The organism is Embleya sp. NPDC025285, from assembly GCF_055558835.1.
Genome location: NZ_JBVHLU010000016.1, coordinates 1 through 57671 on the forward strand (window position 1 = coordinate 1; position 57671 = coordinate 57671).

Below are 57671 nucleotides of genomic sequence, written 5' to 3' on the forward strand. Positions count from 1 at the left end.
CACTCCAGCGGGACCCGCAGGTGCTCCGCCAGGTCCAGCGCGGCGATCACCCGACGGCACTCCGGCTCCGACAACGCACCCAACGCCTTCGTCGGGTCCCCGAGCAACACGACACGGGTCACACCCTCGGGATGCCGCTCGGTGGGCGTGCTGACCACACCCGCGACGATCGCCGCGGTGTTGCCGCCCCTGAGCCGGTCCACCGGCACCAACGCGCCGTGTTCGTCGAGGTCGTGCTCGACGAAGCCGCCATCGGTCCCGGCGAGCAGGCCGGTCAGTTCGTACGGGTAGACGTTGCCGCGTCGGGCCGCGCGCAGCACCTTCTGGCGGTACTCGTCCAGCGGCAACACCGGTTCCGTCGACGGCTCGCCGACGTGCACGCCCGCGCCGTGGCCGGGGTCGAGGGTGATCCGTACGGCGACCTCGGTCATTTCGCCCGCGCTCGTGCGCCGGCGGGCCAAGAACTGGACCTCCTCCAGTCCGGCGCCCGCCGTGGTCGGCAGGATGCGCTGGACCAGCGTGTCGAGTTCCTCGGTGGTCACATCGGTCGACGGCCAGACGTACATCATGATCCGGTTGGTGTCGAACCGCTTGTTCTGCGGACGCTGCGCCTGGATGTTGCGGATCGCGTCCATGCACGCGGTGACCGCGTCCTCCACCGCGGGCAGCGCGACCAGTCGGCCGTCCGCCTCGCGCAGCGGCGTCAGGTCGCGGATCTGGCACATCGCGAACAGTCGTTCGTCGGCCGGGTTGCTCTTCGCGACGGCCTTGAACAGGTGGATCTCCTCGTCCGCGGTGGGCAGCCGGGTGAGGTCGAACTCGCGCAGCCGCTCCAGTTGCAGGCGTCGCGCGATCTGCGGGTGCAGGCCGCGGATCAGTCGGTCCTCGGCGAAGCCCGCGCCGTCCGGACGGAAGGTGAAGTGGTGGTGCATCACCGCGCCGCCGGCGCCCACCACGGTCGTGGTGATCCGGGCGACGCCCGCGGGCAGCGACCGCCCGGCCAGGACCTCGCCGAGCCGCGCCGCCATCGTGTCGGCGTCCGGCTGGTCCTCCCACGTGACGTACAGGTCGGCGACCAGGCCGCGTTCGGCGACGTCGGCGGCGAACGCGCCGACCGCGCCGATGGCGTCGGGCAGTGCGGCGATGTCGACGGCGGTGGTGACCAGGCGGGTCACCCGGCTGGTGCCGGTGTGCTCGGCGGTGACGAACCGGCAGCCGGCCCGCTCCGACGCGGTCACCTCGGACAGTCCGCGGTTGCCGTAGTAGCGCCGGGTCAACACCTCCAGCAGCGGCCCGTGATCCCACCCGGGCCGCCCGCTCCGCCGGCCGATCAGCCGCACCAGCGGCTCGGCGACGGCCACCATGGCCTGGATGCGCTCGGCGCGGTCCGGCGCGTCCGGGTGCTCGTCCAGATGCCGCAGGTCGTTGCGCACCGCGGCGTACGCCTTCGCCCGGTTGCGGCGCAGCAGCGGCTGGGCGAACCAGCGCCACACCACGCCGCGGGCCAGGTCCGAGACCGCCGGGAAGCGCACCTGGGTGGCCTCGACCAGGTGTTCCAGGGTCAATCCGGCCCGCTCGCGCAGCGGTTCGGCCGGCGGCGCGCCGGCCAGCCACCGGCGCAGTACCTCGGAGACGATGGCGACGTCGGTCGACATCCGCTGTTGGGCCAGGAAGATCCGGAAGACCGCGGCCTCCAGTTCCGGTGTGCGGTCCAGGTCGGTGATGCCGTAGTGCCCGAGCATGCGCCGGAGCTTGGCCTGGAAGCCCTCGGTGACGCCCGCGCGTTCGACGTCGAGGCTCTGCAGGTAGCTGTGGAAGTACTCGCGCGGGCTGTGCACCGGGCTGCCCGGCTCGACGTCGAGTTCACCGCCCGAAGTGTTGCGGCTGAGTTCCGACAGGTCGGCGAACACGGTCAGCAGGTCCACCTCGCCCGGCAGCGGCCGGCCACCGAGTTCGGCCCGTGCGAGGGGATACGCGGACAGGACGCGGGCCCGGTCCTGCGGGTCGACGTCGAAGCCCAGCAGCAGGCCGCGCAGGTCCGCGAGGCCGCGCTCGACCCGCTCGACGGCGGACGCGTCGATCGGCTCGGCGGGCAGGTCGATCTCGACACTGCGCACGGCGCCCGCGGTCTCCTCGTCGGGGGCCTCGTCGGCGAGCGGCTCCAGACGCATCAGCGGCGTGCCGGTCTCGACCTGGCTGCCCACCGACACCGGGCACTCGCGTACCCGAGCCCGGAACGGCGCACGCAGCACCGTCTCCATCTTCATGCTTTCCAGCACCAGGATCGGCGCGCCCGACTCGACCTTGTCGCCGACCGACAGCGGTGTCGCGACCACCAGCGCGGGGGCGGGGGAGCGGACGACGCCGCCCTCGTCGCGGCTGATCCGATGGGTGACGCCGTCGACCTCGACCAGGTGGATCGGGCCGTGCGTGGCGGAGACCAGGCGGAAACGGTGCCCGTTGACCACGATCCGGCCGCTGTGCGCGTCGAAGCGCTCGAGCTCGACGTCCGCCGGGTGCACGTCGCCGCCACCGGAGACGCCGACACGGAAACGCTTATGGCCCACGCGGGCGACGCTCACGCGGTAGTCGACGCCGCGAAGGCGCAGCTCCAGCGGACGGCCGCTGTCATGGCGCACCTGCGGACGCCCGCCGCGCGCGGTGGTCAGCAGTCGGCGGCGGCTGACCTCCTCCTCGTCCCGGTAGGCCTCGATCGCGGCCGCGGCCAGGGCGACCGCGGAGTGCCGGTGGGTGACCAGACGGCCCTCGGCACGGACACGGTCGATCCAGCCGGTGTCGGCGCTCGCGTCGATCACCTCGGGCTGGTCGAGCAGGTCGATCACGAAGCTCTTGTTGGTCGCGCCGCCCTCGATGATCACGGTCGTCTCGGCCATCGCCCGGCGCAGTCGGCCCAGCGCCTGCTCGCGGTCGCGGCCGTAGGCGATGATCTTGGCGATCATCGAGTCGAAGTCGGCCGGGATGGTGTCGCCCTCGCCGACGCCGGTGTCCACCCGGATACCGGGGCCGGCGGGCAACACGAGCCGGGTGATGCGGCCGGGCGAGGGGGCGAAGTCGCGGTCCGGGTCCTCGGCGTTGAGCCGCGCCTCGACGGCGTGGCCCGCCTCGACCGGGCGGGGGCCGTCCAGCTTCCCGCCGTTCGCCACGTGCAGTTGCAGGCGGACCAGGTCGGTGCCGGTGGTGATCTCGGTGATCGGGTGCTCGACCTGGAGGCGGGTGTTGACCTCGAGGAACGCGAACAGCTTCTCGCCGGGGTGGTAGAGGAACTCGACGGTGGCCGCGCCGCGGTAGTCGACGGCCAGCGCGAGTCGCTCCGCCGACGCCTTCAGCTCCGCGATCTGCTCGGGGCTCAGGACCGGGGAGGCGGACTCCTCGATGATCTTCTGGTTGCGTCGCTGTACCGAGCAGTCGCGGACGCCGAGCGCCCACGCGGTGCCCTGCCCGTCGGCGATCACCTGGACCTCGACGTGCCGGGCGCCGGTGACCAGGCGCTCCAGGAACATCACGCCGGAGCCGAACGCGCGCAGCGCCTCCTGGCCGGTGCGCACGTAGGCGTCGGCCAGGTCGGCACCCGACGCGACCATGCGGATGCCGCGCCCGCCGCCGCCGGCGGTCGCCTTGAGCATCAGGGGGTAGCCGATCTCGTCGCCGGCGCGCAGCGCGTCCTCGAGGGTGGCCACCTCGCCGCGACTCCACGGCGCGACCGGGACGCCGACCTCCTCGGCGATCAGCTTCGCGCCGATCTTGTCCCCGAGCCGGCGCATCGCCTCCGCGCTCGGGCCGACGAAGGCGACGCCGATCCGCTCGCACAACTCGGCGAACGCCGGGTCCTCGGCCACGAAGCCCCAGCCGACCCAGGCGGCGTCCGCCCCGGTCTCCACCAGCGCCCGCTCCAGGACGGCATGGTCGAGGTACGGGCGGGCCGAGGCGGGGCCCAGCGGGTAGGCGACGTCGGCCTCGCGCACGAAGGTCGCGTCGCGATCGGAGTCGGTGTACAGGGCGATCGTCTCGACCCGCGTCCCGGTTTCCGCCGACAGATCCCGGACAGCGTGGATGAGCCGCATGGCGGCCTCTCCACGGTTGACGATGGCGACACGACTGAACACCGGTTGATCCTCCCGAATACCCACGCACAGAAGGCGACGTCCCGGTCCCGGAGCGCCGCCTCCACCTACTCCCAGCCTGTCCGATGAAGGCCGGGTACATCAATGTGCCGCTCCACGCATCCCGGCGCCGCTATGTTGTGGGAACCCTACAAAAAGCGATCCCGGCCGGCGCATCCGGTGGCCGTCTCACGCAAGGCCTACCACAAACACAACCGCACATCGGCACGTGTGCGGTCGGCGGCCCGGTCTCCCGGCCCCGGGCCGGGCTCGGCCGACGCGGCGTGCCGTCGTCGACGTGCGCGGTGTCGGTGAGTTCTTTGCCCGGAGTAGGTGTTTGCCCGGAGTATCTCTATTCGCGCCCGCTTTTCGGGCCGACGGAAGATCCGCTTTCCGTGCGGGCGGCAAGATCGGCAAACGCTCGTTTTCCTGGTTTGTGTGAGGAATATGTGCGTGTTTTTGATCTGTGATCCACGTCACATTGACGCGCCTTTCGTGTCGGGGATTCACTTCCAAGGCAACGAGAATCGGAAACTCGGATTCTCCAGCGATGGATTATCGCCCCGGCCCGCCCGCGTCACGTATGCGACTCGGTCGGTTCACAAGTCACCTGGAGGTTGTCGTGTCGAAGATCGTCAACTCTTTCTCCAAGAGGTTCAGGACCGAGAAGAGCCTGAAGTCCGCCACCTGGTTCATCTGGTACAGCTGATCGGAACACGTTCGCGCATCGGATGATCATCGAACCGCCGCGGGTCGTGCCCGCTTCCGCCGCACGATCGACACCATTGCGGTAGCGCCGCCTCGACCCGACCGAGCGTCGGTTCGCAGTCCGGTCCCGCGCCCGGTGCAGCCGTACATCCGGCCGCACCGGGCGCGGGACGCTCGCAGTGCGGGAAGCGTCGAGCCTTGTTGAGAGCGTCGAGCCTTGTGGAGAGCGTCGATGAGTCGTCCCGAAACGGTCGGCAGGGCCCGGGTCACGGTTTTCTCGCCGAAGATCGAGGAACTCCTTCGCGATCGGCGCGGAGCGAAGGTTTTTCGCCTCGAGGCCGACACCGTCGGAGTCGCCGACCCGAACGTCATGGACAAACTGCTCGGGAGCAGGTCGGCCCATGAATTCGAGCGACCCACTTTCAAGCCACTCCAGGGAAGATCCATTTCCCGGGCGGAAGCGAACGACATGTTGCACGCGATCTCGCGGGACGTCCGCGACGCATTGCAGAGGCCGGCCCCCGATTCGATCGATCTTTCCGGAATCTGGCCGCGCGCGGGCCACGCCTATCTTCGTGATCTGCTTTTCGGACCGGAACCCCCGAGGTTTCGCCTGCTGACCGATCCGCGACTCGAAACGGCGCCCGTGGTGGCCCGCGCGGCGGTCCGAGCGAGTGCGGCATGGCCCGGCAGGCCCGGCCCGGAAGCGTCCATGTCGCACCTGGCGCTCCGCGCCGCCGCCGCCGACGACGATCGGCACTACGCCATGGGGCTGTACCGACGAGTCGCCGCACCGGTGTGCCTGGGTGTGTCCGCGCTGGTCGCCAACGCGCTGTGGCTCGGCTCGCCGTTCGACCCGGACGCGTCGAACCGGCACATCGTGCTGGAGTCGCTCCGGTTGTTGCCCCCGTCGTGGAACATCCTGCGTGTGGCGTCCGGCGATTTTCCCGCCCTGGACCCGCGGATCGGTCCCGGCGACGACGTGCTGCTGCTCCCGCTGCTCAGCCACCGCGATCCCGATCTGTGGGACGACCCGGACGAGTTCCGACCGCGGCGCTGGCAGGACCTGGACGCGGAGAACCAGCCGGGATTCCTCCCCTTCGGCCACGCCAACGAGCGCTGCCGAGGCCGACACCTGATCGTGCCCCTGGCCGAACACCTGCTGGAACGGATCCGTTCCGAGGGTCTCGTGGTGAGCCCGGAGCAGACCACCGCCAAGGTGCCGCTGGCCGGCCTGCTCGGCGTCACCCGGGTGCGGGTCGTCCGCCCGCGCGCCTGACCCGACGGCACGATCGGCGCACGCCTCGCGGCGATCCGACCCCGGCCGGCGCGTCGGCGTCGGCGTCGAGCGCATGCCGCGCCCCAACTCCCCGAGCCTCCTCGGCACTTCGATCCACGTGCCCGGGAGGCTCGACGCGTTCTCCCGGGCGACGCGGCGCTGAAGACGCGTTCTCCCGGGCGACACGACGCCGAACGGGCGCATACGCCCCGCACCCGCGCGCCGCGGCCCGAGCCGAGTACCAGTACCCCGGTACCGCCTGCGCGCGCAATTCTCGTCCCGCCGTACGACGGCGGGCCGGAAAAGCCCTGGCAGTGTGGAGAACACGGATCGCGGGGCGGTTCGCTTCGTCGATCGGGCCCCCGACCACACACGTTCGACCTCGCCGTAGCGGCGCTGTCGGACCCACGAACCACAGGGGTCGACGCACAACCGGAGTGGGATCGACCCACACCCGGTTCGGCATGCACACATCCCGTCGCCGCACGCCCATGGCGTCGGGGGCGTTGATTTTCCCGCAGGTCGGAACTCATTGGAGGCACCATGTTCGGGCGAGGCAAACGAGGCGACCGTCGGGCGAACACGGGGCCCGTCGCGTCCCCGCGCCCGGACCGGGTACCGCACACCGGGCACCCGGTACAGCACGGCCATCCGGGATACCCCGAACACCCCGAACACCCCGGACACTCCCCGTACGCGGGCCGGCCGAGCTGGCTCGCACCCCCGAGCCCGCCCCCGCACGACATGGGCCCACCGGCCGTCCGGCTCGAAGGGGTCACCAAGACCTACGGGAGCGGTTCGCAGGCGACGCACGCGCTGCGCGGCATCGACCTGAGCATCCCCAAGGGCAGTTTCACCGCGGTCATGGGCCCGTCCGGCTCGGGCAAGAGCACCTTCCTGCACTGCGCCGCCGGACTCGACAAGCCGGGCGCGGGCCGGGTGTTGCTGGGCGACGACGACTTGACCGCGATGAACGAGAACCAACTCACCCGACTGCGCCGCACCCGTCTGGGCTTCGTCTTCCAGGCGTTCAACCTGCTGCCCTCGTTGACCGTCGAGAAGAACGTACTGCTGCCGCTGCGACTCGCGGGCGAACGCGCCGACCGGCGACGCGCCGCCGAGGTGTTGTCCCTGGTCGGACTGCACGAGCACGCCGGTCGCCGCCCCTCCCAGCTCTCCGGCGGCCAACAGCAGCGGGTCGCCATCGCCCGCGCCCTGGTCACCCGCCCCGACGTACTGTTCGCCGACGAGCCCACCGGCGCGCTCGACAGCAGCACGGCCGCCGACGTGTTGTCGCTGCTGCGCCGGGCCGTGGACGACACCGGTGCCACCATCGTGATGGTCACCCACGACCCGGTCGCCGCCTCCTACGCCGACCGCGTCGTCTTCCTCGCCGCCGGGCACCTCGCCGGTCACCTGCACGAGCCCACGCCCGAGGCGGTCGCCGCCCGTATGGTCGCCCTGGCGCAGCCGGTGCGCACGCAGGGGCGGGCCGCCTGATGCCGCGCACCAACGGCCTCGCCCGCACCTCCGTGCGGTTTCGGCCCGCGTCCTTCATCGGCTCGTTCGTCGCCCTGCTGTTCGCCGCCACGCTCGTGACGATGTGCGGGATCTTCCTGGAGAGCGGCCTGCGCGCGCACCTGCCGCCCGGTCGCTACGCCGACACCCCGATCGTGGTCGCCGGCCAGAACAGCGTGCACAAGACCTTCGGCAGCGGCGAGGACAAGGAGGAGGTCTCGGTCGCGCTGCCCGAGCGGGCCCGGATCGACGCGGGGCTGGCCGCGCGCATCGCCGCGGTGCCCGGCGTCGCCGCCGTCCTGCCCGACCTCACCTTCCCCGCGCAGACCCCCACCGCCGTGCTCGACGCGCACCCGTGGTCCGCCGCGCGCCTGGCCGGCACCCCGCAGGGCGGCGCGGCGCCGCGCCCCGGCGAGGTGGTGCTGACCACCGAGGCCGCGGCCCGCGCCGGCAACGGCGCCGCGCCCGGCGGCACGCTGCGGGTGAGCACGCCCTCGGGCGAGGCCGGCCTGCGGATCACCGCCGTGGTCCCGGGCCAGGGCGCCCGGCTCTACGTCGCCGACTCCGAGGCACCGCGGTTCGCCGGGAACCCGGGCAAGGTGACCGCGTTCGGCGTACTGCTCGCCGACGGCGCCTCCACCGGCAAGGTCGCCGGCGACCTGCGCAAGGCGCTGAAGGACACCGACGTCAAGGTCCGCACCGGCGACGGACGCGGCGAGGTCGAATACCCCCGCCTGGGCGACACCAAGGAGATGCTCGTCGCGGTCGGCGGATCCTTCGGCGGCGTCGTCGCCATGGTCTCCGTGTTCGTCGTCGCCGGCGCCACCACGCTGTCCGTGGCCCAGCGCCGCCGCGACTTCGCGCTGCTGCGTGCCGTGGGGGCCACGCCCTGGCAGATCCGCCGGATGATCGCCACCGAGGCCGGATTCGTGGCCCTGATCGCCGGCCTGGCCGGACTGCTGCCCGGGACACTGCTCGCCCGGTGGTGGTTCGACCGGATGATCGAGCGCGGCATGGTCGAGACCGGGGTGACCCTGTCGATCGGCCCGATCCCGATGCTCGCCGCGGTCGGCGCGGGCATCCTGTCCGCGGTCCTGGCCGGGCTCGTCGCCGCCAGGGCCAGTGCCCGCACCAAGCCCACCGAGGCACTCGGCGAGGCCGGCATCGAGCGCGCCCGCGTCGGCTGGTTCCGACTCGTGCTCGGTATCGTCTCGATCGCCGGCGCCGGGGTCCTGTCCGGACTCGCGATGAAGGTCGCCGGCGATCAGGCGGTCGCGGCGGCGAGCGGCGTGATCATGCTGTTCATGCTCGGCATCGGCCTGCTCGGTCCACTCGTCGCGCACCTGTTCGTCCGGCTGACGGGAGTCCTGCTGCGCCTGTTCGGCGTCCCCGGGCAACTCGCCTTCGACAACGCCCGCGCCAACTCGCGCCGGCTCGCCTCCGCGATCACCCCGATCACGCTGACCGTCGCGTTCGCGAGCACGCTGATGTTCATGTTCGCCGCGCAGGACCACTACAGCGAGAAGCAGGCCGAGGCCGCCCTGACCGCCGACCGCGTGGTCACCGGACCCGGATTCCCGGCCCGTACCGCGGGCGACGTCGCCCGCGTGCCCGGAGTCGACGCGGTGACCTCGATCCTGACCACCAGCGTGGTCATGTCCACCTCGGACCGGCTGGAGAAGTTCCCCACACAGGCCGTCGGCGGCACCGACAGCGACCTCGCCCGGGTTCTGGACCTGGGTGTACGCAAGGGCACCCTCGATGCCCTGCGCCCCGGCGCCGCCCAACCGCCCGGCGGCGCGGTTGCCATGGACCGGCTCACCGCCGACACCGTCAAGGCACGCGTCGGCAAGCCCGTCGAGATGCGCCTCGGCGACGGCACCAGGATCAAGCCCGTGCTCGTGGCCACCTACGACCGGGGCCTGGGCACCGCCGTCGTCACCCTTCCGCGCGCCGTGGTGGAACACCACGTCGACGCCGCCCTGGACGGCCGCCTGCTCGTCCGCTTCGCCGACGGGGCCGACCCCGCCGCCGTGGACGCCGCGCTCACCAAGGCGACCGGGCAACACCCCGGTACCTCGGTGTCGGACCGGGCCGGATACGCCGCGGAACGCGACCAGGCCCGCGAGACCAACAAGTGGACGAACCAGGTGATGCTGGTGATCCTGGCCGGCTTCGCCACGATCGCCGCGGTCAACACGATGGTCGTGTCCACCTTCGCCCGACGTCGTGAACTCGGTCTGATGCGGATGATCGGCAGCACCCATGCCCAGGTGCGCGGCGTGCTGCGCGGCGAGGCGGTACTGGTCGGCGTCATCGGTCTCGCCCTCGGCCTGGCCGTCGCGCTGATCACCCTGGTCCCGTTCGGCAAGGCCGCCTTCGGCGAGAGCACTCCCTACGTACCGATCCCGCCGCTGCTCGGGATCAGCGCCGCCGCCCTGTTGCTGGCCCCACTCGCGGTCGCGCCGGTCACCCGACGACTCCTGCGCATCGAACCGATCGACGCGGTCGGCGCCAAGGAATAGCCGAGAGGAATGGCCGGTATATTTCGCAGCACCGATCGGCAGCGAAGGAGACCGACGATGGGGTTCCGACACCCACAGGCGGTCTCGGCGGAAGCTCCCGGTGCCGGCGCCACGGCGAGCCCGCACCCGGAGCCGTTGCCCCGGCACTGGCGCGACCTGGTGACCGTCCGGGCCGTGCGCAACGATGTGCTGATCGCGCTGTTCGCCTGCGCCGGGGACGTCCTCAACTACGTCGCGCCCGAAAGTGCCGACAGCACCGAGGTGACGCCGCTCGGGATCCTGTTGGCGGTGCTGGGGTCCGTGTTCCTCCTGTTGCGCCGGCGATACCCCGTGTGGGTCCTCACGGCCACGGTCGTGACCCAGGCGGCCTTCCTCCTGGTGGTCACGCCGAGCTCGCAGAACTACGGCGGCGCGATGGTGTTCGCGCTGTACACGGTGGCCCGCCATCGCGGGAGCCGGGACACCGCGATCGCCGCCTGCGCCTGTATGGCGGTGCAGTGGTTGCGGGCCGAGCGCGTCGGGAACGGTGTGCTGCTGCCCGTCCTCGCCGATATGGCGGTGACGGTGCTGGTGGTCGCGATCGGCATCGGCGTCGCCAAGTGGCAGAACCAACTCGCCCTCAACCGACAGTTGCTCGCGGAGCGGGCGGTGACCGAGGAACGGCGGCGGATCGCCCGGGAGTTGCACGACACCGTCTCGCACCACATCACCACGATGAACCTGATGTCCGGTGGCGCGCGGTCCACGCTCACACCCGAGCAGGAGATCGCGCGCGGCGCGCTGCTCACCCTGGAGGAGTCCGGCCGGGCGGCGCTCGACGAGATGCGACAACTGCTCGGCGTGCTGCGCGGCACGGACGCCGACGCCGACGCCGACCCGCCGTCCCGTTCTCGGCCCGGGATGGAGGACATCGGCCACCTGATCGCCGAGTCGGACGCGGCCGGCCTGCCCGTCGACTACGAGCAGGCGGGCGAGCCGAGGCCGCTGCCGCCGGCCGCGGGGTTGACCCTGTACCGGATCGTGCAGGAGGCGCTGACCAACACGCGCAAGCACGCGGGCGACGCACGGGCGTGCGTGCGGGTGCGGTATCTCCCCGACCGGGTCGCGGTCGAGGTGCTCGACGACGGTGCCGGCGCCGCGGTGCCGGCCGGACTGGCGGGCAGCGGGTACGGCCTGGTGGGCATGCGTGAGCGGGTGGTCCTGCACGGCGGCACATTGGAGACCGGACATCGTCCGGAAGGCGGGTTCCGCGTCGCGGCGGACATTCCGCTGCCGCCGGTTCTCGGTCGCGTCGAGGACCCGGCGCGGGGCTTTCTCGTGGCGTCCTCCGCCGGGAGCCCGAGCGAGGCCGAACCCGGCGACGACACGCGGCAGACGCGGATCTGAGGGTACGGTCGGCGGCGAGGCGGTCGTCGAAGGCGCCCCGAGCATGCGGGACCGATGCCGCTCCCATGGCGCGACGTGCCGTTCGCGCTCGTCGCGGCGCGGGTCGTGGCGTGGTTGCCGTCGGTTTCGCGATGTCTCGTGAAACGATCGTGAAACCGCGATGAGTTCTGCCGCCGGCGGTCGTCTACCCCACGACAGAGTTCACCGACCTTCGACACACCCTGGGGACCACCATGCGGAAGATCACCGCCGGCCTGTTCGTTTCGCTCGACGGCGTCGTGGAGGCACCCGACCAGTGGCACTTCCCGTACTTCGACGACGAGATGGGCGCCGCGGTCGGTTCGATGCTGGGCACCTCCGAGACCATTCTGCTCGGTCGCAAGACCTACGACAGCTTTGCCGGGGCGTGGCCGGAGCGGGAGGCGGCCGGTGGTGAGGACGCGGCCTTCGCCAAGGTGCTGGGCGACGCGCGCAAGATCGTCGTGTCGCGGCGCGAGCTCGACTTCACGTGGCGCAATTCCGAGCAGCTCGAGGGCGAGCTCGTGGCAGCCGTCACCGCCCTGAAGAACGAGCCGGGCGGGGACATCTCGCTCAGCGGCTCGATCTCGATCGTGCGCCGGCTGTTGGAAGCCGGCCTGTTGGACGAGCTGCACCTGTTGGTGCACCCGATCGTGGTTCGCAAGGGCATGCGGTTGTTCGACGAAGGCGACGACACCATCCCGCTGCGTTTGATCTCGTCGACGACGTTCGGGTCCGGCGTGCTCCACCTCGTCTACACCCGCGCCGACTCCGCCGGCAACGGTACGTACGAGGACGCCAAGACCCACCTGTCGCAGACGACTCGGTAACCCGCCGACGGGCGGTCGGGGCCGTCGTCGCGCACGTGTTCCCACCCGCGCCGGACGACCGTCACCCCCACGCGCCGATCACGCCTCGGGCGAGCCGCGTCCGTTGATCGACTACCGTCGGACCGACGGGAATTCGAGGGCCGACGGGATCGGGTGCGGGTACTCCGCGTCGCCTCGGTCCGGTGGGCCGACATGTTCGGCGAGCCTTCGACGTCCCGGCCGAGAATGTTCGAAGAACATGGGAGCAACCTCTTGCGACGCATTTCACGAACACGCACCGCGGCGGCAACCGCACTGCTGGCCGTGGCCGTTACCGTCGGCCCCGCGACGGCGGCCGAGGTATCGGGTCCGGAGGCGGCCGGCTCGTCGCGGTCGCAGGGCACGGCGACCCTCCCGGCACCGGACCTCGCGGGATTGCGCGATGTCCTGACCCGGACACTGGCGGCCGGTGCTCCCGGGGCGATGACCCGGATCGACGAGGGTCGCACCGTGTACCGCGAGACGGCCGGCGTGAGCGACACCGCGACCGGCGCCGGCATGGACACGAACGCGCGGTTTCGCATCGGCAGCGTGACGAAGACCTTCTCCACCGTCGTGCTCATGCAGTTGGTCGGTGAGGGCGTCGTCGACCTGGACGCGCCCGTCGATCGCTACCTGCCCGGCGTCCTGCCGGACACCCGGATCACCGTGCGCCATCTGCTCACGCACAAGAGCGGGCTGTGGGACTACTCGAACGACATGTTCGCCCGAACCGTCCCGGGCTTCGAGGCGGTGCGCAACAAGGTCTTCACGTACGACGAACTCATCGCGCTGTCCACCGCGCATCCCGCGACGGCCGTGCCGGGCACCACCTACCAGTACTCCAACAGCAACTTCGTGGTCGTCGGGGCCCTGATCGAAAAGCTGACCGGCGGCACGGTGCGGCAGGAATACGAGCGACGGATCATCGGCCCGCTGCACCTGCGGGACACCCGGTACGTGCACCCCGCGACCGGCATCGCCGGCAAGGGCATCCGCGGCTACCTCACCCCGGACGAGGCGGGCGCGCCGCTGGTGGACTCGACCGAACAGACCGTCTCCTGGGCCCAGTCGGCCGGAGCGATGATCTCCAGCCCGGGCGACCTCGACCGTTTCGTCTCGGCGCTGCTGGGCGGCCGACTGCTGCGCGCCGACCTCCTGGACCAGATGGTGCAGATGACGCCCAGCGATACCTCGGGGACCCGCTTCTACGGTCTGGGTCTGCGTCGACGGGATCTTTCCTGCGGCATCTCGGTCTACGGGCACACCGGGACCGTGCAGGGCTACTACACCTACGCGTTCACCACTCGTGACGGCCGACGCAGCGTCACCTCGGTGGCCAACGTCACCAACAACGGCACCGTGAACACGATCCTGGGCGACACCCTGGAGTCGGCGTTCTGCGGCAAGGCGCCCGCGCCGCGCGCGCTCGTCGGCCGAGCGCCGCTGCCCGAGGACGAGGCGGCTGCTTCGGTCGGGTGACGGCGGGTCGACCCCGCCCCGCGCGGTGGGACCGGCCCCACCCGGGACCGGCCCCACCGTCGTGGTGGGATCGGCAGTTCTTCACCCGGCGATGCGCCGGTGGCCGTCGGGCGAGCGGGCGCAAACGGGCCGGCTAGGCTGTGCGGATGGGCGAGAAGACCGTTCCGATTCTGCCGTGCCGGACCATCCGACCCGTCGTCGACTTCTATGTGGCGCTCGGGTTCGAGACGACCTACCTCCAGAAGAGCCCCAATCCCTACGCGGTCGTCGAACGCGGTGACATCGAGCTCCAGTTCTTCGGCTTGAGGCAGTACGAGCCGGCCGAGTCGTACAGCACGTGCTACATCCACACCGAGGACGTCGACGGGCTGTACGAGGCGTTCCGGGCCGGCCTGAAGGCGACGTATGGACGGATCCCGACCCGTGGGCTGCCGCGCATCGGGCCGCTGAAGGAAATGTCCTACGGGGTAAGGCAGTTCCTCGTCACCGATCCGGGTGGCAACTGCCTCCGCATCGGGCAGCCGACGAGCGCGGCACAACACCATCGTCCCGCCCCCGAGGAGACGTTCGCCCGGGCGCTGCACCATGCCTCGTTGTTCGCCGACTCCAAGGCGGATCCGGCGGGTGCCGCGAGCATCATCGACCGAGTACTGGACCTCCCGGACGAGCGGCCCACGCCCGCGCAACTGCTGCGCCTGCTCGTGCTGCGTGCGGATGTCGCCGGGCGCCTGGGGGACGAGAAGACCGCCGCGGACGCGCTCACGCGCGCCGATCGGGTGCAACTCACCGCCGAGGAAAAGGAGTCCGCGAAGGACGACCTCCGGCGGTTGGTGGATCTCCGCGACCGGACGGTGCCGGAGCCGCCGGAACCGTCCGGGTGAGCGCGGGCGGCCGGACCGCTCCGGGCGGGTGCGGACCCGTCCGGCACCGTCCGGCCGCGGCTGCCTCAGGGGAGGCTCGACGCCGTTTGCCACATGGTGTACGAGTATTCGCCGGTGCTGCTGATGCCGAAGGTGCCGAACCGGCCCTCGCTGGTCTGCACGCAGTACGGCTTGCGCATGTTCAGCTTGCCGAAGTCGGTGGTCCACGCGTCGGGTCGTACGGTGACACAGTCGGACAGGGACGGCTTGCCCTCGCCCGAGTGGTTCGCGTACACCGCGCCGTGCGCGCCGGAGGGGCCGCTGAGCGTCACGTGCAGGTCCGTGCCCTTGCGCGAGCCGGAACGTTTGTCCGTGTCGAAGTCGAAATCGGTGTACTTGCCGGCCGCCAGCACCCGGAACTTGCCCGAGCTGCGCATGGGTTGCTCCAGGCTGTCGACGACGGCGACGGTGGTGGGCGTGTCGGACGCCGCGTCGATGGTGATCAGCTTCCTGCTGGGCTCGAAGGTCTGGATGGTCCGGCCGTTGGTGATCACGTGCACCTTGCCCGCGTAGGCGACCTTGTACCCGGTGTTCTGCACGGTGGCGCCGACCTTTCGCCGCACCACGATCGTCCAGTCGTTCTCGACGGCCTTGGTGCCCACCTGGGTCACGGCGTTTCCCGACCCGGTGGTGCCGGTCAGTTGGTCCAGGAGGATCGGCCCGACAACCGACACCGTGAGCTTCAGCGCCTGCCGGATCGTGATCGCGCCGCCCTGCGCCATCATGATGCGGGCGACCTCGACGGTCAACGCGGGCGCCGCCTGTTGTACGACCACCCCGCAGGCGACCAGCGATCCCGCGACCGACCCCACGCACAGGGTTTTGCCGAGGACGTTCGCGCGTGCCGTAGTGCCTGACATCCCGTACCCCCACTGCTTCACCGCGACCGAAAACCGGCACGGCCCCCCAACGGTCCCCGCGTCACGCGCGGCACCGATCCCGTTTCAGGCTAGGGCGCATCGCCCTCGTTCGTGAGGGTTTCCGGCGGACGGCACGTCGGGTTCGCCACGAGGGCGCGAGCGGACGGCCGACGCGCGAGTCGGGCGTGCCCGTGGCATCCGCGCCCCGGATGTCGTGGTGCCACGGGGTCGACGCCTACACGACGCGCGGGCCTGCTCAACGCGCGCGTCGGGTCGGACTCGTCCGGAGGACCGCCATGGCCGCGTTGTGGCCGGGGATACCGCTCACGCCGCCGCCGCGGCGCGCGCCGGCCCCGCAGCGCAGGACTCGCTCGTGGGCCGTCTCGACGCCCCATGTGCCGTGCGCCTCGGCGTCCCGGGTGTATGGCCAGGACAGGTCCCGGTGGAAGATGTGCCCCGCAGGCAGCCCGAGTTCGTGCTCCAGGTCCACTGGCGTGCGGACCTCCAGACACGGGTTGCCGTCGCCGTCGCGCAGCAGGCAGTCCTCGATCGGCTCGGCCAGGACGCTGTCGACCGAGTCGAGCATCGCGCGCAGCGCCTTCGCCCTGGCGCCGTCGTTGTCGTCGGCGAACAGCCGCGCGGGCATGTGCAGGCCGAACAGCGTCAGCGTGTGCACGCCCGCCGCCCGGGGGCCCGGACCCAGGATGGAGGGATCGGTGAGGGTGTGGCAGTACATCTCGCCCGGCGGCAGGACCGGCATGCCCCCGGTCGCGGCGCGGTCGTACGCCGCCGCGAGCTGCGCGTATCCCTCGTTGACGTGGAAGGTGCCCGCGAAGGCCCGGTGCGGGTCCGCGAGCGGGTCACGCAGCCGCGGCAGTCGGGCCAGGACCATGTTGACCTTGAGCTGGGATCCCTCCGGCGCGGGCCCGTCCGGAGGCTCGCCGAGGAGCCGGGCCAACGTGTCGGGAGCGACGGCGGCCAGTACGTGCCCGCCCGTGACACGACAGTCCCGGTCGCCGATCGTGTACCGCACCTCGCCGTCCGGATCCACGGCGGTCACCGACGCCCCGGTGAGCAACTGCGCGCCTGCGGCGCGGGCCGCGTCCGCGAGGCCCGAGGTGACGGCTCCCATGCCGCCGACCGGTACGTCCCAATCTCCCGTGCCACCGCCGACCACGTGATAGAGGAAGCAGCGGTTCTGCCGCAGCGCGGGGTCGTCCATCGGGGCGAACGTGCCGATCAGAGCGTCGGTCGCCACCACGCCGCGCACCGTGTCGTCGGTGAACTCCGCCTCGATCAGGCCCGACAGGGGCTGCGCGAACAGTGCGTCCCACAGGCGTTCGTCGTCCACCAGCCGGCGGAATTCGGCCGCGGAGCGCAGCGGTTCGGTCAGGGTGGGAAACACCCGACGGGCCAGTCGCGCCGTGGCCGCGCCGAAGCGCTCCCACGCGTCGGCCTCGCGCGGGCCGGCGAAGCGGGTGAGTTCGGCGCGGGTGCGTTCGTGGTCCGCGGCGTCGACGAGCAGGCCGCGGTCGCCGAGCGGGGTGTACGAGCCGACCCGGCGTCGGCGCAGCGTGAGCGGCAGCCGCAGGTCGTCGACGATCTTGCGAGGCAGCAGACTGACCAGGTAGGAGTATCGCGACAGGCGCACGTCGACCCCGGGGAACGGCCGGCACGACACCGCCGCACCGCCGACTTCGTCGAGCCGTTCCAACACCAGGACCGAGCGGCCCGCCTGCGCCAGGTACGCGGCCGCGACCAGGCCGTTGTGCCCGCCCCCGACCACGACGACGTCGAATCTCGCACCGTCACGCACCACGTACGCCTCCGGAATCGGCGATCTCGGCCTGCACGACAACCACGCACAGCAGCGTAGGGTCCGGCGTCGCGGCCGGGTAGCGGGCGCGCGGTCGGGGCCGGTGTCGGGGCGGGCGCGCTCCGACGGGGGAGGCGCCCTTGGTCGAGGCGTCGTCCTCCGGCCGTGGCCCCGCGTCGTCCTCGTCCTCCGATCCTGGCCTCGTCCTCGTCCTCCGGTCGGGGCCTCGTCCCCGTTCTCCGGTCGGGGCCTCGTCCCCGTCCTCGTCTTCGTACGGATGGACACACCTTCGACGTATCGCTCGTGCCCGGGCCCGAACCCCGTGGGCACGGCCGCGGCGATACTGAGGGGCGCCACCGGGGAACCGGCCCACCCGTACTCGAAGAGGTTCCGTATGCAGGTCGATCTCGTTGTCCGCGAAGGATCCGTCGTCGACGGAAGCGGATCGCCCGCGTTCGACGGCGATGTCGCGATCGACGCCGGGCGGGTGGTCGCGATCGGGGATGTCGGCGCGACCCGGGGCCGCGACGAGATCGACGCGCGGGGCTGTGTGGTCTGCCCCGGCTTCGTCAACGTGCTGAGCCACGCCTACTTCACGCTCCAGACGGACCCCCGGGGCCTGTCGGACCTCTACCAGGGTGTCACCACGCAGGTCTTCGGCGAGGGCGTCTCGCTCGGTCCGGTGGCCGGCGCGATGACCGAGGGGATGGTCGAGTTCGGCGCGGTCCCCGAGGGAACCCGCCGCTCGTGGCCTCGGTTGCGGGACTTCCTGGAGGAGCTTCAATCGCGCGGCGTAGGCCAGAACGTGGCGAGCTTCGTCGGGGCGGACAATCTGCGGATGTCCGTCGCCGGCCTCGAGGATCGCCCGCTGAGCGACGACGACATCGGCAGCGCGTGCGCGCTTTTGGAACAGGAACTGGCGGACGGTGCACTGGGGGTCGGCTCCGCGCTGATCTACCCACCGGGAACCTACGCCACCACGTCCGAACTCATCGCCTACGCACGCGTGTTGGCGCGGTATGACGCCCTGTACATCTCGCACCTGCGCAACGAGGGCGATCACCTCCTGGAAGGCGTCGAGGAACTCCTCGACATCGCCCGGGCCTCCGGTGCGCGCGCCGAGATCTACCACCTGAAGACCGCGGGCCGTGACAACTGGACCAAGATGCGCGAGGTCCTGAACCGGATCGAGGCGGCCCGGGCGGCCGGTGTCGACGTCACGGCGGACATCTACCCCTACGCGGCCGGCAGTACGGCGTTGGCGTTCGCCATTCCGCCGCCCTTCCACCTCGGTGGACCCGAGCGGCTCCGGGAGCGTCTCGGCGATCCGCGGGAGCGCTCGCCGATCGCCGACGCGGTGCGCGACGGCGGCGACTGGGAAAGCCTGTGGCGGATGAGCGGCGGCGCCGAAGGCGTCGTGATCCTGTCGAACCATCCGGACATCGGTGTCACCCCCGGATCCACCGTCGCGGAGATCGCGAAGGCCCGAGGCGACGTCGACCCGGTCACCACCCTGCTGGACATCGTCCTCGCCGCGCCGCACGCCGACGCGGCCTACTTCATCGGCAACGAGGACAACATCCGACTCGCCTTCGAGCGGGACTGGGTGTCGGTGGGCTCGGACTCGGACGCACCCGCGGTCGACGAACGCTTCGCCGACCATCCCGTGCACCCGCGGGCGTTCGGAACCTTCGCCCGGGTGCTGGGTCGCTACGCGCGCGACGAGGGGATCGTGACGCTGGAGCAGGCCGTACGGCGGATGACGAGCCTGCCCGCGACGACGCTGCGCCTGCGGGACCGAGGAGCGCTCCGGGTCGGGGCACACGCCGACGTGGCGATCTTCTTGGCCGAGGACGTGCTGGACACGGCGACGTACGCGAATCCGGCAAGCTACGCCCGCGGTATGCGGCACGTCCTGGTGAACGGGACCGCCGCACTGCGCGACGGGCGACCCACGGGCGCGTTGGCCGGTCGAGCACTGCGACGCGACGTGTCGTGACCACGATCCCCGGGATAACGACGGCGACTCGGGTCGGAAACGGTGCCCTACCGAAAACGCCGGCGCGCCCGAGGCGGGCTCAGCCGTCGACGAAGGTGAGGCTGGTCGCGTCGTAGCGGGTGCCCGCGATCTGCTCGGGCGGAGCGGCGGCCTCGATGGCGGCCAGGTCGTCGGCGGACAACGCGATCGTCAGGGACGCGAGGTTCTCCTCCAGATAGCGCCGGCGCCGCGTGCCGGGGATCGGGACCACGTCGTCGCCCCGGTGCTGCACCCAGGCCAGGGCGAGTTGCCCGGCGGTGACTCCCTTGGCCGCGGCCAGTTCGTTCAGCTTCGCGACGATCGCCAGGTTGCGTTCGAGGTTGCCGTCCGCGAAGCGCGGCTGGCTGCGCCGTACGTCGGTCTCCGCCAGTTCCGCGACCGAGTTGTACCGGCCGGTCAGGAAGCCGCGCCCGAGGGGGAGAACGGGACGAGTCCGATGCCCAACTCGCGGCAGACCGGGGCGATCTCCGGCTCCAGATCGCGGGTCCACACCGACCACTCGCTCTGTAGAGCGGTGATCGGGTGTACCGCGTGCGCCCGCCGGATGGTGTTCGCGCCGGCCTCGGACAGGCCCAGGTGTCGGACCTTCCCGGCGCGCACCAGGTCTGCCATGGCGCCGACGGTCTCCTCGATCGGCACCCGCGGGTCGACCCGGTGCTGGTAGTAGAGGTCGATGTGGTCGACCCCGAGCCTGCGCAGCGACGCGTCGCACGCCTGCCGTACGTAGGCCGCGTCGCCGCGCACCCGGGTGGGTTCGCCGAGGCGGTTGGCGAAGCCGAACTTCGTGGCCACCACCACCTCGTCGCGGCGCCCGGCGATGGCACGCCCGATGAGCTCCTCGTTGTGCCCGGCACCGTAGAAATCGGAGGTGTCCAGGAGGGTCACCCCGAGGTCGAGGGCATGGTGCAGCGTCGCGATCGACTGCTCGTCGTCCGAGGCGCCGTAGGCGTGGCTCATGCCCATGCAGCCCAGGCCCTGTGCGGAGACCGCCAGTTCCCCCAGGTATCGGGTGGGTGTTTCGGTCATGTCGGTGCCTCCCGGGCTCGTGATCGTTCGCCCACGACGCTAGGTGTTGGAGTGCACTCCATGTCAATCGTGGCGCACCCCAGGGCGGTCGGGTACGAACACGGCCGGCACCTACCGGTGGTCGAGGTCGCCGCGGCGCGCGGCTCGCCGGATTCCGCTGCGGGCGGACAACTTCGAAACAGGGCGAGGGGCGGCCTACCATGAGGCATGGCCGAGACCGCCCCACCGCTTTCGCCCCGTGCCGCCGACGACAAGCGTTCGCCCCGTGCCGCCGACAACGGGCACCGCGCACCCGAGCCGCGGCGCGCTGCCGCGCCGCCGAGCCGCGAGCCGTTGTGGCGGCACGCGCTCGGTGAGCAGCTTCGTTCGCTACGACACGATCGCGGCGAGACACTCGTCGAGACGGCGGGTCGCGCGGGCGTGTCGCCGCAGTACCTCTCCGAGGTGGAACGCGGCCTCAAGGAGCCGTCGAGCGAGATGATCGCGGCCGTCGGCGGCGCCCTGGGGGTGAGCCTCGTCGATCTGACCCTCGCGGTCGGCGAGAACCTGAGGAGCACCCGGCCAGTGGGACGTTCCACCCCGGTCTGCCATGCCGCCTTCGCCCTGGCGGCCTGACCGTACGCCGTCGGGGAGCGGGGGCGCGCCGGTCGGGGCGCCTCAGCGCTCCTCGAGCACGACGTCGACGAGCCCGTACTCCTTGGCTCCCGTCGCGGTGAAGACCCGGTCGTGGTCGGTGTCCGCGCGCAGGGTGGCCGTGCTCTGACCGCTGTGCCGGGACAGGATGCGCTCGATGTCCGCGCGGACGCGCACCACTTCGTCGGCCTGCAGGATCAGGTCCGGGATCGTGCCGCGTCCCTGCGCGGCGGGTTGATGGAGCACCACCCGCGCGTGGGGCAGGGCGGCGCGCTTGCCGGGTTCCCCTGCGGCGAGCAGGACCGCGCCCACCGCGACCGCCTGCCCCACGCATGTGGTGGCGACCTCCGAACGGATGTACCGCATGGTGTCGTACACCGCCAGCATGGCGCTGGGGTCGCCGCCTTCGCAGTTGATGTAGAACTGGATGTCGCGTTCGTGGTTGTCCGCCTCCAGGAACAACAACTGCGCCACGAGCGCGTTGGCCACGCCCGCGTCGATGCCCGTCCCCAGGTAGATGACGCGCTCGGCGAGCAGGTGCGAGTACACGTCCATGATGCGTTCGCCGCGGGAGTCGCGGGTGATGACGTTCGGAATGGTGTAGGTGCTCATCGCGACACTCCCCGGAATCCGGCGTTCTGCGGGCTGCGGCGGGCGCCGCGTGGTGCGACCTCGTGGAACTCCTGCACGATCGCGTCGATGAAGCCGTAGTCGAGCGCCTCCTGGGCGGTGTACCAGCGGTCGTGCAGCGAGTCCTCGAAGATGCGCTCGACGGGCTGCCCGGTGTCCTGCGCGATGAGGCCGAGCACCGTGTCCCGGGTATGCCGGAGATCGTTGGCCTGCAACTCGACGTCGACGGCGCTCCCGGCGATCCCGGCCGAGCCCTGGTGCATCAACACCCGGGAGTGCGGCAGCGCCCGGCGCTTGCCCGGCGTTCCCGCGGAGAGCAGGAACTGGCCCGCGCTGTAGGCGATTCCGAGCACCAGCGTGGACACGTCGCACGGGACGAGGCGCATGACGTCACGGATCGCGAGCATCGAGGGCACCGAGCCGCCGGGCGAGTGAATCCACAGCGCGATGTCCTCGGAGGGGTCCTCCGCCGCCAGGTTGAGCAACTGCGTCGTCAGCAACGTGCCGTTGTCGTCGTCCAACGGGCCGTCCAGGAGCAGGACGCGCTTGGCGTACAGCTCGTTTCGGGTGCGTTCGGGGAAAAGCTTCGTGTCATCGCTCATGCCTCCACCCTGGGCCGTCGCACACGGTGGTTCCAAGCCGATCTGCCCTGAGCGGATCCGCTCAGGGCTTATCCGCTCACAGCGGATCCGGGCGTGGATTTGCCGATCCTGTGGCCGGCGGGGGGAGTTGTCGCCCGGGGTCGGCCGGTGGCCGTGGAGGGCCGCCGGATCGGGTGTTGCGCACTCCCTCTAGCATCCGCACATGCTGATCTCGACGACGTACACCTACACGTGGCGGACCGGTGCCGCGGCGATGTTCGCGGCCTATCGGAAGTGGGGCCGTCGGGGGTTGGTCGCGTTGCCCGCGGTCGCGCTCCTGGCCGTCTTCACGCAGGAGGGCCTCATGCGTGTGTGGCTGTTCTTCTTCGTGTTCGCCCTGTTGTTCCTCCACGCCAGGCAGGTGCGTGCGCTGATCAAGCAGGGCGCGATCGACATCGTGCTCGACGACGAGGAATTCACGCGCGAACGGCCCGGCGTGGGTACGACGAGCACGCGCTGGTCGACCACCCTGGGTGTGCGGCGGGAGTTCGGGCTGCTGGTGATCCGCACGACGCCGCGGTGCGTGACCGCCGTGCCCGAGAGTGCGTTCACCGCCGAACAACTCGCCCGGCTGGACGAGTTCATCCGGGAACGCGATGCCGCGCCGCCGTCCACCCGCTAGCCCGAGGGTCGCTCGGGTCGACCGGCGGATGCCCGCGGGCAGTTGCGTTTGCGGGCAGCTCATGGGGGATTGCTCAGGTCGGCAGGCGGATGGTGAAGACCGAGCCGACGTCGGGGGTGCTGCGGGCCGTGATCGTGCCGGCATGGGCGTGGGTGAGGCGGTGGGTGATGGCCAGGCCCAGGCCGCTGCCGCCGGTGCGGCGGTTGCGGGACTTGTCGGCGCGCCAGAACCGGTCGAAGACGTGCGGGAGATCGTGGGCCGCGATGCCGGTTCCGGTGTCGGTCACCTCGAAGACGACCTGCGGTCCGTCCCGGTAGGCGTGCAGGGTCACGCTCCCGCCGTGCGGGGTGTATCGCACCGCGTTGGACACCTGGTTCCAACACTGGCCCGCGGTGCTCTCGCCGGCCTCGGTCGCGGCGGGCTTCGGCGGCGCGATCCTGGTCGGCATGGTCGCCGGCGTCTACCCCTCGATCCGCGCCTCCCGGCTGACCCCGACCGAGGCACTGGCCGGCACGTGACCCCCGTGACCGGGTCACGGCATGCGATCGGACGCCGTGACCCGGCGCGGGCGCGTATCGCCCGCCGTGGTCGGGGTTACACCCGAGCCCACCGACGCAGCGTGGCGGTGGCGGCGGCGGTATCCGCGGGGGAGAGGGCCCCGATGGTCAGGCTGTGGCCGGTGTGCGGCGCGATCCGGACCTGCGCGTCACGGCTGCCGGGGCCGAGTCGGAACGGCTCCGCGCGCGTGGGGTCGTTCTCGCCGTAGAGGAAGAGCATTTCGCTGCTCCGGAACCGCACCCACCGGTCGATGTCGCGCATCGCCCCGGGCTGGAAGCGCAGCGGGATGTCGCGCGGTACGTAGCTGCGCACCTCCTGGATCCCGGGGTGACGCAGCAGGCCGTCGAGATGGGGCGCGGCGACCTGCGGGTATCCGAGCTGAGTGCCGAGTTGGTAGAAGTAGGGCTGGAAGAACTCGACGCTGCGGTCGGTGTAGACGCTGAATCGGGTGATCCCGTCGAGCCACGCGTACAACTCGTCGGAAGTCGCGGCCGGAGTGGGCACACCGGCGCAACTCGGCTCGCCCGCGTACATCCAGAACATCGTCGGCAGGCGCAGGACCGCGAGTTCGAAGGCCTTGTCGACACTCCCGAGCGTGTCGAACGTTTCGCCGTTCGCCTGGGCCCACTGCCCGTAGCGGGCCACCAACTCGTCGCGCCGCACCAGCGCTTCGCGTTGCACACCTTGTAGCGCCGCCCGGCATTCGGGGGTGCCCACGGTGGCGAGGAACGTGTCCCACGCGCTGTCGTCACGGTCGTCGGTGTTGTTGGGCGCGGAGTAGACGACGCTGCCGTCGACGTCGTTCGGATAGAAGCGACGGTGGTAGACCGTGGTCATGCCGCCCTTGCTGCCACCGGTGGATATCCACGCGCCCCGGTAGATGCCCTTCAATGCCTGGATCAGCCGGTGGTGATCGCCCGCGGCCTGCCGGATGGTCAGGTTCGCCAGGTCGGCGGGCTCGGGTCGGGACGTGCCGAAGTAGCGCTGTTCGGTGTAGATCTGGTTGCCGTCGAGCACGGTGGCCGGATCGGAGCGGAAGCTCGGCCCGGCACCGAGGTTGTATCCGCTGGTGTACAGGACCATCGGTCGCTCGACCGATCGGTGTTGCAGGCTCAGCCGCTGCTCGAAGGAACCCCGCTCGGGGTGCTCGTGATCGATCGGCTGACGGTAGGTCAACTCGAAGTAGCGGATGCCCGGCGCGGCCGGCTTCTCGCCGGTCACCCGCATCCCCGGGATCGCCTCGATCCGGGCCCTGATGTCGGTCTCGGCCTGCCGCGTGTCGGCATGCGGGGCGCCCGCCGGCAGCGCCCCGGCCGGCGCCGCCGCGCCGGATCCCACCAGGCCGAGCACCACGGAGAACAGCGCGAGCGCCGCAAGTCTGCCTCGTGCGGGGCGGATCGATGCGCCGCGCCCGGGGGGTGGTGCCACCCGGCGGTCGTCGCGAGCCGGGTTGTTCGGTGTGTTCGTCGTCGTTCCGGTCATGGGGCAAGCAAAGCCGGAGCCGCCGGGTCGGCGGATCCCCGAGCCGGGGGAACGGCCTCCCCCGCCCGGGGGAGGCCGCCCACCGAGCAGCCTGCCAGGATGTCGTCAGGTGCCGTCCTGCCAGGCCGGCGCGCTTGTCCGGTCTCGCCGATCGCTCCGAGCACGAGAACGTTCATGGACGCGTCGAGGTCGACGGAGCGCCGCCGCCCCACCCGACCCGGTGGCGGACGACCACCGCCGGTCGGCTGCTGCACGAATCCCACACGCCGCTCGGCACGGTGGGCCAACAGATCGGCTACGCCTCGGAGTTCGCGTTCTCCAAGGCGTTCGAGCGTGAGTTCGGCATGGCGCCGGGCAGGTGCCGACTCGCCGCCGGCGCAACGCGCGCACCCGCGGCCTCGGGACGAGGTCCGCGCACGACCGGTCGGGCGCCGCGCGCGGACCTCACGGGAGCAGCGTGAAGGGCGCCGTCGCGCGGACCTCGCCGTTGACGATGATGTCGAGGTCGCGCGGACCGGGGGGTTCGGCGCGCGTGGTGACCGGACGGAAGGAGTGCGACCTGGCGAGCGTGAAGGTGTCGTCGGCCGCTTGTGCGACACGTTCGGCCAGGTGGAACACCCGGCGGGAACCGTCGCGGCGGACCGCGTACTTCAGCAGCAGCGGCCCGGGGCCCTCGGCCCGGACGGTGACGGTGAAGGGGATGCGGTCCCCGGTCGCGACGGTGTCCGCGACGGTGAGGGATTCCACGGTGCCGCTGCCGTGCGCCGCGCCGACGAGGCCGAGCGCCTCGGGATGCCCCGCGCGCAACAGGCCCCGGGCGGCGTGCCGCACGACGCGGTCGGTGTACGTGCCGCCCTCCGTGTGCCAGCGGCGGAGCAGGGCCAGGGCCGTTTCGGGGTGGTCCTTCGCGATGTCGTTGACATGGTTGGCCACCGAGCGGCGGACGTACTCGCTCGGGTCGTCGCGCAGCCGCTCGAGGATGGGCAGGGTCGGACCGGGGGACATCAGCCCGCGGACGCGCGCGCCCCAGGGAAGGCGCGGACGGGTGCCCTCGGAGGCGAGCCGGCGAAGGTGTTCGTCATCGGAGTCGGCCCAGCCCCGGATGATCACGAGCGCCGCGTCCCGATCGCGGTCGAGGTAGGGGCGTACGGCGAACTCGGCGGTCGCGAAGGGGGTGATCACAGCGAGCGTGGACATGGCCTCGTCGAGGTGGTCGACGCCCTGGACGGCGACGTAGTCGGTGGCGGGCCAGCCGCTCCACATGTCCAGGCGGGTGTGCGTGGTCGCCGCGCGCAGGATCGGGGCGGCCTGCGGGAACGGCAGGTCCAGGGCCGCGTGCAGGGACTGCGCCACGTGACCGACCCGGGCCTTGAGCTCCCGGCCGTCGAGCCCCGCGAGCGCGCCCGCGACGAAGCGGTCACGGGGGAACGCGCCGTGCGCGGCGGCGACACCGTCGGCGAGGGTGGCGACGGAGGTCGCGTTGATCATGTCCTTGAGCGGTTGGGCCATACGGCCCACCCTGCCAGACGGCACCGACACCGGTTGCGGCGTCGAGCGCGTACACGTTCCGCTCGTCGCTGCCGGTGTAGACCATCCCGCCGGCCACCGTCGGTGCTTGCTGCTTCCCGTGCTCCGGGGTGATGTCACAAACGCCGGGGCTGCCTCGTCTGGGATGTCGAGGGTGTGTTCCGATCAGGAGGGTGACGGTCATGCGGGTGTACGTGGCAGGCGGGGCCGGGGTTCCGGGACGGCCGCCCTCGTGGCGCCGGGGCCGGAAGCAGGCGGCGGCGTGAGGCGGGCCGAGGAGTTCGGGAACTGCGACCGCTGCTGTTCTCGATCGCGTACCGGATCCTGGGCAGCGTGAGCGAGGCCGAGGACGCGGTCCAGGAGACCTGGCTGCGCTGGGACGGCTCCCCGATCACGCCCGCCTCGACCAAGGCGTTCCTGTCCGCAGTGGTGACCCGGATCTCGATCGACGTCCTGCGCTCGGCCCGCGTCCGGCGTGAGGAGTACGTCGGGCCGTGGTTCCCCGAACCGCTGATGGCCGACCCCTACCAGGACCCGGAGCGCTCGGCGGAATTGGCCGATTCGTTGTCGATGGCGGCCCTGCTGCTGTTGGAGCGGCTCAGCCCGCTGGAGCGCGCGGTCTTCGTCTTGCGCGAGGTGTTCGCCTTCGGTTTCCCGGAGATCGCCTCGGCGGTGGGGCGCTCGGAGACGGCGTGCCGCCAGCTCGCGGTGCGGGCCCGCCGGCACATGGACGAGGGCCGTCCCCGATTCGACGCCGACCGCAAGGAGCGCGAGGAACTCGCCGAACGCTTCTTCGACGCCTTCCGGGAGGGGGACGTCGACGCGTTGCGGGAACTCCTCGCCGCCGACGTCCACATGGTCGGCGACAGCGGCGGCAAGGCTCCGCAGTGGGCCAGGGGCATCGTCGGCGCCGGGAACGTGGCCCGGCTGCTCGCCGCGATCGTCCGCCGTTCGGGCGGATCGGCGGCGTCGTGGAGCCGCACCGGGTGAACGGTCAGCCCGGCGCGATCCTGCGGGACCGGGACGGCAGGGTCCTCAACACCGTGGTGCTCGACGTCCTCGACGGTCGGATCCAGACGATCCGCTCGGTGATCAACCCCGACAAGCTCGGCCACGTGGGTCCGGTGGCGGACGCCCGAGCGGTCCTGCGCGAAACCTGGCAGGCCCGCCGGGACGCGGACCGACCGGAGGAGCGGCCGGCACCGTGACGGCGCGGCGCGCCGGGTCCCGCGCGGTGCCGTGCGGGTGCGGGGCCGGCGCTCGCCCGACCCCGCGCCCGGCCGGTGCACCCGGCCGGTTCGCGGCCCCGCAACCGCCGACCACCGTCCCGGCGTCGGGCCGCCGGCGCGCGCGAGCGGCCGAGCGTACGCCCGGGCGGACGTCAGCGGTCGCCGATCCCGCACCGCCGATCGAGACTCGAGGGTGGAAAGCCCGTCGGCCGACCCCGGCGTCCACGGCGATCCCGGCGGCACCGGGCCCGTACCCCGACGTCGGAAGGGGATCGTCGTGAACGCCTCCGAGGAACCGCAGGACCGGGTCGAGCCCGGAGTGGGTCCCGCGCCCTGGGAGCCCGCGCGGTTTCGGCCCTACCGGCACCCCGCCGCGGGCTGGGGCGCAGCCAGGAGTGTGGCCGGCCTCCTGCTGGGGCGCGCCGTGGTGGACGGATCCCGGGCCGTCATGCGGATGAATCACGAGAACGGCGGCTTCGACTGCCCCGGGTGCGCGTGGCCGGACGACACCAAGGGCCTGCACCTGGACATCTGCGAGAACGGCATCAAGCACGTCACCTGGGAGATGACCCGCAAACGGGTCGGCCGCGAGTTCTTCGCCGCCCACACGGTGACCGAGTTGGAGCAGTGGAGCGACTTCGCGCTGGAGAACCAGGGCCGGCTGACCGAGCCGATGGTGTACGACCCCGCGTCCGACCACTACGTCCCCATCCGTTGGCAGGACGCCTTCGAACTGATCGGCCGGACCCTGCGCGAGCTCGACGACCCGAACCAGGCCGCCTACTACACCTCCGGCCGGCTCGGCAACGAGGCGACCTTTCTCTACCAGTTGATGGCCCGCGAGCTGGGCACGAACAACCTGCCGGACTGTTCCAACATGTGCCACGAGGCCAGCGGCCGCGCCCTGACGGCATCGCTGGGCACCGGCAAGGGCACCGCGGACCTCAAGGACTGGGAGAGCACGGACGCGCTGTTCATCATGGGCGTCAACGCCGCCTCCAACGCGCCCCGGATGCTCACGGCCCTGGCCGACGCGTACCGCCGCGGCGCCCGCATCGTGCACGTCAACCCGCTGGTGGAGGCCGCCGCGACCCGCACGATCGTGCCGCACGAGTTCGTCGACATGGCCCTGTTCAAGTCGACGAGGACCAGCACCCTGAATCTGCAACCGCGCATCGGCGGCGACATGGCACTGCTGCGCGGCATGGCAAAGGCCATCCTGGAGCAGGCGCCCCGCGATCCCGAGGCACTGGACCGGGTGTTCATCGATCGGCACACCGCGGGCTTCGAGGAGTACCGCGCGCTGTGCGCGAGCACGCCCTGGGAGGAGATCGAACGCCAGAGCGGGCTCGGTCGCGCCGACATCCTCGAGGCGGCCCGCGTGTACCGCGAGGCCGACCGGAGCATCTTCAGTTGGTGCCTGGGCATCACGCAGCACGAACACGGCGTCGACACCGTCCGGGAGATCGTCAACGTGCTGCTGCTGCGCGGGAATCTGGGACGGGAAGGCGCGGGTCCCTCACCGGTGCGCGGGCACAGCAACGTGCAGGGCAACCGCACCTGCGGTATCGACCACCGTCCCGCCGACACCTTCCTGGACCGGCTCGCCGAGGTCTGCCGCATTCGGCCGCCACGCGAGCCCGGCCTGGACACCGTCACCACCATCGAGGCGATGCACGACGGCCGGGTGAAGGTGTTCGTCGGCATGGGCGGCAACTTCGCCCTCGCCGCCATCGACACCCGGTACACCCAGGCCGGCCTGAGTGCCTGCGAACTCACCGTGCACGTCAGCACCAAGCTCAACCGCAGCCACGTCGTGCACGGCCGCCGGGCCCTGATCCTGCCGTGCCTGGGGCGGACCGAGAAGGACCACCGCCGGGGCGGCATCCAAAGCACCTCGGTCGAGGACTCGATGAGCATGGTCCATCTGTCCGTCGGCATGAAGAAGCCCGCGTCCCCGCACCTGCTCTCGGAGCCCGCCATCATCGCGGGCATGGCCCGCGCCGCCCTCCCGCACAGCGAAACCCCGTGGGAGTGGTACGTCGAGGACTACGACCGCATCCGCGACACCATGGCCCGAGCCCTGGACGGCTTCGAGGACTTCAACCGCCGGGTACGGCTGCCGCTCGGGTTCCGGATCAAGCAGCCCGCCCGCGAACTGATCTTCCTGACCCCCTCGGGACGCGCGGAGTTCTCCGCCGCCCCGCTGCCGGACGTCGTCCCCGCCCCCGGCACCCTGGCCCTGGGCACCATGCGCTCCCACGATCAGTGGAACACCACCATCTACTCCGACAACGACCGCTACCGCGGCATCGAGAACCTGCGCACCCTCGTCTTCATGAACCGGGACGACATGCGCGAGCGCGGCGTCCGGGAGTTCGACCCGGTCGACATCACCAGCACCGCCAAGGACGGCAGCACCCGCGTCCTGCACGGCTGTCTCGCCGTCCCCTACGACATTCCCCGCGGCTGCGCGGCCGGTTACATGCCCGAGATGAACGTGTTGTGCGCGATCGGCGACTACAGCACACAGAGCGATCAGCCGATCATGAAGCACCTCAAGGTCGCCATCACCCGAGCCCCGGCAGTCCCGGCCGCCCCAGGCCACCCGCACGCCGCGGGCCGTTGACCGGCCGACCCTCGGACTCCCTCGGCCGACCGCGGAAAGCACGGGCCGCGCCGTCGCCGCCGCGTGCCCGGGTGGGCGTTCCCGGGCCGCGGATCGTGCGTGCGGCTCACTCCTGTGGCATCGGCTCGACGGTTGTCCCGACCGGCGAACGGCGCCGAGACGTCGTCTGATCGAGGAGGACGACCAGGACCGTGGCCGCCGCGAGTCCGGCGCCGATCCAGGCCACGGAGGTGACCTCGGCTCCGGCGTCGAGGGAGATTCCGGCGAGCACCGGGACGAGGCTGATGCCGAGTTGGAAGGCGGAGACCGTGGTGGCGCCGGCGAGTGTGGGGGCGTCCGAGGCGATGGTGAACACGCGGCCGTAGATCGCGGGGTTCAGCACGAATCCCGCGATCCCGAGCAGCAGCACCAGGGGGACGACCACGACGGCGTGGCGCGCGAACAGGGCGAGCAGTACCGAGCAGAGCAGGATTCCGATCGCTCCGGCCAGGAGCGCGTGGTACGGGCGCTCGTCGGCGATCCTGCCTCCGATGGAGAGCCCGATGAAGGCGCCGACGCCGAACAGGACGAGGATCCCGGAGACCCACACGTCGGGGACGCCGGTCACGTCGGTCAGCAGCGCCGCGAGGTAGTTGAACGAGATCATGTACGCCGCGGTGCTCAGCAGTGTCGTGGCGTAGACGGTCCACAACCGGGGGCGTCGCATGGCGGTGAGTTCGCCCTTGATGCTCGGTCGTCGGTGTGCGGTGGTCACGGGCAGTGCGAAGAAGACCGAGGCGGCACCGAGCAGGGTCAGTGCCACGACCATCCAGAATCCGCCGCGCCACCCGGACAGGTGGCTGATCAGCGTGCCGGCGGGGCCTCCGGCGATCATGGCGAGGCCGAGCCCGCTGACCACGACGCCGGAGGCGCGTGCGGTGCGGTCGGGGGTCACCAGGCTGATCGCGGTGACGGCCGCGACCGCCCAGAAGCCGGCGTAGGCGATGCCCGCCACGAATCGGGTGGCGAGCAGCGTTTCGTAGTCGTCGACCACGAGTCCGGCCGCGACCGCGAGGGCGAAGACGACCTGGGTGATCACGAGCGCGGAGCGTCTTGGCCAGCGCAGGCTGAAGACGGCCAGCGGGGGACCGCCGACGACCACGCCGATCGCGAACGCCGTGACCAGGCCGCCGGCGGCGGCGAGGCTGATGTCGAGATCGTCGGCGACCGCCGGCAGCACTCCGGCGAGCAGGAACTCGGCGCTGCCCATCGCGAAGAGACTGAACGAGAGCAGGTACACGCCGAAGGGAAGTCGGCCCGCCGCGATCGGCTGTTGCGGTGTCTTCGTGGTGCTCATCGGGCCACACCCCCGGCGCACTCGTGCCGGACCGCCTCGGTGGTCACGTCCGGTTCACGGAGCCGGCCGATGATCGTGCCGGTCGCGCTTACTCGCCCGTGGTCGAACTCGCCTGCATAGCCGGTGGATTCACTGCGTCCGATGGCCAAACACCCGGACGGAGCCGTGCTGTCCCGGCACCCGAAGCCGGGTACGCGCGCGGCCCGCAGCTTCCGTGGCTTCCCGTCGTCCACCACCAGGACGGCTGCTTGCGCCCTGGCCACGACGATTCCGACGCTCGGGCCCGCGGCCCCCGCGCCGATGATCACTACATCACGATGGTCGGTCATGACTGTCACCTCCGAGACGACCGTGACGCTCGTGATGCCGAAAGAGCAATAATCGTTGCCGATACCGGGACGACGTGTTGTGATGGATCGATGGATTCCATGCCCGCCATCGCCGCCACCCTCGGCCGGATCGGACCCCGACTGCGCCGGCTCCGGGAGAAGCGGAATCTGTCGCTGACCCGGCTCGGCGACATCACCGGCATCTCCAAAAGCACCCTGTCACGGCTCGAATCCGGGCAGCGCAAGCCAAGCCTGGAACTGCTCCTGCCGATCGCCGCCGCTCTGGCGGTGTCGTTGGACGACATCGTGGCCGCCCCACGAGTGGTCGCCCCTCGGGTCGTCCCGAAGCCGAGGGGATCGAACGGGCGAGTCTTCGTCTCGCTCGCGCGGCAGCAGGCCGGCGAGCCCAGGGCGTTCCGGGTGACGATCCCCCGAGACGAGACGGAGGCCGTCATGCGTACCCACACGGGATACGCGTGGCTGTACGTGCTCACCGGCAGACTCCGGCTGATCCTGGACGAACGCGACGTGATCCTCGGCCCCGGAGAGGCCGCCGAATTCGACACCCGACACCCCCACTGGTTCGGATCCAGCGGCCACGGCGACGTCGAGGTGCTCAGCCTGTTCGGCAAGCAGGGCGAACGCATCCGCGTCCGGGTCTCGGGCCGACCCCCGGCGGCCTGAAGCCCGAGCGCACGAGCCGCGGGCACCGACGATCACGGGGGCGACCGGTCGCCCGGATCGCGGCCCCCGCAGGGGACCTGGGATCCTGGCTCGCGTGGCCCGGGACTCCGATCTCGCGACGTCGGACCGAGCCGACTCGGCCGCGAGCCGGGGTTCGGGAACCGCCCTCTCCGTACGGCGAGTTGGTTGGTCGTCGGCCACGGTGCGTGTTTCGGGTCGCGGGTGGGCATTCCGCGTCGGATGGATAGCCTCCTCGCGAACGCGCCTATACCTTCTGTTGCGCCGCGAGATCCCGAGCGCGATCCGTCCGTGTCCCGCGGTGTTCTCGTCACGTCCCGGTAGCGACGGACCGATCGACACGCGAGACGCGCGAGGCGCGATGCGACGCGCGAACGCGAAGTGCGGCGCGAGTATTCGGGCGGTTCGACACCCGGACGCGGCGGACACCGGCTGACCGGCGACGCACGGTATCCAATTCCGTCGACACATTGGCAGGTAGGCACGTAGTGCTTTTTGCGAAACGAACGACACGAAGAACCACCGAAGTCGGCGGACCCGTTCGAGACGTCGGACCCGTTCGGAACGTACTGCGCCCCTCGGCCCTGGCGCTGGTGATGATCTGCCTGACCGCCACGGCGGGATGCGGGTTGGTCGGCGACGACGACTCCGACGCGGCCGGCAAGCCGCAAACGGGCGGTTCGGCCGTCTTCCTCCTCCCCGGTGAGCCACGCGGGCTCGACCCGTTCAGCGCGAGCTACCCGAACGTGGCCGACGGGAACCGGATGACGGCGCTGTACGACGTCCTGGTCTGGACGGAACCGGCGACCGGCACCGTGCACCCCAAGCTGGCCGAGTCGTTGATCAGCGACGACCAACTCACGAACTGGACGCTGACCCTGCGTCCGGGACTGCGCTTCTCGGACGGATCGCCCCTGGACGCGGCCGCGGTCAAGGCGACCTGGGACGCCCACCGGGACCCGACGGTGAACTCGTTGGTCGGCGGGGTACTGCGGGACGTCAAGCTGGTCCAGGTGGCGCCGTTGCAACTGCGGATCGAACTCCCATCCGCCAACGCCAACTTCGATCACCTGGTCGCCCGCAACCTGGCGTTCGTCGCCCCCGCGAAGTACGTCGCGACCCCCGACGGTCGAGCCGCGCTCAAGCGCGCCCCGGTCGGCGCGGGCCCGTTCAAGCTGGCGGCCTGGGAGCCCGGAAAAGACCTGCGCATGGTGCGCAACGAGAATTACTGGCAGAAGGGACTGCCCCACCTGGACGAACTCGTGTTCCGGGTGGACCGCAACATCGCGGCGGCGCCGGAGTCGATCGCGGAGGGTCGGGCGGACATCACCGTCACCACCGACCCGACCGTGCTGGGCGACGCCCGGGACAAGAACCTGACGGTCGACGAAACCCTGCTCAACGGCGGCCTGATGATCGCCTTCAACATGCGCAAGCCGCCGTTCGACAACCCGGACGCACGTCGGGCGATCGCGCTGGCGCTCAGCGGCGAGGACCTCAACCGCCGCTTCTACAAGGGCCTCGGCGTCCAGGCCAGGGGTATCTTCAACGCGAGTTCCCCGCTGGCGAACGTCAACCTGGCCGCCGTGGAGAACAAGCCCCAGCAAGCCGGCGAGCTCTTCGCCAAGCTCACCTCGAACGGGCAAAAGCCTTTCGTCTTCCACTACATGGTGCCCGACAGCCCCAAGTCCCGGGAGATCGCCGAGTACATCCGCCGAACGCTGGCCGGATACCCGGGGGTGACCATGATCGTCGACGTCGTCGACATCGCGTCGCTGGTCACGCGCGTCTCGTCCAAGCGCGACTTCGAGGCCACCGTCTTCCAACTGTGGGCGGACGACGTGGAACCGACCGTGCACCAGTTCCTGGTCACGGGGGGCGTCAACAACATCACCGGCTACAGCAACGCCACCGTGGACAAGGCGCTGGGGGAGGGCCGACTGTCTCCCGACCCCAAGGTCCGCCGCGACGCCTACACACGTGTGCAGACCTCGCTGAACCGCGACATGCCCTTCTGGGTGTACCTGGAAGCTTCGGCGGCGGCCGTGCACAGTCGGCATATGACCGGCATCGAGCCCTTCAACGACGGACTCGTGCACTTCGACCAGATCACCCGCACCGGCAACTGACCGACGCCTTCCCTCGGGACCAGGACCCGACGAGCACCGCGGCCCCGCACCCATGACGAGCGCCGGTGGGAACCTCCCACCGGCGCGCCGTCGGGTCCTTGCCCGTCGACGTGGTCACCGATCGGCCGCCGAAGGTGTGCCGCGGACACCGGGCCGGACCGCGGGTGCGGATGGCGTCAGTCGGCGATGCGCGGGGCGAGTTTGCCCGTGGTGGTGGCGCGTTCGGCGTGGGCGTGGGCTTGTGCGGCCCGGTCCAAGGGAAAGGCTCGGTCCAGAGTACGAACTCACCGAGCTGGGACGCGGTGTCGCCCGGCCGTTGAGCGGGCTTCGGGACTGGGCCGAGACCAATGTGGACCTGGTCCGCCCCGGCTGAATCGGGCTTGGCACGCGTGACGGGCGGCGCGTCCGGGGGCACCGGCGGGCCGGAAGGCGGCGTGCGCCGGCAGGCTGTGGGGTATGCGTCATCCTTCCGTCGGCGGAGTCGATCCGCCTCCTTTCGTTGCCGGAGTCGATCTGCACATCGACGTCGATCGGCGTACCGCCGGGACCGGTCGCTCCGTGGAGGAGGCGTTGCGCGACGCCGTGCGCTCGGGGCGCCTGGCTCCCGGTACTCGCTTGCCCGGCTCGCGCGCCCTGGCTGCGGATCTGGGCCTCGCGCGCGGCACGGTCGTCGGCGTGTACGGCCAACTCGTCGCCGAGGGGTGGCTGATCGCGGAGCCGGGGTCCGGCACGCGGGTGGCGGACGTCGGCGGCGTCGAGCCGTCCCGCGCCGGTGGCGGCGGAAGGCGGGTGCCGACCGAAAGCCGGGTGTGGGCCGATCTGCGACCGGGCCGGCCCGATCTCGCGTCCTTCCCCCGTACCGCGTGGGCGAGTGCGGTGCGTCGGGTCCTGGCCGGGGTGGAGGCGGGCGGCCTCGACTACGGCGACGTCGAGGGGACCGCGAGCCTGCGGGCGAACCTGGCCGCGTATGTGGCCCGGACCCGGGGCGTACGCGCCACACCGGACGCGGTCGTCGTCACCGCGGGATTCACCCACGCGCTCGCGGTGCTCGCGCGTGCGCTGCGCGGCCTGGGCGTACGCCGGGCCGCGACCGAGGACCCGGGGTTGGCCCGACACCGGGAACTGTTCGCCGCCGCGGGGGTGGACTGTGTCCCGCTGCGCGTGGACGAGTTCGGCGCGGACCCGGCGGGCCTCACGCCCGACACCGGGGTCGTGCTGCTGACCCCGGCGCACCAGCATCCGGCCGGCGTCGTGCTTTCGCCCGCGCGACGCGGCGAGTTCGCCGCCTGGGCCCGGCGTGCCGGTGGCTTTGTGATCGAGGACGACTACGACGGCGAGTTCCGCTACGACGGCCGGCCGGTCGGGGCGCTGCAGGCGCGCGATCCCGAACGGGTCGTCTTCGCGGGGAGTACCAGCAAGACCCTCGCTCCCGGCCTGCGCCTGGGCTGGCTGGTCGTGCCGCCGGCGCTGCGCGAGCCGGTGACGGCGGCGCTGCGCGAGAGCGGCACCGGGGTGTCCGTGATCGAGCAACTCACGCTCGCGGAGCTGATCGCGCACGGCGACTACGACCGGCATGTGCGTCGTGCCCGCCTGGCCTATCGGCGGCGCCGCGGCGAACTCGCCGATCGGGTCACCGCGGTGACCGGGATTTCCCTGGTGGGGGTCGCGGCGGGACTGCACGCGTTGCTGCCCCTGCCTTCGGCGGAGCACGAGCGCCGACTGATCGCCGCCGGGCAGTACGTGGGCCTGCGCCTGCACGGCCTGCACGTCTCCGGCTACCGACACCCACCCGACGAATCGGCCCCGGCCGCCCTCGTCCTGGGCTATGCCACGCCGTCACCGCACACCTGGCGCCGGGCGCTGGACCTGCTCGGCGAGGTGCTCGACGCGGAGGGTTTGCGGGCGGGGCCGACGCGGCGGCGACCGGGGGGATAGCACGACGATCCCCCGTGTGTCGGAGCCTGCTCCCGGTTACAGGGTGGCGAAGCCCGATCGCCAGGAGAGGTGGGTCGGCGTCCAGCCCAGGTGCTTGCGGGCGAAGTGGTTGTCGGCGCCTCTGGCCCAACCGGCGCGTGGCGCGTCGGGCGCCTCGGCGGGCGGTGCCGCGCCCACCGCGGCGGCGAACACCGGCACCCAGGCGTCGGCCGCCGCCGGTTCGTCGTCGACGAGGTTGACCACGCCGCTCGGCCAGCCCAGTGCGGCCACCGCCGCCGCGGCCGCGTCGTCGACGTGGACGAAACTGGACACGTCCGCCCCGCCGGCCAACCGCCCCGCACGCGCGTCGGCCGCCCTGCTGCCGTCGGCCGCGAACCACGTGCCCGGGCCGTACAGCAGCCCGTAACGCAGCACCACCCACTCGGGCAGTTCGCGTACGGCCGACTCCAGGGCGAGCACGCCGTCGATCGTGCCACGTCGGGGCTCGTCCGTCGTGGCGTCCAGCGGCGTCGTCTCGTCGGCGGGCTCCTCGCCCGCCTCGTAGACCCACGCGATGCTCTGGGCCACGACGCGCCGTACGCCTGCCGCGTGTGCGGCGTCGACGAGGTTGCGGGTGCCGATCCGGCGCACGCGTGCGTTGGCGGAAAGGTCGCCCGCGGCCAGATCGGTGAGTTGGTGCATCACGAGGTCCGGCGCGGCGTCCACCACGACGCGGGTGAGCGCCTCGCGGTCGTAGACGTCCGCCGACACGACGGTGACGTCGGGTGCGTGCAACTCGGCCGCGGCGTCCGGGCGTCGCGAGAGCGCGGTGACCCGGTGTCCCGCCGCGACGAGCCGGGGGACGATACGCCGTCCCAGGACACCGGTGGCGCCGGCAACGAGAACGTGCATGGTGTGGAACTCCTGTACGGGGTCGGGATCGGATGACGATGCGCCCGCGCCGGGATGGCGGGGGCGCGGTACTCACGGGGTGGGTCGGGGCGCCCGCCGGTCCCGCCGTTCGGCCAGTTCACGCTCGTCGACGACGGTCAGCATGGGTTCGCCGGGAACGCCGAGCATGACCACCACGAAGCGACTCCACGCGTCGGTGAGGTTGTTGCCGGCCCGGTAGTGGATGACGTCGCCGCCCGGTTCCCAGAACGCCTCGCCGGCGTGGATGATCCGCTCGGGTTCGCCTTCGAGTTCGAAGACCATCTCGCCTTCCAACATGTAACCGAAGACCGGACCCGAGTGCCGGTGCGGCGGTGTCCCCGGGTCGCCCGGCGGCAGTTCGACCGTCATCGTCATGGCTTCGGTGGGGGTCGGCAGGAAGGGCGGTATCTGGTGGAGGAGGGATGTCAGCACGGTCCCACCGCTTTTTTCGTTCATGGCGGCAAACGTAGAGGCGGACCGGACCGCATGACTGGTCCACTTCACGCCGGATCGGATGGACCGGTTCGCCCCGTCGGACCGCCCGGATCGACCGAAGCGCCCGGTCCGCGCCCCGGAACCCGAGGGGTCGGCCACGGGTTCACAACGCGATCAGGCCCGCCGCGGTCTCGCCGAAGCCGCAGACATCGACATAGAACGACCGCAAGTGCTCCTCGAAGTCGACGTGCAGCCATGCGCACCCCGCCGCGCGGGCCCCTTCGGCGGCCGTGCCGACCAGCACGGAGCCGATGCCCCGGGACCGGGCGCGCCGAGCCACGACCGTGTCCAGGACGAAGGCATGGACCCCGCCGTCCCAGGCAACGTTGACGAAGCCGATCAAGCGGCCGTCCTCGCGCGCACAGACCCAGCCGAGGCTGTGCCGCTCCAGCCGTGCGCGCCAGGGGATCCGCCCGATCGGGTGGTCGAACCCTTCGGCGTGCAACTCCTCGAGGGCCGAATCGTCGAAGTCGCCCCGCCATTCGTACGTGATATCCACGGCCCGAACGTAGCGACGGCAAGGGCGGATGCCGGCACGACCCGTCGGGTCGAGACCGTGCGCACCCGAGTCGGGCGGGAGGCCGCCCTCCGGGCGTCGGGTGGCCACGTGGGGCGATTCGGGTCAGGGCCGCGTTCGTGGGGCCGGCTCGTGTCGGGCCAGGAACGCGTCGACGAGGGCGTCGGTGAAGGTGTCGCCGATGGGTTCGTCGGTCACCAGTACGCGATAGTAGAGCGGGCCCACGAGTTGGTCCGTCTCGGTCGCGATGTCGAGATCGGCGGGCAACGAGCCGCCGTTCATGGCGCGTTCCAACGGCAGGCGATCGCGACCGCGTTGCGCGTCGAGCCATCGGACCCGGAAGTCCCGGGCGAATGCCGGATCGTGCTGAGCCTGTGCGATCAGCGCCCGGAAGACGGCCCCGGAGTCGGACTCGGCGAGGAAGTACGCCAACCGTCGCAGGTAGTCGCGCAGGTCCCCCGCGAGGTCGCCGGAATCGGGCGGCGACAGGTCCTCTGCGGCGTCCTCGAGGAAGGCGTCCATCAGGACGTCGGTCTTGGTGCTCCACCAACGGTAGATGGTCTGCTTGGCCACGCCGGCTCGCGCGGCGATGCCCTCCATCGTGACGCCGGCGAATCCCTTCTCGGCGAGCAGGTCGTCGGCCGCCTCGAGAACCGCCCTGCGGGCCTGTTCGCTGCGTCCGTGCCGGTTGCCGTGGTGTGCCCGCCCGGATCCACCGGTGCCGGCCGGCGTGGCGTCATCCGCCGTGGCCCTGTGAGTCTCGGATGTCATCTTCTCGCCTCCCCGCGCCGAGGATATTGCATCTAGAAAAGACGTGACGTTGCGTCTAGCCTAGCTTTCATGACACCCACCCTCACGCTCGCCGACCCCCGAGTCCGAACGGCCCTCGGCAGGATGTTCGAGGAAGCCGAACAGGACGACACCGTCGCCGCCCGGCGCGACGCGGAACTGCCCGGCGGCTTCGCCCCGCTGTCACCCCAGGAACGGGCCGACGCCTCGGCCGAGGTCTACATGCCGATCTCCGCCGACGGCGGAGCACTGCTGTACAACCTGGTCCGAGCCGCGCGCCCGAGCACGGTCGTCGAGTTCGGCACGTCCTTCGGGATCTCCACGCTGTACCTGGCCGCGGCCGTGCGCGACAACGGCGCCGGACGCGTCGTCACCACCGAGATGAGCAAGGAAAAGATCGCCGCGGCGCGCCGCACCTTCGCCGAGACCGGCCTGGACGACCTGATCACCGTGCTGGAGGGAGATGCCCGGGACACCCTCCGCGATCTGGACGCCCCCGCCGACTTCCTGCTGCTGGACGGGTGGAAGGACTTGTGCCTGCCGGTATTGCGCCTGTTGGAGCCACGCCTGCGGCCCGGCACGCTGGTCGTGGCCGACGACGTCGAACTGAGCAGTCTGCAGCCGTATCTCGACTACGTCCGCGACCCGGAGAACGGCTATCACAACGTGACGTTCCCGGTGGAGGACGGCATGGAGATCAGTTGCCGTCTGTGAACCGGCGGAGAACCCGCCGGTGGGCGTGCCGGGGAACGTGACGGAGAACGTGCCGACGGGGCGTGCCCGGTCGGCTGCGGGCCGGCGATGCGGCGGCATGTCCGTAATGGAGCCTTTCGGGTGAGTGCACTGTTCCGGTGGGTCTCCTCTGCGTCAGGCTGGTCGCGGCCGTGCGCGGATCTCGCGTCGGCGTACGCATGACATCGGCAGGAGACCGACCGATATGACGACCGTGCCCGCGGACCGCAAGTACACCCAGGACCACGAATGGATCCTGCCGACCACGGGCGGCAAGGCCCGGATCGGCATCACCGACTTCGCGCAAAAGCAGCTTGGCGACGTCGTGTTCGTGGAGGTGCCCACCGTCGGCTACACGCTTCAGGCCACGGAGGCGCTCGGGAGCGTCGAGTCGGTCAAGGCCGTCACCGAGATCTACGCCCCCGTCGACGGCAGCGTCATCGCCGTGAACGAACTCCTCGAAGGCGAACCCGAACTCCTCAACACCGACCCTTACGACAAGGGATGGGTCGTGGAGGTCACCCTCGTCGATCCCAAAAGCCTGAACGACCTCCTCACCGCCGAGCGGTACCAGGCGTACCTCGACCGGGAAGAGTCCGACTGACTCCCACCGCCGCGGTCGCCGACGCGACGCGCACGGGCACGGTCGACTCCCACGCAACCCGCGGCACACGACGGGTGAGCCCGAGCGGGCCGAAGACGAGACCGTGTCCGTGTCCGGCCAGTGGACGCGGCGAGGGGTGAGGGGCGAGGTCGCGGGACGGGACGTGCGAGGTCGCGGCCCGGTCGACGGTCCGTGCGTGGCAACGCCGACGTCAACGCCAACGGGCACCGGACTCCGGGCGAACCCGCGCTCTTGTTGCGATGCCGGCGCCGGCGTACGGTCCGGCCATGGGCATTCGACCGGCGCTTCGGGGCGACTTCGGCATGGTGTCGTCCACCCACCGGCTGGCCTCCGAGGCGGCCTTCGCGGTGCTGGAGGACGACGGGAACGCGTTCGACGCCGCGGTCGCGGCCGCGTTCGTACTGCATGTCGTCGAACCGCACCTGAACGGACCGGCCGGCGAGGTGCCGATTCTGCTCGCACCCGCCGGCGGCCCAGTGCGAGTGTTATGCGGTCAGGGCATCGCGCCGGCGGGTGCGAGCATCGCCCACTACACCGGGTTGGGCCTGGAACTGGTCCCCGGCACCGGCCCGTTGGCCGCCGCCGTGCCGGGAGCCTTCGACGCGTGGATGCTGCTGTTGCGCGACCACGGCAGCAAGTCGCCGGCGACGGTGCTCGATCACGCGATCGGCCTCGCCGAGCACGGGCACCTGCCGCTTCCGGGCGTCGCGCAGACCGTGACCCGCATGCGCGAGCTCTTCGAGACGGAATGGACCACCTCCGCCGAGGTCTACCTCCCGCACGGGATGACGCCGAGCCCGCGCCGACCCCTGCGCAACCAAGCCCTCGCGCACACGTGGCGGCGTGTGCTGGCCGAGGCGGCCGCGGCCGGCGGCGATCGCGAGGCGCAGATCGACGCGGCCCGCCGCTGCTGGCGCGAGGGCTTCGTGGCCCTGGACATCGCGGAGTTCGCGGCCCGACCCACCATGGACACCTCCGGTGAGCGGCACGCCGGCACCCTCACCGGCGCGGACCTGGCGAACTGGTCGGCGGCGTACGAGGGACCGATCCGTCGGCGGTGGCGGGACTGGGAGGTGTGCAAGCCGGGCGGCTGGTCCCAAGGGCCGGTCATGTTGCAGCAGTTGGCCCTGCTCGCGGACGAACCGGCCTACGGATCCGCCGAGTACGTGCACACCCTGATCGAGGGCGGCAAACTCGCGATGGCCGATCGCGAGGCCTGGTACGGGGACGCCGCCGAGGTGCCGTTGGACGACCTGCTCAGCGCCGACTACAGCGCCGACCGACGTGCCCTGATCGGCCGCGAGGCATCCTACGTGCTGCGCCCGGGTCGGCCCGGCGGACGTACCCCGATCCTCGGCCGACACGCACGCGAGGCGGCCGACCGCGCGGCGGGACACCGCGATCGGCAACCGAGTCGCGTGCACCACCCGGGGACGGGTGAGCCGACGGTCGCGCCGACCGGAGCCACCCGGGGCGACACCTGCCATCTCGACGTGGTCGACCGCTGGGGCAACCTGGTCTCGGCCACCCCCAGCGGCGGTTGGCTCCAGTCCAATCCGGTGATCCCCACGCTCGGCTTTCCGCTCGGTACCCGACTCCAGATGACCTGGCTCGAACCGGGCCTGCCCAACTCGTTGACTCCGGGCCGTCGGCCGCGCACCACCCTCAGTCCCTCGCTGGCCCTGCGCGGCGGCGTCCCGGTCCTGGCCTTCGGCACGCCGGGTGGCGACCGGCAGGACCAATGGCAGACCCACTTCCTGCTCGCCCTCACGCTCAGCGGCCGAACCGCCGGCACGCTCGACGTCCAGGGTGCGATCGACGAGCCCAACTGGCACCAGGACAGCTTTCCTTCCTCGTTCTACCCGCGCGAGATGCTGCCCGGCGGCGTGACCGCCGAGGCCGGCCTGGGACCGGCGGTGCTCGACGACCTGCGCCGCCGCGGGCACGACCTGACCGTCGTCGAGCCCGGTTCGGTGAGCCGGCTGTGTGCCGTCGCCCGCGATCCGGAGACCGGCGCGCTGACGGCGGGCGTACACCGGTCCGGCGGACAGGGCCACGCGACCGGGCGCTGAGGCCCGGCCCCGATCGGCCACGCCGATTCCCGAGGCGCGTACACCCCGCGACCCCGCCGCGCGGCATCTGCGCGATCAGGCCCGGAGCGTGCGCCAGTCCCGCGAGGCGGCTTCGGCGGGTGTGCCGTCCAGGACGGTCGCGGTGCGTGCGGCCGGTTCCAGGACGACGGTCGCGAGCGTGGCCCAGCGTTGCCCCAGTGGCTTGTCCGGATCGGCGCGGCAGGTCACGGGTGGTTCGCCGGCTCCCGTCACGAGGTAGTCCACCAATTCGTCGGCCGCGTTCGGCGCGCCCCGGTGCGCGAGACGCGCGCGCACGAAGTCGTAGCGCTCACCGGAGTCGGGTTGGTAGAGCCAGGTCTTCTCGTCGGCCGCGGGCGTCGGGGAGAGGAAGTGGTTCGTGCGGACCAGGACGCCGTTCTGCGGTGCGATCTCGAAGACGCCGACGGGACTCACGTCGAGCAGGACCGCCGTCGATTCGTCGAAGAGCGAGAACGATCCCGACGACGCGATCGGCGCGCCGCGGACGATCTCCACCGCCTCGGCGACGCTGCCGGCCTCTTCCAGCACGATCGCCGCGAGTACGTGCACGGGGACGCCGCCGACACCGTCGCGGAGGTGACCGAGGATGTTGAAGTGCAGGGCGAGGCCGGCGCTGTTGACGCCGATCTTGCCCAGGATGCCGTTCTCGGTGAGGCCGACCACGTCGTGCCTGCCGCCGCGCGATTCGAGCGTGTGCCAACAATCGCTCAGCTCGACGTGCCAGTCCCAGGTCTGGATGCCGAACGTGCGTGAAGCCGCGGAGTCGCCGTCTCCGAGCCGGCGCACGATCGTGGTGCACTCGCCCGGCGGCACGACCGTGCTGCGCGCGAGGATCTCCGTGCGCGCGTTGAGCGCCGCGACGCGCCACGGTTCCACCCGGGCTCCCTCGGCGATGCCCTCGATCTCGGCGCGGGCGCCGGGACGGAAGTCGTCGATCGTGTCGAGGGCTCGCGCGGCATCCGCCCGCGCCCGCGTCGATGTGATGCCGCCGAGTGCGAAGAGCCGGTCGTAGATCTCGACCGCGTCGTGGATCCCCGCGCGCAGTCCCGCGCCGCGGGCCACGCCGCGGGCGTGTGGATCGATCGCGGAGGCGACGATGTGCGGGCGGGAATCGGGATGGGGGTTCGGCATGACGATCACGAGCGTTCCTTCGGGAGGTCGGTGTACAGGCGGACGTCGCCGTCGACGACCGTCGCCAGGACGGCGTTGTCGGCCTGGGCCTCGGGAGTCAGGTCGAGCGGATTCGCGGCGAGGATCGTGAGATCGGCGAGGTAACCCGGGGCGACGCGCCCGAGTTCGTGGCCGGCGCCGCCGGCGTGCGCGGCGGCGAGCGTCATGCCCGCATAGGCCTCGCGAGCCGAGAGCGCCTGCTCCGGATGTACCGGCGTGCTGCCCGGTTCCTCGACGGGGCGTCGCAGTTGGCAGTCGGCGAGCCCCACGCGCGGGTCGCCCGGGCCGATCGGCCAGTCGGATCCGAGCGCCACGACGGCGTGATGGTCCACGAGGTCACGCGTACGCCAGCCGTGCGCGGCGCGATCGGGGCCGATGCGGCGCGACCAGTTGTCGGTGCCGTCCCCGCGTGTGTGTCGGGTGGCGTGCGCGGGTTGCAGGCTCGCCACGACGCCGAGTTCGGCGAACCGGCCGAGGAGGTCGTCGGGGATCGATTCGACGTGCTCGATCCGGTGCGGACCCCGGACGACGGACCCGACCTCCTCGATCACGTCGAGCGCGAAGCGCACGGCCCGATCGCCGATCGCGTGCGTCGCGGTGGGGATGCCACGCTCGACGAAGAACCGCATCGCGGCGCGATAGGCGTCCACGTCGCGCCACAGCGGCTCGCAGTTCTCGCCGTGCGTGTCCGGGCGCTCGAACCAGGCGGTGCCGTTGTCCGCGGTTCCGTCGAGCATGAATTTCGCCCCCTCGACGTGCCAGCGTCGGCCCCGCAGACCCTGGAGACCGGCGACACGCCGCCACTCGTCCGGACCGGAATCGGCCGCCACCAGAGGTGAACAGCGGATCCGCAACGGCAGGTCGGTGTCTTCCTCGATGCGTCGATACACGGCCTCCGACGGGTCGGTGAAGTCCAGCGCGTGCAGGCCGGTGAGGCCGGCGCGGGCCAGGCGTTCGAGTTCGTGTCGGACGTACTCGGCGGCGGTGTCCACGGAGACCTCCGGATAGTGCGCGAACACCAGGTCCATCGCCTGGAGTTCGACGACGTATCCGGTCGGGCGGCCGTCCGGCCCGACCTCGACCGAGGAGGCGTCGGTGAATGTCTCACGACCGGTCAGGCCGACGAGTTCCACGGCATGGGCACTGACCACGAGCGCGTGCGCGTCGCGCGTCATCAGCGAGATCGCGCGCCCGGGGAAACGCTCGCCGAACACGGAACCGGTGGGCTCGCCGGGAAAGGCGTTGACGTCGAGGTCGTAGCCCGTGATCCAGCCGTCCTCGGGCTGTGCGTCGACGGCTTCGGCCAGGTGGTCGCACACCTGGTCGAGGGTGCGGGCCCCGGACAGGTCGACGCCGCTGCCGATCGAGATGGAGCCCCACACGGGATGGGCGTGCACGTCGGTGAGGCCCGGCAGGATCGTGGCGTCCGGGAACTCGTACACGGTCGTCTCGGGACCGCGCAACGACGCGGTGCTCGACGCGTCGCCGACGGCGAGGATGCGACCGTCGCGGATCGCGACCGCGTCGGCGGGCGGTGCCGCGGTATCGGTGCGGAGATGTTCGACGTGTCGGGCGAGCACTATGACATCGGCGTGCACGGGTTGGTTCTCTTTCGGAGTCGAGGCGTCGGAGTCGAGGCGTCCGGACCGGGGTGCCCGGTTCGGGGCGTCCGGATCGGGGCGTACAAGGGGGCGCGGGCGCGCGGGGGCCACCGGTGCGCGAGGGGCGCGTCAGGCATCGGGGATCGATCGAAGGAAGCGGCACAGGCCCCAGTAGATCGCCGCCGCGGTGAGCATCCCGCCCGGAATGGCCAGGTCGAGATCACCCGTGCCGGCCGCGACGGGGCCGGTCCAAAAGCTGGTGGTCACACACATCGCGGCGATGATCCCGCCGACGGTGATGGCGAGGATCCCGGCCCAATGCACACCGCCGCGATACCAGAACGGGCCGTCGCGCCGTTCGGCGAGCAGCTCGGAGCCGTCGTAGCGGTTGCGCCGCAGAACCAGGTCGGTCACCGCAACCGCCATGGCCGGCCCCGTCACCACGACGACGAGTTCGAGCATCGTGTTGACGCTCGTGAGGAAGTCGAAGACGAGGATCGCGAAGAGCGTCATGGTCGTGCCCAGGACGCCGATGATGAGCACGGCCGGGATCCGGGCGAGGCGGATGCCGACGGACTGGACCGCGAGGCCGGCGCTGTAGGCCGTCATGCCGTTGTTCGCCACGGTGTTGCAGACGACCGCGATGACGAACACGGGGACGAACCAGCCCGGGAGGATGCTCTCCAGCGCACGTTGCGGATCGCTCATGTCCAGGCTCGTGGCCGCCAGCGCGCCCACGCCGGTGAAGACGACGCTCGGCAGGTACGCGCCGAAGGCCGTCCACCCGGCGATGGCGACGGGGCTGGTGCCGCGGGGGAGATAGCGGGCGAGGTCCGGGCTGTTGCTGTAGGACAGCGGCGTGGAGGCGATGATCGTGAAGCCCGCCGTGAGGGTGGCGAACAGGGCGGCTCCGTGCAGCGGTTCGGCGGGCGCGTAGGACCAGTCGGTCTCGGCCAGAACGTAGCCCGTCACCACCACGAACACGATCGTCAGGAAGGTGCTGAGGCCGGCGTACAGCCGCACGATCGTCGCGTGCCCGTAGATCGCGACGAGCAGCGTCGCGCCGGCTATCGCGCAGACGATCACGGCCTCGACGGCCGAATTGTCCGGGAGGCCGACGCGCCGCGCGAGGCCGATGCCCGCGACCGACGCGGCCGACCAGTTCAGGGCCAGATAGGCGGATGCGATCAGCCATCCGGTGAGCACCAGGACGATCCTGTTGCCCAGCACGCCGTACATGGCGCGGGAGACCACCGACCCGCTCGTGCCGGCGGCCGGACCGCTGATCGCGACCACGCCCGTGAGGATCCACAGCAGGTTGCCGACGAGTGCGACACCGATGGCCTGCACCGGCGAGAGCCCCATCAGGACCAGCGTCGCGCCGATGACGAAGCTCAGGTAGCTGACGTTCGGGGCCGCCCAGATGGCGAAGAGTTCACGGGCTCGCCCGTGCCGTTCGGTGACGGGGACCTGGTCGATGCCTCGGGTCTCCGGGCGACCCGCACGGTCGCGGGCACAGTCGTCGGGGGCCGCCGTGGGGAGTGCGTGGTTCATACGTCGAGACCTCTCGAGGCACACCGCTAGCAACCACTGCTATTGGTCTCTTGGCCAATGGGGTATTGGCCACACATCCAATAGGGTGGTCGGTATGACGTCAAGCCCCCCGTCGACGCGGGTTCGCAAGATGCCCGAGGAGCGTCGCGCCGAGATCGTCGCAACCGCCGCGCGGATCGCGCTCGAAGAGGGTCTCGAGCGCATCACGCTCCGTCGCGTCGCCGACGAACTCGGCGTGCGCCCCGGACTGATCGGCCACTACTTCCCGGCCGCCGACGACCTGGTGAGCGAGGCGTTCACGCACGCCGCCACCAAGGAACGCGCGGCGCTGCTGCCGGAGGAGGAGGCCGGGCTCGCCCCCGTCGATCGACTCGGCCGCTTTCTCGTGCGCCTGACCGACGGCGAATTCGTCGACCTCGGCCGCCTCTGGCTCAACGCACGCCACGTCAGCCGGTTCAAACCCGGTCTTCGCGCCGCGGTGCGGGCACAGGAGTCGCTCACCCGCGACGCCCTCACCGCGCTCGTCGACGAGGGTGTGCGCTCGGGCGAGTTCACGACGGACGACCCGCTCGGGGTCACCCTGCACATCCTCGTCAACGTGGACGGCCTCGGCGCGTACAGCAACGACGACGTGCCGTTCGACCACCCCGCCCTGCACGACATGTCGATCGGGACGGCCGAGCGCATGCTCGGACTGCCGCCGGGCACGCTGCGCGCTCGTACACGCTGAGACGGCTTCCCGGGGCCTGCCTGTTCCCGGGGCCGGCGTCCGCACGGGGCCGACTTCCGCACGGGCCGGCGCGGCGGCAGTAGCCTGAATACATGACGAAAGTCGCATTTCGGTGCCGGTGCCTACCGCCGAAGACGGCCGTCCTCGGGCTCGCGCTCGTGCTGGCGGTCCTGCTCTTCGCGGCGGCGCCCGCCCACGCGGCGGCCGGCGGCGGCATCGGGACGATCGCCGCGTCGCTGCGCGACGACCCCGTGTACACCGTCCCGGCGGCCGAGGACGTGCTGCCGTCGGCCACCGCCGACGCGTTGCGGACGAAGATCCGGTCCGCCGACAAGCCGATCTTCGTGGTCTCGGTACCGGCCGACTCGCCACTCGCGTCGGCCGGTTCGCCCGCGGCCGTACTGTCGGGCCTGCGTGAGCAGGTGGGCCGACCGGGCGTGTACGCGGTCACCGTGGGTCGCACGTTCGACGCCGCGGCCGACGCGTCGGTGATGTCCCGCGCACGGCTCGCCACCCTCAAGAGCGACGTACTGGCCGCACACCAGGGAGACGGACCGGGCCTGCTGACCGCCTTCGTCGACGGGGCCGCGGCCGACGCGCAGCAGCCGTCGGCACCGGCGCGCGACGACGGCGGCTCGTCGTGGGTCGGCCTCGCCGTGGTCGGGGCCGTGCTCGTCGCCGGAGCCGGCACGATCCTCATGCTGCGCAGGCGGACCCGCACCCGCCGGGCGGCGCAGGCACGGCAGGAACTGGAGCAGGTGCGGCCGGTCGTCGACGAGGACATCACCGCATACGGCGAGACGCTCGATCGGGCCGCCTTCGATCCGGGGGCGGCCGACTCCGACGACGCCATGCGCGAGGAATGGACCAGGGCCCTCGACGCCTACGAACGGGCGAAGTCGGCCATGGCGTCGGCCCGGGAACCCGCGGATGTGCGTGCGGTCAGCGAGGCCCTGGACGACGGACGATTCGCCCTCGCGACCCTGGCGGCCCGACGTACCGGCGCGGCCCTGCCGCAACGCCGACCGCCGTGCTTCTTCGACCCGCGCCACGGTCCGTCCGTGCGCGACATGCGCTGGGCACCGGCGAACGGCGCCGAGCGGGAGGTACCGGTGTGTGCGGCCGACGCGGCCCGCCTGGACGACGGTCTGGACCCGGAGATCCGCGAGGTGGACAGTGCCGGCGGTCGTCGCCCGTACTGGGAGGCCGGTCCCGCCTACGGTCCATGGGCGGCCGGGTGGTACGGCGGCATGTTGCTCCCGGGCCTGCTCATCGGGACCACACTCGGCGCGTCGATGAACCTGGGCTACGCGGCGGAGGCGGGCGCGGCCGGGGCGGGGGACGGTGGATTCGGTGGCCTCGGTGACGGGGGCGGCGGCTTCGGGGGCTGGGGCGGAGACGGCGGTGGCGGTTGGGGCGGTGACGGCGGCGGCTCGTTCTGACCCCGAAGAAGACGACGCCGGCGCCTGTCGTCGGGACCGGGCGCCGGCGCCCGGTTCCCCGCCCGCCCGAAGCCGGGCGCGCGGGGAACCGCGTCCTTCTCAATAATCGATCGTGCTCTGGTACAGGCTCTTCAGCGGGCCGTTCGCGGAGGTGTCGTATCCGTCGGCCCTGCGCTGTTGCCAGAACTCGGCGAATGTCGTGGACCGGTGTCGCAGGAACGTGTTCCAGACATTGCCCGGGGCGGCCTCGCCGTAGACGTCGGAGCCCTCGTTCGTGGTGTCGGTGAGGTCGATCAACGCACCGGCCACGCGACCCTCGACCGCGTCACCGTCGTCCCAACCCGACGTGCTCCAGGAGGGAGTCTCCAGGTTCATGGACGCACCGCTCGGCCACCGGTAGTACGGATCCTTGTACACGCTCGCCGGCACCCACTCGGCGAAGCCCTCCACCCACGCGCACCCCGTCGAGGACTTCGCCGAGACACCGTGCGGGCTGCAGTTGGGGATGGGCGGCGCGTTGTCCTCGTAGACGTCGCCCATGATGGCGTGCGTGAGTTCGTGGACCACGGTCATGTGCGAGTCGGGGGCGTCCGCCTTGAGGTGGATCTGCTTGTTCCCGTAGTAGTTGCCGACCGTCGAGTCCGGTGCCCAGTTGAGCACGACCTGCCGGCACGTGGTGTCCAGGCCGTCCCAGCAGGTGTTGCCCGGTACCCACTTCCACGCGTCGTTGAGCGCGTCGAACGCGTGCAGCGCGCGCATCCTGTCGGCCGCGCCGGGCTTGCGGTCGCCGAACGAGGTGGTGCTTCCGTTGGCGACGTTGGAGACCGTGGGCGTGTTGAACGTGAACGCGTTCGTGGTGCCGGTGGCCTGGACGCGCCAGTTCTTGTTGGTGGTGGTGAGCTTGACGTAGACGTCCTGGCCCGAATTGTTGCTCTCGGCGTTGTCGAAGCACAGTTTGTACTCGCCCTTGGTCCCGGTGAGGCCGGAGGCGAGCCGGTCGTGCGCGTTGCTCGTGTCGGCGTCCCACGCCTCGACGGTCATGTTGACCACCGGCCGGGTGACACCCTTCTCGTCGACGTACAGCCACTTGCCGGTCGCGCAGGCGGTCGGTGCCGCGGCGGCGACGAGGGCGCGCGGTGCCGGCGGGTCGTCGCCGGCGGGTGCGGCCAGACCGGCCGGGGACAACGACTCGGCCGTCAGGTGCGGTGTCGATTCCTGCGGCGTGACGTCGGGCGAGACCTCGACGGAGTCCGCGTCGGTCGACCGCTGCGCGCCGAAGCTCGACATGCCCGGGGCCGCGCCCACGGTGAGCGGGATCAGGTCCTCGGCGGCGTCCACTCCCGCGCGCAGGTCGGCAGCGGCGCGCACCTTGACCTCCGCGGGACCGGCCGCCTTCGCGACGATCCGTCCCGTGTAGGTGACGGACTGCCCGGCCTTGAACGAACGCACGGTGCCCGCACGGTTGATGCCGCCCAGGTGCACGGGGTTGGGCGAGGGATGCGAGGACAGGGTCAGTCCCACGGGCGGGTCGACCCAGGCGAGGTTGGCGGGCAGATCCGCCTCGACGCGCACACCCTTCGCCGCGATCTGGGCGCTCACCACGAACCGGACGCCGGCGGTCTCGCCGACCGCGAGGGCGTGATCGACGGTGGCGTCCACCGAGAAGCAACCGCGCTCCTCTCCGGCCTCCGGCGCGTCCGGATTCGGGCGGGTGGTGCACGCCTGCGGTCCGGTGGGGCCCTTGGTCGAGCTCCCGGAGTCCAGGGCCGCGAACGCCCCGGCCCCCAATCCGACCTGAATCGCCACGGCGCCGGCGACGACTATCAGCACACGTCGTCTGGACCGTACGGATTTTCGGTTGATCATGGTGGTCGAACCTAGCCACACACGTCGGGCGCCACTATCCGATGTGCGCGAGGGGACCGGGAAGTGCCGGCCTCGGCCGGATCGGGGCTCACGGGTGGCGCCGGGTCGGGAGGCTCGCGGGTGGTGTCGGGGCGCGGTGCGACGACCACGCACGGGGAGGACGGTCGGTGTCCTGCCCCGCGCGGAATCGGTGATCGGGATCCCGGGTGGGGGTTCGCGGCGTGCTGTCCAGGCCGCCGATCGCCACTGCCCGGGATACCCGATGTGGCCCACCGCGTGGATTACGGACGGGGCTCGGCGCTCCCTGCCGAAGTACCACCTCCGGCCAGGCCCCCGAGTCGCCCGCAGCCCGCCCGACCACGCGTGTGGGTGTGTTGCCCGAGACGCCGATCCATGTCGTTCGTCGTCTCTCGGGCAGCCTGTCGCATGTGCCCGATGGTGCCAAGTGATGCAGCCCCAGGATCGGTTGGCGTCCGGGCCACGACGTCTGGGCCTGCGTCGAGGCGCGTCGGCGGCGCGCACACGGGGACTGCGCGTGCTCGGCGTCTGCTCGGTACGCGCCGACGGGCGGCTGCCTCCCTGCGCCTACTTGACGTAGAGCGCGAAGTAGCCCAGGAGGATGTCGTACGGACACTTCCAGGTCGAGAAGCCCTCACGCTGGTACTGCTGGCCGGCGTCCACACACTTGTTCCGGGTCGTGTAGTAGTCGATGAACAGCCAGCCGGCCGCCGCCTGGGCCGGGGCCGACGCCACCGTCGTCGAGGCCGGTGGGGCCTTCGCCGTCGTCGCCTGGGCCGGGGCGCCGAGCGCCGTCATCGACGCGATGGCGAGTGTCGTGGTCAGCAGTGCGGCACGCTTGCGCATGAGAAATTCCCTCCGGGAATGCGAGTGGAAGAGGCAAAGCGCCCCCGATCCTTGTTCGCAAACTCCGTACCGCGCAAGGCATTTGCCGGCTTTGCGGGGGGCAAACGCCGACCCCTCGGGCCGCCCGGACCACGCGTTTTCGGCCACCCGATGCCCTGCCGCACGCTCTCCGACCACACTCTCCGACCACGCTCTCCGACCTTGATTGCCGAGCACTCCGCCCCGCGAAGTCCGGCCCCGCCGTTACCGGCCGACCCGCTCCCAGCCGCGTCGGGGTTCCGTCGCGCCCGGCGAGCGGGTATCGCGGCTGCGATAGACGACATACGGGCGGAAGAGGTAGCCCAGTGGCGCGCTGAAGGCGTGCACGAGGCGGGTGAACGGGAACAGCGCGAACAGCAGCATCGCGAGCACGACGTGTACCCGGTAGGTGGTCGGTGCCTCGGCCATCAGCTCCGTTCTCGGCCGCAGGTAGGACAGGCTGCGGAACCACGGGGCGATCGTCTCGCGGTAGTTGTGCTCGTGCGGGCCCACCGTGTTCCACAACGTCGCGGCGGTGCCCGCGAGGATGGTGCCGGCGAGGAAGACGTACATCAGCTTGTCGTTGCGGGTGGTGGCCGAGAACACCGGGCCGGTGGTGCGCCGGCGCAGGATCAGCAGCACGATGCCGGCGATTGTCATCAGCGCGGCGACCAGCCCCAGGGCGGTGGCCGCGACGTGGTAGGCGTGTTCGCCGACGCCCACCGCGTCCGTCCACGACTGCGGGATCAACAGGCCCACGACGTGCCCGGCGATCACGAACAGCAGGCCGTAGTGGAACAGCGGGCTGCCGATCCGTAGCAGTCGCGACTCGTACAACTGGGAGGAGCGGGTGGTCCAGCCGAATTTGTCGTAGCGGTGGCGCCAGACGGTCCCGCCGACGAGGACGACCAGGGCCAGATACGGCAGCACCGCCCACAACATGGTGTTCATCGCTCGACCCCGCGCGCTCGATAGCCGTCCAGGCCCACGTCCTCGCGCGGTGGCCCGGTGTGCGCGAGGGCGCGGGCCTGGGCGCGGTCCGCGGGGGAGGCGCCGGGCAGCGTTGCGCACACCGCCTCCAGGACGCCCGCGTACGGGGTCCCCACGTCGAGCAGCGCGAACCGCAACAGCTCGATGCCGGGGCGGTGTTCGCCCAGCAGCGCCTCGCCGGCCGCGGCCGGTCCGGGACCGCCGGTGGCGGCGAACTCCAGCACCGCGGGCAGGAAGTCCGGCAGTTCCTCGCCGGTGAACTCCAGGCCGTGCTCGCGATAGATGCGCTTGAAGGTCACCAGTGCCTCGCCGCGCCGTCGGGTGTCGCCCTCGCGCCACCAACTCAGGTACAGACTCCGCCGGTTGCGCATATCGAAGACGGTCACGTAGTGCGCGGCAAGCTCGGCCGCCGGCCACGCGCACACGTCGTCGAGGAAGGCCGTCAGCAGTGCGCCGGCCGGCCTCGGAACGATCTGTGCCAGCGCGCCGCGCACCAGCGGCACCCGGGAGTGGAAGATCTCGTCCGGGTAGTGCAGGCACAACGCGGCGGCCTGGCGGATCACCGCTGTCGAGTACCGATCGTCGAGCCGGGCCGACTTGGCCCGGAACCGGTTGGTGAGCGACCTCATCGGTGCGTGCCCCCCTCTTCGCGTTCGGGGAACAGCCCGGCCGGTCGACCGTTGCCGTCCCAGTTGAGCAGGTTCACCCGGGCGCCGGGGCCCGAGGTGTCCGCGGGCCGGTCGGCGGTGCCGCGGTCGCGCAGGGCGTGGAAGTTCTCCACGCTCACCGGTACCGGTCTCCCGGACGCCTCGCCGAAGGGCCCGGATCCGCCCATTCCCGGCCCGCCGTCGAAGTCCAGGCTGCATCCGCCGGGCAGCGCGGATTCCTCCAGGCGGCGGGCGTCGCCGATCGCGGCGGTGGGGATCACGTAGCGCTCGTCGTACTTGGCGATCGCCAACAGGCGGTACAGGTCCCGCACTTCCTGCCCGGTAAGACCGGCCAGGGCGGCCACGGCCTCGTCCGGTTCCTCGTCGAGGTTGATCGCCCGCATGTAGGAGCGTATGGCCGCGAGCCGTTCCAGCGCCGCGCGGACCGGCGCGGTGTCGCCGGCGGTGAACAACTCGGCGAGGTACTCGAGCGGGACGCGCAGGGTGTCGATCGCGCCGAAGAGGTTGCCGGCCTCCTCACCGTCGAAGCCGGTCGAGGTCAGCGCGTCGACCACCGGGGACAGGGGCGGGATGTACCAGACCATCGGCATGGTCCGGAACTCCGGGTGCAGGGGCAGGGCGACCCGGTACTCGGCGATCAGCGCGTACACCGGTGAGCGGCGGGCCGCCTCGATCCAGGCGTGGGTGATGCCGGCCTCCTCGGCCGCGCGCCGCACGGCGGGGTCCTCGGGGTCCAGGAACACGCCCAGTTGGGCCCGGTACAGGTCCCTGTCGTCCTCGACGGAGGCCGCCGCCAATACCGCGTCCGCGTCGTAGAGGACGACGCCGAGGTAGCGCAACCGGCCCACGCAGGTCTCCGAGCACACGGTCGGCAGCCCCACCTCGATCCGGGGGTAACACATCGTGCACTTCTCGGCCTTGCCGGTCTTGTGGTTGAAGTAGACCTTCTTGTATGGGCAGGCGGTGACGCACATGCGCCAGCCGCGGCAGTCGTCCTGGTCGACCAGGACGATGCCGTCCTCGCTGCGCTTGTACATCGCGCCGGACGGGCAGGCGGACACGCACGAGGGGTTGAGGCAGTGTTCGCAGATCCTGGGCAGATAGAACATGAAGGTCTGTTCGAACTCGAAGCGGACCTTGTCCGCGACCTTCTCCCGGGTCTTGGCCACCATCGGGTCCAGGTGCCCGAGTTCGGCGGTGCCGCCGAGGTTGTCGTCCCAGTTGGAACTCCAGGTGATCTCCATCGGCTCGCCGCTGAGCAGCGAGCGCGGACGGGCGACCGGGATGTCGTCGCCGAGCGGGGCGTCGGTGAGGTTGCGGTAGTCGTAGGTCCAGGGCTCGTAGTAGTCCGCGATGGTCGGCATTCTCGGGTTGGAGAAGATCCGCGAGAGTCGGTGCAGCCGTCCGCCGGAAGCCAGTTGCAGCCTTCCGCGCCTGTTGCGCCGCCAACCTCCCTGCCACTGCCGTTGGTCCTCGTAGCGGCGCGGGTAGCCCTGGCCGGGGCGGGTCTCGACGTTGTTGAACCACGCGTACTCCACGCCGCCGCGGTTGGTCCAGGTCTGTTTGCAGGTGACCGAGCAGGTGTGGCAGCCGATGCACTTGTCGAGGTTCATCACCATGGCGATCTGGGCCATCACGCGCATCTCAGTACTCCACGTCCTGCGAGCGGCGGCGGATCACGGTGACCTCGTCGCGTTGGTTGCCGGTCGGACCCAGGTAGTTGAACGCCCAGCTCAGTTGCGCGTATCCGCCGATCAGATGGGTGGGTTTGAGCAGGACGCGGGTGAGCGTGTTGTGGATGCCGCCGCGTTTGCCGGTGCTCTGCGCCTTGGGCACGCCCACGGTGCGATCCTGCGCGTGGTGCATGTAGACGGTGCCGGTGGGCATCCGGTGCGAGACCACCGCGCGGGCGGTGACCACACCGTTGCGGTTGACCGCCTCGATCCAGTCGTTGTCGCGGACCCCGATCGCCCGCGCGTCGGCGGTGCTCAGCCAGATGCCCGGTCCGCCGCGCGAGAGCGAGAGCATGAAGAGGTTGTCCTGGTACTCGGAGTGGATCGACCACTTGTTGTGCGGGGTCAGATAGCGGACCGTCACCTCGCGGTTGCCGTCCGGGCCCAGGCGGGGTTCGCCGAACAGGCGGTGCATGTCCAGCGGCGGCCGGTAGACCGGCAGCGCCTCGCCGAGTTCGTGCATCCAGTCGTGGTCGAGGAAGAAGTGCTGGCGGCCGGTGAGGGTGTGCCAGGGTTTGAGGTGTTCGGTGTTGAGGGTGAACGCGGTGTAGCGACGGCCGCCGGCCTCGCTGCCGGACCACTCCGGCGAGGTGATCACCGGCTCGGGCCGGGCCTGGGTGTCCGCGTAGCCGATGCGCTTGCCCTCGTGTTCGGCGGCCAGGTGCGCCATCGGCTGTCCGGTGCGCGCCTCCAGGGTGCGGAATCCTTGAACGGCCAGCCTGCCGTTGGTCGTTCCGGACAGGGTCAGGATCGCGTCGCAGGCCCGTACGGCGGTGTCGACGAGCGGGCGGCCGTCGGCGACCCCGCCGCGCGCGGTGCCGTTGAGCCGGCGCAGGTCCTCGATCTCGGCCCGCACGTCGAAGGTGATGCCCTTGACCGGCAGGCCCAGCGCCTCGGCGAGCGGTCCCAGGGTGGCCATCTTGGCCGCCACCGCGGTGTAGTCGCGCTCGACCACGGTCAGGTTCGGCATGGTCCGGCCCGGCACCGGCGGGCACCGACCGGCGCGCCAGTCCGGCGCGGTCCCGCCGGGTTGGGCGATCTCGCCGGGGGTGTCGTGCTGGAGCGCGGTGGCCACCAGGTCGCGGCGGGTGCCCAGGTGTTCGCGCGCCAGTTCGCTGAAGCGCGCGGCGATCGCGTGGAACGTGTCGAAGTCGGTGCGAGCCTGCCACGGCGGGTCGATCGCGGGGGTGAACGCGTGCACGAAGGGGTGCATGTCGGTGGAGGACAGGTCGTGCTTCTCGTACCAGGTCGCGGCCGGCAGCACCACGTCCGACATCAGCGTCGTGGACGTCATCCGGAAGTCCAGCGACAGCAGCAGGTCGAGCTTGCCCTCCGGGGCCTGTTCGCGCCAACGCACCCCGCGCGGCCGGGAGTCCGGCGGCGCCTGCTCGGCGCGCAGCGAACTGTCGGTGCCCAGAAGGTGTTTGGTGAAGTATTCGGCGCCCTTGGCGGAGGAGCCGAGCAGGTTGGAGCGCCACACGGTGAGCACCCGCGGCCAGTTCCGCGGCGCGTCCGGGTCCTCGCAGGCGAAGCCGAGTCTCCCGTCGCGCAGGGCCTCGACCGTGTGCTCGACGGGGTCGGCGCCGGCGCGGTCGGCCTCGTCGACCAGGTCCAGCGGGTTGCGGTCGAAGGTGGGGTACGAGGGCATCCAGCCCAGCCGGGCCGACATCGCCAGGCAGTCCGCGCCGGTCATCCCGGTCAGGTCGCCCGCGCCCAGCGGCGAGGCCAGCACGTCGGCGGTGAAGCCGTCGTAGCGCCACTGGTCGGTGTTGAGGTACCAGTACGCGGTGCCGATCATCTGCCGCGGCGGCCGGGACCAGTCGTTGGCGCTCGCGAGGGTGGCCCACCCGGTGGCCGGCCGACACTTCTCCTGACCCACGTAGTGCGCCCAGCCGCCACCGTTGCGGCCCTGGCAGCCGGTGAGTTG

Annotated in this window: 43 protein-coding genes and 3 pseudogenes (1 of these 46 running past the window's edge); 22 read left to right on the top strand and 24 right to left on the bottom strand. The window is 71.4% G+C overall.

The genetic code is table 11. The features are described 5' to 3' along the window. Nucleotides 1–4082 (bottom strand): ATP-binding protein (locus ACZ4FV_RS13070; RefSeq protein WP_465322642.1); only part of this gene is annotated, 4082 nt, incomplete at its 3' end. A 979-nt stretch (nt 4083–5061) separates the two neighbouring features. Between ACZ4FV_RS13070 and ACZ4FV_RS13075 the strand changes: the two genes are divergently transcribed. The 7 genes from ACZ4FV_RS13075 to ACZ4FV_RS13105 all read left to right on the top strand — a co-directional run bounded on the left by ACZ4FV_RS13075 (nt 5062) and on the right by ACZ4FV_RS13105 (nt 14766). Then, nucleotides 5062–6108 (top strand): cytochrome P450, encoded by a 1047-nt coding sequence (locus ACZ4FV_RS13075; RefSeq protein WP_402233772.1) that lies wholly within the window; start codon nt 5062–5064, stop codon nt 6106–6108. 744 nt (nt 6109–6852) lie between these two features. Then, complete coding sequence (locus ACZ4FV_RS13080; RefSeq protein ID WP_395860709.1) at nt 6853–7608, top strand: ABC transporter ATP-binding protein; 756 nt, start codon at nt 6853–6855, stop codon at nt 7606–7608. Next, nucleotides 7608–10151 carry an ABC transporter permease gene (locus ACZ4FV_RS13085; RefSeq protein WP_402233769.1) on the top strand — a complete coding sequence of 848 codons (2544 nt, stop codon included), beginning with the start codon at nt 7608–7610 and terminating at the stop codon, nt 10149–10151. The genes ACZ4FV_RS13080 and ACZ4FV_RS13085 overlap by 1 nt, the downstream gene beginning before the upstream one ends. 57 nt (nt 10152–10208) lie before the next feature. Further along, nucleotides 10209–11537, top strand: coding sequence for a sensor histidine kinase (locus tag ACZ4FV_RS13090; protein ID WP_395860705.1), 1329 nt, complete (start codon nt 10209–10211; stop codon nt 11535–11537). A 233-nt stretch (nt 11538–11770) separates the two neighbouring features. Next, complete coding sequence (locus ACZ4FV_RS13095) at nt 11771–12385, top strand: dihydrofolate reductase family protein (RefSeq protein ID WP_402233767.1); 615 nt, start codon at nt 11771–11773, stop codon at nt 12383–12385. Nucleotides 12386–12688: 303 nt separating this feature from the next. Beyond that, nucleotides 12689–13885 carry a serine hydrolase domain-containing protein gene (locus tag ACZ4FV_RS13100; RefSeq protein ID WP_395860703.1) on the top strand — a complete coding sequence of 399 codons (1197 nt, stop codon included), beginning with the start codon at nt 12689–12691 and terminating at the stop codon, nt 13883–13885. A gap of 146 nt (nt 13886–14031) precedes the next feature. Beyond that, entirely contained in the window at nt 14032–14766 is a 735-nt protein-coding gene (locus ACZ4FV_RS13105) for a bleomycin resistance protein (RefSeq protein WP_402233765.1), read from the top strand. A gap of 65 nt (nt 14767–14831) precedes the next feature. On the opposite strand, the gene ACZ4FV_RS13110 is transcribed toward ACZ4FV_RS13105, so the two are convergent. Then, complete coding sequence (locus tag ACZ4FV_RS13110) at nt 14832–15665, bottom strand: hypothetical protein (protein ID WP_395860700.1); 834 nt, start codon at nt 15663–15665, stop codon at nt 14832–14834. 256 nt (nt 15666–15921) lie between these two features. Next, nucleotides 15922–17484, bottom strand: coding sequence for a phytoene desaturase family protein (locus ACZ4FV_RS13115; RefSeq protein ID WP_465322643.1), 1563 nt, complete (start codon nt 17482–17484; stop codon nt 15922–15924). Between the two features lie 391 nt (nt 17485–17875). Here ACZ4FV_RS13115 and ACZ4FV_RS13120 point away from each other — a divergent pair, with 391 nt between their 5' ends. Next, nucleotides 17876–19480: an N-acyl-D-amino-acid deacylase family protein gene (locus ACZ4FV_RS13120; protein WP_465322644.1), complete on the top strand. Its 1605-nt coding sequence runs from the start codon at nt 17876–17878 to the stop codon at nt 19478–19480. 79 nt (nt 19481–19559) lie between these two features. Here the strand turns inward: ACZ4FV_RS13120 and ACZ4FV_RS13125 are convergent. After that, nucleotides 19560–20545 (bottom strand): annotated as a pseudogene (locus ACZ4FV_RS13125) (aldo/keto reductase). 207 nt (nt 20546–20752) lie between these two features. Here ACZ4FV_RS13125 and ACZ4FV_RS13130 point away from each other — a divergent pair. Next, the gene (locus tag ACZ4FV_RS13130) at nt 20753–21160 is read left to right on the top strand and encodes a helix-turn-helix domain-containing protein (RefSeq protein WP_465322645.1); all 408 of its coding nucleotides are present in this window, start codon (nt 20753–20755) and stop codon (nt 21158–21160) included. Between the two features lie 42 nt (nt 21161–21202). Here the strand turns inward: ACZ4FV_RS13130 and ACZ4FV_RS13135 are convergent, their stop codons facing one another. After that, nucleotides 21203–21790 (bottom strand): ClpP family protease, encoded by a 588-nt coding sequence (locus ACZ4FV_RS13135; RefSeq protein ID WP_331770318.1) that lies wholly within the window; start codon nt 21788–21790, stop codon nt 21203–21205. Continuing rightward, nucleotides 21787–22410 (bottom strand): ClpP family protease, encoded by a 624-nt coding sequence (locus tag ACZ4FV_RS13140; RefSeq protein WP_395860690.1) that lies wholly within the window; start codon nt 22408–22410, stop codon nt 21787–21789. Before ACZ4FV_RS13140 ends, ACZ4FV_RS13135 begins: the two co-directional genes overlap by 4 nt. 202 nt (nt 22411–22612) lie before the next feature. Here ACZ4FV_RS13140 and ACZ4FV_RS13145 point away from each other — a divergent pair, with 202 nt between their 5' ends. Continuing rightward, nucleotides 22613–23071, top strand: coding sequence for a hypothetical protein (locus ACZ4FV_RS13145; protein ID WP_395860687.1), 459 nt, complete (start codon nt 22613–22615; stop codon nt 23069–23071). A gap of 73 nt (nt 23072–23144) precedes the next feature. Here ACZ4FV_RS13145 and ACZ4FV_RS13150 read toward each other — a convergent pair. Next, nucleotides 23145–23447: pseudogene (locus ACZ4FV_RS13150) on the bottom strand (sensor histidine kinase); the annotation flags it as partial. Here ACZ4FV_RS13150 and ACZ4FV_RS13155 point away from each other — a divergent pair. Next, nucleotides 23434–23589: an ABC transporter permease gene (locus tag ACZ4FV_RS13155; RefSeq protein ID WP_395860993.1), complete on the top strand. Its 156-nt coding sequence runs from the start codon at nt 23434–23436 to the stop codon at nt 23587–23589. The pseudogene ACZ4FV_RS13150 and the gene ACZ4FV_RS13155 sit on opposite strands and share 14 nt — an antisense overlap. A gap of 76 nt (nt 23590–23665) precedes the next feature. On the opposite strand, the gene ACZ4FV_RS13160 is transcribed toward ACZ4FV_RS13155, so the two are convergent. Further along, complete coding sequence (locus ACZ4FV_RS13160) at nt 23666–25111, bottom strand: S28 family serine protease (RefSeq protein ID WP_465322646.1); 1446 nt, start codon at nt 25109–25111, stop codon at nt 23666–23668. A gap of 134 nt (nt 25112–25245) precedes the next feature. Here ACZ4FV_RS13160 and ACZ4FV_RS13165 point away from each other — a divergent pair, with 134 nt between their 5' ends. Further along, nucleotides 25246–25572, top strand: a complete 327-nt coding sequence (locus ACZ4FV_RS13165; protein WP_402233759.1) for a helix-turn-helix transcriptional regulator — start codon at nt 25246–25248, stop codon at nt 25570–25572. Here ACZ4FV_RS13165 and ACZ4FV_RS13170 read toward each other — a convergent pair. Continuing rightward, on the bottom strand, nt 25556–26620 hold the full coding sequence (locus tag ACZ4FV_RS13170) for a hypothetical protein (RefSeq protein WP_402233757.1): 1065 nt from the start codon (nt 26618–26620) through the stop codon (nt 25556–25558). The two genes, ACZ4FV_RS13165 and ACZ4FV_RS13170, sit on opposite strands and share 17 nt — an antisense overlap. Nucleotides 26621–26926: 306 nt before the next feature. Between ACZ4FV_RS13170 and ACZ4FV_RS13175 the strand changes: the two are divergent. Beyond that, a pseudogene (locus tag ACZ4FV_RS13175) lies at nt 26927–27846 on the top strand (RNA polymerase sigma-70 factor). Between the two features lie 340 nt (nt 27847–28186). Then, nucleotides 28187–30496: an FdhF/YdeP family oxidoreductase gene (locus tag ACZ4FV_RS13180; RefSeq protein WP_465322683.1), complete on the top strand. Its 2310-nt coding sequence runs from the start codon at nt 28187–28189 to the stop codon at nt 30494–30496. Nucleotides 30497–30602: 106 nt separating this feature from the next. Here the strand turns inward: ACZ4FV_RS13180 and ACZ4FV_RS13185 are convergent, their stop codons facing one another. Further along, a complete protein-coding gene (locus ACZ4FV_RS13185; protein ID WP_402233752.1) occupies nt 30603–31832 on the bottom strand; it encodes a Cmx/CmrA family chloramphenicol efflux MFS transporter in 1230 nt (409 codons plus the stop codon). Next, nucleotides 31829–32161, bottom strand: a complete 333-nt coding sequence (locus tag ACZ4FV_RS13190; protein ID WP_395860672.1) for a hypothetical protein — start codon at nt 32159–32161, stop codon at nt 31829–31831. The genes ACZ4FV_RS13185 and ACZ4FV_RS13190 overlap by 4 nt, the downstream gene beginning before the upstream one ends. A gap of 90 nt (nt 32162–32251) precedes the next feature. Here ACZ4FV_RS13190 and ACZ4FV_RS13195 point away from each other — a divergent pair, with 90 nt between their 5' ends. From ACZ4FV_RS13195 to pdxR, 3 genes are all read left to right on the top strand, one after another. Further along, nucleotides 32252–32845: a helix-turn-helix domain-containing protein gene (locus ACZ4FV_RS13195; protein WP_402233750.1), complete on the top strand. Its 594-nt coding sequence runs from the start codon at nt 32252–32254 to the stop codon at nt 32843–32845. A 614-nt stretch (nt 32846–33459) separates the two neighbouring features. Beyond that, the gene (locus ACZ4FV_RS13200) at nt 33460–34992 is read left to right on the top strand and encodes an ABC transporter substrate-binding protein (protein ID WP_402233749.1); all 1533 of its coding nucleotides are present in this window, start codon (nt 33460–33462) and stop codon (nt 34990–34992) included. 456 nt (nt 34993–35448) lie between these two features. Next, a complete protein-coding gene (gene pdxR / locus ACZ4FV_RS13205; protein WP_465322647.1) occupies nt 35449–36927 on the top strand; it encodes a MocR-like pyridoxine biosynthesis transcription factor PdxR in 1479 nt (492 codons plus the stop codon). Between the two features lie 36 nt (nt 36928–36963). Here pdxR and ACZ4FV_RS13210 read toward each other — a convergent pair whose 3' ends face one another. The 4 genes from ACZ4FV_RS13210 to ACZ4FV_RS13225 all read right to left on the bottom strand — a co-directional run bounded on the left by ACZ4FV_RS13210 (nt 36964) and on the right by ACZ4FV_RS13225 (nt 39622). Beyond that, nucleotides 36964–37818 (bottom strand): NAD-dependent epimerase/dehydratase family protein, encoded by an 855-nt coding sequence (locus tag ACZ4FV_RS13210; protein ID WP_395860665.1) that lies wholly within the window; start codon nt 37816–37818, stop codon nt 36964–36966. A 72-nt stretch (nt 37819–37890) separates the two neighbouring features. Then, the gene (locus ACZ4FV_RS13215) at nt 37891–38295 is read right to left on the bottom strand and encodes a cupin domain-containing protein (protein ID WP_395860663.1); all 405 of its coding nucleotides are present in this window, start codon (nt 38293–38295) and stop codon (nt 37891–37893) included. Between the two features lie 142 nt (nt 38296–38437). Continuing rightward, nucleotides 38438–38833, bottom strand: coding sequence for a GNAT family N-acetyltransferase (locus ACZ4FV_RS13220; RefSeq protein ID WP_395860661.1), 396 nt, complete (start codon nt 38831–38833; stop codon nt 38438–38440). A gap of 123 nt (nt 38834–38956) precedes the next feature. Next, on the bottom strand, nt 38957–39622 hold the full coding sequence (locus tag ACZ4FV_RS13225) for a TetR/AcrR family transcriptional regulator (RefSeq protein WP_395860659.1): 666 nt from the start codon (nt 39620–39622) through the stop codon (nt 38957–38959). 69 nt (nt 39623–39691) lie between these two features. On the opposite strand from ACZ4FV_RS13225, the gene ACZ4FV_RS13230 reads away from it, so the two are divergent. From ACZ4FV_RS13230 to ACZ4FV_RS13240, 3 genes are all read left to right on the top strand, one after another. Beyond that, on the top strand, nt 39692–40354 hold the full coding sequence (locus ACZ4FV_RS13230) for an O-methyltransferase (RefSeq protein WP_402233744.1): 663 nt from the start codon (nt 39692–39694) through the stop codon (nt 40352–40354). 223 nt (nt 40355–40577) lie between these two features. Further along, complete coding sequence (gene gcvH, locus ACZ4FV_RS13235; RefSeq protein ID WP_395860655.1) at nt 40578–40976, top strand: glycine cleavage system protein GcvH; 399 nt, start codon at nt 40578–40580, stop codon at nt 40974–40976. Nucleotides 40977–41263: 287 nt separating this feature from the next. After that, a complete protein-coding gene (locus tag ACZ4FV_RS13240) occupies nt 41264–43069 on the top strand; it encodes a gamma-glutamyltransferase family protein (RefSeq protein ID WP_402233742.1) in 1806 nt (601 codons plus the stop codon). A 75-nt stretch (nt 43070–43144) separates the two neighbouring features. On the opposite strand, the gene ACZ4FV_RS13245 is transcribed toward ACZ4FV_RS13240, so the two are convergent. From ACZ4FV_RS13245 to ACZ4FV_RS13255, 3 genes are all read right to left on the bottom strand, one after another. Further along, on the bottom strand, nt 43145–44239 hold the full coding sequence (locus ACZ4FV_RS13245) for a C45 family autoproteolytic acyltransferase/hydolase (RefSeq protein ID WP_395860975.1): 1095 nt from the start codon (nt 44237–44239) through the stop codon (nt 43145–43147). 5 nt (nt 44240–44244) lie between these two features. After that, on the bottom strand, nt 44245–45876 hold the full coding sequence (locus ACZ4FV_RS13250; protein ID WP_402233740.1) for an amidohydrolase: 1632 nt from the start codon (nt 45874–45876) through the stop codon (nt 44245–44247). Between the two features lie 132 nt (nt 45877–46008). Further along, nucleotides 46009–47433: a purine-cytosine permease family protein gene (locus ACZ4FV_RS13255; RefSeq protein WP_402233738.1), complete on the bottom strand. Its 1425-nt coding sequence runs from the start codon at nt 47431–47433 to the stop codon at nt 46009–46011. A 94-nt stretch (nt 47434–47527) separates the two neighbouring features. Here ACZ4FV_RS13255 and ACZ4FV_RS13260 point away from each other — a divergent pair, with 94 nt between their 5' ends. Together ACZ4FV_RS13260 and ACZ4FV_RS13265 are read left to right on the top strand one after the other, a co-directional pair. After that, nucleotides 47528–48163: a TetR/AcrR family transcriptional regulator gene (locus ACZ4FV_RS13260; protein ID WP_395860647.1), complete on the top strand. Its 636-nt coding sequence runs from the start codon at nt 47528–47530 to the stop codon at nt 48161–48163. 92 nt (nt 48164–48255) lie between these two features. Beyond that, complete coding sequence (locus tag ACZ4FV_RS13265; protein WP_402233736.1) at nt 48256–49605, top strand: hypothetical protein; 1350 nt, start codon at nt 48256–48258, stop codon at nt 49603–49605. Nucleotides 49606–49704: 99 nt separating this feature from the next. On the opposite strand, the gene ACZ4FV_RS13270 is transcribed toward ACZ4FV_RS13265, so the two are convergent. From ACZ4FV_RS13270 to ACZ4FV_RS13295, 6 genes are all read right to left on the bottom strand, one after another. Then, nucleotides 49705–51435, bottom strand: coding sequence for a hypothetical protein (locus tag ACZ4FV_RS13270; RefSeq protein WP_465322648.1), 1731 nt, complete (start codon nt 51433–51435; stop codon nt 49705–49707). A gap of 621 nt (nt 51436–52056) precedes the next feature. Then, the gene (locus tag ACZ4FV_RS13275; RefSeq protein WP_395860643.1) at nt 52057–52335 is read right to left on the bottom strand and encodes a hypothetical protein; all 279 of its coding nucleotides are present in this window, start codon (nt 52333–52335) and stop codon (nt 52057–52059) included. A 243-nt stretch (nt 52336–52578) separates the two neighbouring features. Beyond that, a complete protein-coding gene (gene narI / locus ACZ4FV_RS13280; protein ID WP_395860641.1) occupies nt 52579–53304 on the bottom strand; it encodes a respiratory nitrate reductase subunit gamma in 726 nt (241 codons plus the stop codon). Then, entirely contained in the window at nt 53301–53972 is a 672-nt protein-coding gene (narJ, locus tag ACZ4FV_RS13285) for a nitrate reductase molybdenum cofactor assembly chaperone (RefSeq protein ID WP_465322649.1), read from the bottom strand. Before narJ ends, narI begins: the two co-directional genes overlap by 4 nt. Then, nucleotides 53969–55654 (bottom strand): nitrate reductase subunit beta, encoded by a 1686-nt coding sequence (narH, locus tag ACZ4FV_RS13290; RefSeq protein ID WP_395860637.1) that lies wholly within the window; start codon nt 55652–55654, stop codon nt 53969–53971. The genes narJ and narH overlap by 4 nt, the downstream gene beginning before the upstream one ends. Before the next feature lies 1 nt (nt 55655). Continuing rightward, on the bottom strand, nt 55656–57671 hold the 3' portion of the coding sequence (locus ACZ4FV_RS13295; protein WP_465322650.1) for a nitrate reductase subunit alpha. The gene runs 1893 nt beyond the window's last position; only the last 2016 of its 3909 coding nucleotides appear in the window; its start codon lies beyond the right edge, outside the window; its stop codon occupies nt 55656–55658.

Excerpts from the sequence above, each read along its gene's own strand:
- ACZ4FV_RS13075 (WP_402233772.1), top strand. The coding sequence starts at position 5,062 with ATGAGTCGTCCCGAAACGGTCGGCAGGGCCCGGGTCACGGTTTTCTCG.
- ACZ4FV_RS13080 (WP_395860709.1), top strand. The coding sequence starts at position 6,853 with ATGGGCCCACCGGCCGTCCGGCTCGAAGGGGTCACCAAGACCTACGGG.
- ACZ4FV_RS13085 (WP_402233769.1), top strand. The coding sequence starts at position 7,608 with ATGCCGCGCACCAACGGCCTCGCCCGCACCTCCGTGCGGTTTCGGCCC.
- ACZ4FV_RS13090 (WP_395860705.1), top strand. The coding sequence starts at position 10,209 with ATGGGGTTCCGACACCCACAGGCGGTCTCGGCGGAAGCTCCCGGTGCC.
- ACZ4FV_RS13095 (WP_402233767.1), top strand. The coding sequence starts at position 11,771 with ATGCGGAAGATCACCGCCGGCCTGTTCGTTTCGCTCGACGGCGTCGTG.
- ACZ4FV_RS13105 (WP_402233765.1), top strand. The coding sequence starts at position 14,032 with ATGGGCGAGAAGACCGTTCCGATTCTGCCGTGCCGGACCATCCGACCC.
- ACZ4FV_RS13110 (WP_395860700.1), bottom strand. The coding sequence starts at position 15,665 with ATGTCAGGCACTACGGCACGCGCGAACGTCCTCGGCAAAACCCTGTGC.
- ACZ4FV_RS13120 (WP_465322644.1), top strand. The coding sequence starts at position 17,876 with ATGCAGGTCGATCTCGTTGTCCGCGAAGGATCCGTCGTCGACGGAAGC.
- ACZ4FV_RS13130 (WP_465322645.1), top strand. The coding sequence starts at position 20,753 with ATGGCCGAGACCGCCCCACCGCTTTCGCCCCGTGCCGCCGACGACAAG.
- ACZ4FV_RS13135 (WP_331770318.1), bottom strand. The coding sequence starts at position 21,790 with ATGAGCACCTACACCATTCCGAACGTCATCACCCGCGACTCCCGCGGC.
- ACZ4FV_RS13140 (WP_395860690.1), bottom strand. The coding sequence starts at position 22,410 with ATGAGCGATGACACGAAGCTTTTCCCCGAACGCACCCGAAACGAGCTG.
- ACZ4FV_RS13145 (WP_395860687.1), top strand. The coding sequence starts at position 22,613 with ATGCTGATCTCGACGACGTACACCTACACGTGGCGGACCGGTGCCGCG.
- ACZ4FV_RS13160 (WP_465322646.1), bottom strand. The coding sequence starts at position 25,111 with ATGACCGGAACGACGACGAACACACCGAACAACCCGGCTCGCGACGAC.
- ACZ4FV_RS13170 (WP_402233757.1), bottom strand. The coding sequence starts at position 26,620 with ATGGCCCAACCGCTCAAGGACATGATCAACGCGACCTCCGTCGCCACC.
- ACZ4FV_RS13185 (WP_402233752.1), bottom strand. The coding sequence starts at position 31,832 with ATGAGCACCACGAAGACACCGCAACAGCCGATCGCGGCGGGCCGACTT.
- ACZ4FV_RS13190 (WP_395860672.1), bottom strand. The coding sequence starts at position 32,161 with ATGACCGACCATCGTGATGTAGTGATCATCGGCGCGGGGGCCGCGGGC.
- ACZ4FV_RS13195 (WP_402233750.1), top strand. The coding sequence starts at position 32,252 with ATGGATTCCATGCCCGCCATCGCCGCCACCCTCGGCCGGATCGGACCC.
- ACZ4FV_RS13200 (WP_402233749.1), top strand. The coding sequence starts at position 33,460 with ATGATCTGCCTGACCGCCACGGCGGGATGCGGGTTGGTCGGCGACGAC.
- pdxR (WP_465322647.1), top strand. The coding sequence starts at position 35,449 with ATGCGTCATCCTTCCGTCGGCGGAGTCGATCCGCCTCCTTTCGTTGCC.
- ACZ4FV_RS13210 (WP_395860665.1), bottom strand. The coding sequence starts at position 37,818 with ATGCACGTTCTCGTTGCCGGCGCCACCGGTGTCCTGGGACGGCGTATC.
- ACZ4FV_RS13215 (WP_395860663.1), bottom strand. The coding sequence starts at position 38,295 with ATGAACGAAAAAAGCGGTGGGACCGTGCTGACATCCCTCCTCCACCAG.
- ACZ4FV_RS13225 (WP_395860659.1), bottom strand. The coding sequence starts at position 39,622 with ATGACATCCGAGACTCACAGGGCCACGGCGGATGACGCCACGCCGGCC.
- ACZ4FV_RS13230 (WP_402233744.1), top strand. The coding sequence starts at position 39,692 with ATGACACCCACCCTCACGCTCGCCGACCCCCGAGTCCGAACGGCCCTC.
- gcvH (WP_395860655.1), top strand. The coding sequence starts at position 40,578 with ATGACGACCGTGCCCGCGGACCGCAAGTACACCCAGGACCACGAATGG.
- ACZ4FV_RS13240 (WP_402233742.1), top strand. The coding sequence starts at position 41,264 with ATGGGCATTCGACCGGCGCTTCGGGGCGACTTCGGCATGGTGTCGTCC.
- ACZ4FV_RS13245 (WP_395860975.1), bottom strand. The coding sequence starts at position 44,239 with ATGCCGAACCCCCATCCCGATTCCCGCCCGCACATCGTCGCCTCCGCG.
- ACZ4FV_RS13255 (WP_402233738.1), bottom strand. The coding sequence starts at position 47,433 with ATGAACCACGCACTCCCCACGGCGGCCCCCGACGACTGTGCCCGCGAC.
- ACZ4FV_RS13260 (WP_395860647.1), top strand. The coding sequence starts at position 47,528 with ATGACGTCAAGCCCCCCGTCGACGCGGGTTCGCAAGATGCCCGAGGAG.
- ACZ4FV_RS13265 (WP_402233736.1), top strand. The coding sequence starts at position 48,256 with ATGACGAAAGTCGCATTTCGGTGCCGGTGCCTACCGCCGAAGACGGCC.
- ACZ4FV_RS13275 (WP_395860643.1), bottom strand. The coding sequence starts at position 52,335 with ATGCGCAAGCGTGCCGCACTGCTGACCACGACACTCGCCATCGCGTCG.
- narI (WP_395860641.1), bottom strand. The coding sequence starts at position 53,304 with ATGAACACCATGTTGTGGGCGGTGCTGCCGTATCTGGCCCTGGTCGTC.
- narJ (WP_465322649.1), bottom strand. The coding sequence starts at position 53,972 with ATGAGGTCGCTCACCAACCGGTTCCGGGCCAAGTCGGCCCGGCTCGAC.
- narH (WP_395860637.1), bottom strand. The coding sequence starts at position 55,654 with ATGCGCGTGATGGCCCAGATCGCCATGGTGATGAACCTCGACAAGTGC.